51 protein-coding genes are annotated in these 57,671 nt (G+C 64.8%); 17 read left to right on the top strand and 34 right to left on the bottom strand.

From position 1 onward, the window contains the following. Window positions 1–4: 4 nt before the first annotated feature. From cimA to gor, 9 genes are all read right to left on the bottom strand, one after another. Window positions 5–1,627: a citramalate synthase gene (cimA, locus tag N826_RS18570; protein WP_147039959.1), complete on the bottom strand. Its 1,623-nt coding sequence runs from the start codon at window positions 1,625–1,627 to the stop codon at window positions 5–7. Then, entirely contained in the window at window positions 1,624–3,000 is a 1,377-nt protein-coding gene (cysS, locus tag N826_RS18565; protein WP_044431284.1) for a cysteine--tRNA ligase, read from the bottom strand. Before cysS ends, cimA begins: the two co-directional genes overlap by 4 nt. A gap of 11 nt (window positions 3,001–3,011) precedes the next feature. Further along, complete coding sequence (gene gltX / locus N826_RS18560) at window positions 3,012–4,355, bottom strand: glutamate--tRNA ligase (protein ID WP_044431282.1); 1,344 nt, start codon at window positions 4,353–4,355, stop codon at window positions 3,012–3,014. A gap of 101 nt (window positions 4,356–4,456) precedes the next feature. Beyond that, on the bottom strand, window positions 4,457–5,749 hold the full coding sequence (locus N826_RS18555) for a cytochrome c peroxidase (RefSeq protein WP_044431433.1): 1,293 nt from the start codon (window positions 5,747–5,749) through the stop codon (window positions 4,457–4,459). 131 nt (window positions 5,750–5,880) lie between these two features. Then, a complete protein-coding gene (locus N826_RS18550) occupies window positions 5,881–7,521 on the bottom strand; it encodes an NAD+ synthase (protein ID WP_044431281.1) in 1,641 nt (546 codons plus the stop codon). A 113-nt stretch (window positions 7,522–7,634) separates the two neighbouring features. Beyond that, window positions 7,635–9,263, bottom strand: a complete 1,629-nt coding sequence (locus N826_RS18545) for a protoglobin domain-containing protein (protein ID WP_052831566.1) — start codon at window positions 9,261–9,263, stop codon at window positions 7,635–7,637. A 179-nt stretch (window positions 9,264–9,442) separates the two neighbouring features. After that, window positions 9,443–10,594, bottom strand: a complete 1,152-nt coding sequence (locus tag N826_RS18540) for a nicotinate phosphoribosyltransferase (RefSeq protein ID WP_044431280.1) — start codon at window positions 10,592–10,594, stop codon at window positions 9,443–9,445. 48 nt (window positions 10,595–10,642) lie between these two features. Continuing rightward, on the bottom strand, window positions 10,643–12,031 hold the full coding sequence (locus N826_RS18535) for a class II 3-deoxy-7-phosphoheptulonate synthase (protein ID WP_044431278.1): 1,389 nt from the start codon (window positions 12,029–12,031) through the stop codon (window positions 10,643–10,645). Between the two features lie 187 nt (window positions 12,032–12,218). Then, entirely contained in the window at window positions 12,219–13,598 is a 1,380-nt protein-coding gene (gene gor / locus N826_RS18530) for a glutathione-disulfide reductase (RefSeq protein WP_044431277.1), read from the bottom strand. Between the two features lie 228 nt (window positions 13,599–13,826). Here gor and N826_RS18525 point away from each other — a divergent pair, with 228 nt between their 5' ends. Together N826_RS18525 and N826_RS18520 are read left to right on the top strand one after the other, a co-directional pair. Further along, window positions 13,827–14,150, top strand: a complete 324-nt coding sequence (locus N826_RS18525; protein WP_044431275.1) for a hypothetical protein — start codon at window positions 13,827–13,829, stop codon at window positions 14,148–14,150. 666 nt (window positions 14,151–14,816) lie between these two features. Then, window positions 14,817–15,005, top strand: coding sequence for a hypothetical protein (locus N826_RS18520; RefSeq protein WP_044431274.1), 189 nt, complete (start codon window positions 14,817–14,819; stop codon window positions 15,003–15,005). 41 nt (window positions 15,006–15,046) lie between these two features. Here N826_RS18520 and pstB read toward each other — a convergent pair whose 3' ends face one another. Genes pstB through pstS form a run of 4 tightly spaced genes read right to left on the bottom strand, consistent with a single transcriptional unit; the run spans window position 15,047 to window position 18,834 of the window. Beyond that, window positions 15,047–15,883 (bottom strand): phosphate ABC transporter ATP-binding protein PstB, encoded by an 837-nt coding sequence (gene pstB / locus N826_RS18515; RefSeq protein WP_084720877.1) that lies wholly within the window; start codon window positions 15,881–15,883, stop codon window positions 15,047–15,049. A 5-nt stretch (window positions 15,884–15,888) separates the two neighbouring features. Then, the gene (gene pstA / locus N826_RS18510) at window positions 15,889–16,731 is read right to left on the bottom strand and encodes a phosphate ABC transporter permease PstA (RefSeq protein WP_044431272.1); all 843 of its coding nucleotides are present in this window, start codon (window positions 16,729–16,731) and stop codon (window positions 15,889–15,891) included. 5 nt (window positions 16,732–16,736) lie between these two features. Continuing rightward, on the bottom strand, window positions 16,737–17,717 hold the full coding sequence (gene pstC, locus N826_RS18505; RefSeq protein ID WP_044431270.1) for a phosphate ABC transporter permease subunit PstC: 981 nt from the start codon (window positions 17,715–17,717) through the stop codon (window positions 16,737–16,739). Window positions 17,718–17,769: 52 nt separating this feature from the next. Further along, a complete protein-coding gene (pstS, locus tag N826_RS18500; protein WP_147039961.1) occupies window positions 17,770–18,834 on the bottom strand; it encodes a phosphate ABC transporter substrate-binding protein PstS in 1,065 nt (354 codons plus the stop codon). Between the two features lie 607 nt (window positions 18,835–19,441). On the opposite strand from pstS, the gene N826_RS18495 reads away from it, so the two are divergent. Then, a complete protein-coding gene (locus N826_RS18495) occupies window positions 19,442–20,920 on the top strand; it encodes a sensor histidine kinase (RefSeq protein WP_044431269.1) in 1,479 nt (492 codons plus the stop codon). On the opposite strand, the gene N826_RS41765 is transcribed toward N826_RS18495, so the two are convergent. Beyond that, window positions 20,808–21,788: a LysR family transcriptional regulator gene (locus N826_RS41765; protein ID WP_084720876.1), complete on the bottom strand. Its 981-nt coding sequence runs from the start codon at window positions 21,786–21,788 to the stop codon at window positions 20,808–20,810. The two genes, N826_RS18495 and N826_RS41765, sit on opposite strands and share 113 nt — an antisense overlap. Before the next feature lie 168 nt (window positions 21,789–21,956). Between N826_RS41765 and N826_RS18485 the strand changes: the two genes are divergently transcribed. From N826_RS18485 to N826_RS18470, 4 genes are all read left to right on the top strand, one after another. Next, window positions 21,957–23,780: an IlvD/Edd family dehydratase gene (locus tag N826_RS18485; protein WP_373866615.1), complete on the top strand. Its 1,824-nt coding sequence runs from the start codon at window positions 21,957–21,959 to the stop codon at window positions 23,778–23,780. Between the two features lie 95 nt (window positions 23,781–23,875). Next, on the top strand, window positions 23,876–24,913 hold the full coding sequence (locus N826_RS18480; RefSeq protein WP_084720875.1) for a TRAP transporter substrate-binding protein: 1,038 nt from the start codon (window positions 23,876–23,878) through the stop codon (window positions 24,911–24,913). Window positions 24,914–24,959: 46 nt separating this feature from the next. Beyond that, window positions 24,960–25,817 carry a fumarylacetoacetate hydrolase family protein gene (locus tag N826_RS18475; RefSeq protein ID WP_044431260.1) on the top strand — a complete coding sequence of 286 codons (858 nt, stop codon included), beginning with the start codon at window positions 24,960–24,962 and terminating at the stop codon, window positions 25,815–25,817. Continuing rightward, window positions 25,814–26,563 (top strand): SDR family NAD(P)-dependent oxidoreductase, encoded by a 750-nt coding sequence (locus N826_RS18470; RefSeq protein WP_044431257.1) that lies wholly within the window; start codon window positions 25,814–25,816, stop codon window positions 26,561–26,563. Before N826_RS18475 ends, N826_RS18470 begins: the two co-directional genes overlap by 4 nt. Before the next feature lie 114 nt (window positions 26,564–26,677). On the opposite strand, the gene N826_RS18465 is transcribed toward N826_RS18470, so the two are convergent. Continuing rightward, window positions 26,678–27,187, bottom strand: coding sequence for a single-stranded DNA-binding protein (locus tag N826_RS18465; RefSeq protein ID WP_044431255.1), 510 nt, complete (start codon window positions 27,185–27,187; stop codon window positions 26,678–26,680). Window positions 27,188–27,383: 196 nt separating this feature from the next. Between N826_RS18465 and uvrA the strand changes: the two genes are divergently transcribed. Further along, the gene (gene uvrA, locus N826_RS18460; RefSeq protein ID WP_044431253.1) at window positions 27,384–30,251 is read left to right on the top strand and encodes an excinuclease ABC subunit UvrA; all 2,868 of its coding nucleotides are present in this window, start codon (window positions 27,384–27,386) and stop codon (window positions 30,249–30,251) included. Here the strand turns inward: uvrA and N826_RS41760 are convergent. Continuing rightward, entirely contained in the window at window positions 30,243–30,764 is a 522-nt protein-coding gene (locus N826_RS41760) for a DUF1499 domain-containing protein (RefSeq protein ID WP_052831564.1), read from the bottom strand. The two genes, uvrA and N826_RS41760, sit on opposite strands and share 9 nt — an antisense overlap. Before the next feature lie 175 nt (window positions 30,765–30,939). Between N826_RS41760 and trmFO the strand changes: the two genes are divergently transcribed. Continuing rightward, window positions 30,940–32,295 (top strand): methylenetetrahydrofolate--tRNA-(uracil(54)-C(5))-methyltransferase (FADH(2)-oxidizing) TrmFO, encoded by a 1,356-nt coding sequence (gene trmFO / locus N826_RS18450; RefSeq protein ID WP_044431252.1) that lies wholly within the window; start codon window positions 30,940–30,942, stop codon window positions 32,293–32,295. An 11-nt stretch (window positions 32,296–32,306) separates the two neighbouring features. Here the strand turns inward: trmFO and N826_RS18445 are convergent, their stop codons facing one another. Continuing rightward, window positions 32,307–33,161, bottom strand: coding sequence for a phytoene/squalene synthase family protein (locus N826_RS18445; protein WP_044431250.1), 855 nt, complete (start codon window positions 33,159–33,161; stop codon window positions 32,307–32,309). 142 nt (window positions 33,162–33,303) lie between these two features. Here N826_RS18445 and hpnC point away from each other — a divergent pair, with 142 nt between their 5' ends. From hpnC to N826_RS18425, 4 genes are all read left to right on the top strand, one after another. After that, window positions 33,304–34,176 (top strand): squalene synthase HpnC, encoded by an 873-nt coding sequence (hpnC, locus tag N826_RS18440; RefSeq protein ID WP_044431248.1) that lies wholly within the window; start codon window positions 33,304–33,306, stop codon window positions 34,174–34,176. Beyond that, entirely contained in the window at window positions 34,173–35,039 is an 867-nt protein-coding gene (gene hpnD, locus N826_RS18435) for a presqualene diphosphate synthase HpnD (protein WP_044431246.1), read from the top strand. The genes hpnC and hpnD overlap by 4 nt, the downstream gene beginning before the upstream one ends. 8 nt (window positions 35,040–35,047) lie before the next feature. Further along, entirely contained in the window at window positions 35,048–36,373 is a 1,326-nt protein-coding gene (gene hpnE, locus N826_RS18430; protein WP_044431245.1) for a hydroxysqualene dehydroxylase HpnE, read from the top strand. Between the two features lie 66 nt (window positions 36,374–36,439). Then, window positions 36,440–37,042 (top strand): superoxide dismutase, encoded by a 603-nt coding sequence (locus tag N826_RS18425; protein WP_044431244.1) that lies wholly within the window; start codon window positions 36,440–36,442, stop codon window positions 37,040–37,042. Window positions 37,043–37,116: 74 nt separating this feature from the next. On the opposite strand, the gene N826_RS18420 is transcribed toward N826_RS18425, so the two are convergent. Further along, window positions 37,117–37,491: an Mth938-like domain-containing protein gene (locus tag N826_RS18420; RefSeq protein ID WP_044431243.1), complete on the bottom strand. Its 375-nt coding sequence runs from the start codon at window positions 37,489–37,491 to the stop codon at window positions 37,117–37,119. 69 nt (window positions 37,492–37,560) lie between these two features. Beyond that, entirely contained in the window at window positions 37,561–38,010 is a 450-nt protein-coding gene (gene yajC / locus N826_RS18415) for a preprotein translocase subunit YajC (protein ID WP_044431242.1), read from the bottom strand. A 226-nt stretch (window positions 38,011–38,236) separates the two neighbouring features. Here yajC and N826_RS18410 point away from each other — a divergent pair, with 226 nt between their 5' ends. Then, window positions 38,237–39,112: an ATP-binding protein gene (locus N826_RS18410; RefSeq protein WP_044431241.1), complete on the top strand. Its 876-nt coding sequence runs from the start codon at window positions 38,237–38,239 to the stop codon at window positions 39,110–39,112. Here the strand turns inward: N826_RS18410 and N826_RS18405 are convergent. The 10 genes from N826_RS18405 to N826_RS18360 all read right to left on the bottom strand — a co-directional run bounded on the left by N826_RS18405 (window position 39,069) and on the right by N826_RS18360 (window position 48,597). After that, window positions 39,069–40,487 (bottom strand): peptidoglycan DD-metalloendopeptidase family protein, encoded by a 1,419-nt coding sequence (locus N826_RS18405; RefSeq protein ID WP_044431240.1) that lies wholly within the window; start codon window positions 40,485–40,487, stop codon window positions 39,069–39,071. The two genes, N826_RS18410 and N826_RS18405, sit on opposite strands and share 44 nt — an antisense overlap. Further along, window positions 40,484–41,116 carry a protein-L-isoaspartate(D-aspartate) O-methyltransferase gene (locus N826_RS18400; RefSeq protein WP_373866616.1) on the bottom strand — a complete coding sequence of 211 codons (633 nt, stop codon included), beginning with the start codon at window positions 41,114–41,116 and terminating at the stop codon, window positions 40,484–40,486. Before N826_RS18400 ends, N826_RS18405 begins: the two co-directional genes overlap by 4 nt. Before the next feature lie 29 nt (window positions 41,117–41,145). Continuing rightward, complete coding sequence (gene surE, locus N826_RS18395) at window positions 41,146–41,928, bottom strand: 5'/3'-nucleotidase SurE (protein ID WP_044431238.1); 783 nt, start codon at window positions 41,926–41,928, stop codon at window positions 41,146–41,148. Then, window positions 41,921–43,195 (bottom strand): serine--tRNA ligase, encoded by a 1,275-nt coding sequence (serS, locus tag N826_RS18390; protein ID WP_044431237.1) that lies wholly within the window; start codon window positions 43,193–43,195, stop codon window positions 41,921–41,923. Before serS ends, surE begins: the two co-directional genes overlap by 8 nt. 95 nt (window positions 43,196–43,290) lie before the next feature. Then, a complete protein-coding gene (gene tatC / locus N826_RS18385) occupies window positions 43,291–44,118 on the bottom strand; it encodes a twin-arginine translocase subunit TatC (protein WP_308518055.1) in 828 nt (275 codons plus the stop codon). Then, the gene (gene tatB, locus N826_RS18380) at window positions 44,115–44,654 is read right to left on the bottom strand and encodes a Sec-independent protein translocase protein TatB (protein WP_044431235.1); all 540 of its coding nucleotides are present in this window, start codon (window positions 44,652–44,654) and stop codon (window positions 44,115–44,117) included. Before tatB ends, tatC begins: the two co-directional genes overlap by 4 nt. A 75-nt stretch (window positions 44,655–44,729) precedes the next feature. Continuing rightward, on the bottom strand, window positions 44,730–45,014 hold the full coding sequence (gene tatA, locus N826_RS18375; RefSeq protein ID WP_044431234.1) for a twin-arginine translocase TatA/TatE family subunit: 285 nt from the start codon (window positions 45,012–45,014) through the stop codon (window positions 44,730–44,732). A 128-nt stretch (window positions 45,015–45,142) separates the two neighbouring features. Next, a complete protein-coding gene (locus N826_RS45970; protein WP_084720874.1) occupies window positions 45,143–46,420 on the bottom strand; it encodes an ABC transporter ATP-binding protein in 1,278 nt (425 codons plus the stop codon). Window positions 46,421–46,496: 76 nt separating this feature from the next. Then, window positions 46,497–47,810: a hypothetical protein gene (locus N826_RS18365; protein WP_044431232.1), complete on the bottom strand. Its 1,314-nt coding sequence runs from the start codon at window positions 47,808–47,810 to the stop codon at window positions 46,497–46,499. Between the two features lie 85 nt (window positions 47,811–47,895). Then, on the bottom strand, window positions 47,896–48,597 hold the full coding sequence (locus tag N826_RS18360; protein ID WP_044431421.1) for a DUF1194 domain-containing protein: 702 nt from the start codon (window positions 48,595–48,597) through the stop codon (window positions 47,896–47,898). A 160-nt stretch (window positions 48,598–48,757) separates the two neighbouring features. Here N826_RS18360 and ptsP point away from each other — a divergent pair, with 160 nt between their 5' ends. The 3 genes from ptsP to N826_RS18345 all read left to right on the top strand — a co-directional run bounded on the left by ptsP (window position 48,758) and on the right by N826_RS18345 (window position 54,170). Next, window positions 48,758–51,268: a phosphoenolpyruvate--protein phosphotransferase gene (ptsP, locus tag N826_RS18355; RefSeq protein ID WP_247870468.1), complete on the top strand. Its 2,511-nt coding sequence runs from the start codon at window positions 48,758–48,760 to the stop codon at window positions 51,266–51,268. Next, entirely contained in the window at window positions 51,268–52,212 is a 945-nt protein-coding gene (gene pfkB / locus N826_RS18350; protein ID WP_044431228.1) for a 1-phosphofructokinase, read from the top strand. The genes ptsP and pfkB overlap by 1 nt, the downstream gene beginning before the upstream one ends. Window positions 52,213–52,277: 65 nt before the next feature. Beyond that, window positions 52,278–54,170 (top strand): PTS fructose-like transporter subunit IIB, encoded by a 1,893-nt coding sequence (locus N826_RS18345; RefSeq protein ID WP_044431226.1) that lies wholly within the window; start codon window positions 52,278–52,280, stop codon window positions 54,168–54,170. A 1-nt stretch (window position 54,171) separates the two neighbouring features. Here N826_RS18345 and scpB read toward each other — a convergent pair whose 3' ends face one another. From scpB to N826_RS41755, 5 genes are all read right to left on the bottom strand, one after another. Continuing rightward, entirely contained in the window at window positions 54,172–54,753 is a 582-nt protein-coding gene (gene scpB / locus N826_RS18340) for an SMC-Scp complex subunit ScpB (protein WP_044431225.1), read from the bottom strand. Continuing rightward, on the bottom strand, window positions 54,750–55,517 hold the full coding sequence (locus N826_RS18335) for a segregation and condensation protein A (protein WP_044431222.1): 768 nt from the start codon (window positions 55,515–55,517) through the stop codon (window positions 54,750–54,752). The genes scpB and N826_RS18335 overlap by 4 nt, the downstream gene beginning before the upstream one ends. A gap of 6 nt (window positions 55,518–55,523) precedes the next feature. Continuing rightward, a complete protein-coding gene (locus N826_RS18330; protein WP_044431220.1) occupies window positions 55,524–56,213 on the bottom strand; it encodes a site-2 protease family protein in 690 nt (229 codons plus the stop codon). Continuing rightward, window positions 56,210–57,265, bottom strand: coding sequence for a beta-N-acetylhexosaminidase (gene nagZ, locus N826_RS18325; protein WP_044431219.1), 1,056 nt, complete (start codon window positions 57,263–57,265; stop codon window positions 56,210–56,212). Before nagZ ends, N826_RS18330 begins: the two co-directional genes overlap by 4 nt. Next, window positions 57,252–57,671, bottom strand: a 420-nt coding sequence (locus N826_RS41755) for an SPOR domain-containing protein (protein ID WP_044431419.1), incomplete at its 5' end; no start/stop codon positions are given. The genes N826_RS41755 and nagZ, both read right to left, overlap by 14 nt.

The raw sequence follows: 57,671 nt of genomic DNA, 5'->3' as shown, positions 1-57,671 counted from the left end.
GTCTCTATCTGTCATCGGATGATGCGTCCGGCGTCCCGGTGCCCAAGGCACGGAACAGCCGGTATGTAATGCTGTCATGCAGCGCGTTGTAGGAGGCGTCGATCACGTTGGCCGAAACCCCGACCGTGGTCCAGCGGTTGCCGTAGCCGTCGGTGCTCTCGATCATGACCCGCGTCACGGCCTTGGTCCCGTCGTTGGGGGTCAGGATGCGGACCTTGTAGTCGACCAGCCGCAGGCCTTCCAGGGCAGGATAGACCGGCAGCAGCGCTTTGCGCAGAGCTGTGTCCAGGGCGTTGACCGGGCCGTTCCCTTCCGCCACCGTCATGACGGACTGGGTGCCGACGTCGAGCTTGATGGTCGCTTCCGACAGGGTGATCAGCTCGTTCCGCGCGTTCCAGCGCCGCTCGTCGATCACGCGGAAGGACTGGAGGCGGAAGAAGTCGGGTACTTCGCCAAGGCCGCGCCGGGCCAGAAGCTCGAAGCTGGCCTCCGCCCCGTCATAGGCGTAGCCGTCGTATTCGCGGCGCTTGACCAGATCGACCAGGGTGTTGATCCGCTCGTCTTTCGCGTCGATCTCGATCCCGATCTCGCGGAAGCGGGCGAGCAGGTTGGAGCGGCCAGCCTGATCGGACACGACGATGGTCCGGCGGTTGCCGACGGTCGATGGCTCGACATGCTCGTAGCTGGCGGGGTCCTTCTCGACCGCCGAGACATGCAGGCCGCCCTTGTGGGCGAAGGCGCTTTCCCCGACATAGGGAGCGTGCCGGTTGGGCGCACGGTTCAGCCGCTCGTCCAAGGTGCGGGAGACGTGCGAGAGACGGCGCAGCCCGTCGGCGGTGATGCCCGTCTCGTAGCCCATCTTCAGCATGAGCGTCGGTATCAGGGAAACGAGGTTGGCGTTGCCGCAGCGCTCGCCCAACCCGTTCAGCGTCCCCTGCACCATCCGGGCGCCCGCACGGATCGCCGCCAGCGAGTTGGCGACGGCATTGTCGGTGTCGTTGTGCGTGTGGATCCCAAGGCTGGTGCCGGGAATCCGCTCTGCCACCGCGCGGACGATGCTTTCGACTTCGTCAGGCAGCGTGCCGCCGTTGGTGTCGCATAGCACGATCCAGCGTGCGCCCGCCTCGTAGGCGGCCAGTAGGCACCGCATCGCGTAATCGGGATTGGCCTTGAAGCCGTCGAAGAAGTGCTCGGCGTCGAACAGCGCTTCGCCCTTGCGCTCGACGATCAGGGCGATGCTGTCGCGGATCAGCTCCAGGTTCTCTTCACGGGGAATGTTCAGCGCGACATCGACATGGAAGTCCCAGGTCTTGCCGACCATGCAGACGGCGTCGCATTTCGCACTGGTCAAGCCGACGAGGCCCGGATCGTTGGCGGCGCTGCGTCCGGGGCGGCGGGTCATGCCGAATGCCGTGAAGGTGGCGTTGCGGAGTTCCGGCGGGTCGGCGAAGAAGGCGTCGTCGGTCGGATTGGCGCCGGGCCAGCCGCCTTCGACATAGTCGATGCCGAGCAGGTCCAGTTCCCGCGCTATCGCCACCTTGTCGGCAACCGAAAAATCGACGCCCTGTGTCTGGGCGCCGTCGCGGAGGGTCGTGTCGAACAGGTATATCCGGTCGCCCATGGTCATGCCCGCTTCCAGGTGGTGCCGCCGGGGCCGTCCTCGAGCACGATGCCCATGTCGGTCAGTTCCTTGCGGATGCGGTCGGCTTCGGCGAAGTTCTTCGACTTGCGGGCTTCCTTGCGCCGCTCGATCAGGTCTTCGATCATGGCGGCGTCGTCAGTGGCGGCGTCGCCGGCTTCGCCCTGGAACCACGCGACCGGGTCCTGCTGGAGGATACCGAGCAGGCATCCCGCCGCCAGCAAGCCGCCCTTCAACCGCGCCTTCTCGGCCGGATCGGTTGCCTTGTTGAGTGCCGTCGCCAGCGCGTGGACGTGGCCGATCGCCATCGGCGTGTTCAGGTCGTCCTCCAAGGCGGCCAGGACTTCGAACGGGACATCGGCCTTGGACGGAGCCTCATCGGCGCAGCGGAGCGCGTTGTACCAGCGGTCCAGGTTGCCCTTGGACTGGCGAAGCAGGTCGCGGGTGAAATCGAGCGGCTGGCGGTAATGGGCACCGAGCAGGGTCAGGCGGATCGCTTCGCCCGGGAACTCGCCCAGCAGGTCGCGGACGGTGAAGAAGTTGCCCAGGCTCTTGGACATCTTCTCGCCTTCCACGGTCAGGAAGCCGTTATGCACCCAATAGCGCGCCAGCGGCGCACCGCCGTGGGAGCAGACCGACTGCGCGATCTCGTTCTCATGGTGCGGGAAGATCAGGTCCAGCCCGCCGCCATGGATGTCGAACGTCTCCCCGAGATGCTCGGCGGCCATGGCCGAGCACTCGATATGCCAACCGGGCCGCCCGCGCCCCCAGGGGCTCGGCCAGCCGGGGCAATCGTCCACGGACGGTTTCCACAGTACGAAGTCGGCGGGATCGCGCTTGTAGGGCGCTACTTCCACACGCGCCCCGGCGATCAGTTCGTCGCGCGAGCGACGGGAGAGCATGCCATAGTCGGCCATGGAGGGGACGCTGAACAGGACATGGCCATCGGCCTCGTAGGCGTTGCCTTGATCGATCAGCTTCCCGATCATTCGGACCATCTGGGCGATGTGGCGGGTCGCGCGCGGCTCGATATCGGGCGGCAGCGCGTTCAGCGCCGCCATGTCCTGATGGTAGGCGTCGGTCGTGCGGGTCGTCACGCTGTCGATCGGTTCGCCGCTCAGCCTTGCCCGGTCGATGATCTTATCATCGACGTCGGTAATGTTGCGGACGTAGCGGACCTCCGGGTAGAGGTGCTTGAGCAGCCGGTACAGCACGTCGAACACGACCACCGGCCGCGCATTTCCAATATGGGCATAATCATAGACGGTCGGGCCGCAGACATAGAGGCCCACCTTCCCCGCCACCAGCGGTTCAAAATGTTCTTTCCGGCGGGTGAGCGTATTGAAAAGATCGAGCGGCACCGGTTTTATCCTTAAGAGACCTGTCCGGCGAGCCGGGCGCCTGCCCGTTCGCGGCCTATCAGAGGTAACAAATTCTTGAGTTCCGGTCCATGATCCAGGCCTGTGAGAGCCTGACGCAGGGGCATGAACAAAGCCTTGCCCTTGCGGCCGGTAGCCGTCTTGACGGCACCGGTCCAGGCGCTCCATGTCGTATCGTCCCACGGCTCCGCCGGCAGCAGCGAAGCGGCGGCGGCGGCGAATTCGGCGTCTTCGATAACGGGCTGGATCGGCTCGCGCGCGACATGCCACCACTCGGCGATGTCGTCCAGGCGGGACAGGTTTGCCCGGACGGCGTTCCAGAAGACCTCGTCCACGCCGGCATAGCCCTTGGCTTCGAGCCGGGTCGCGATCGACTGGAATGGGGTCGCGTGGAGCACGCGGGCATTGAGGCGCTTCAGTTCTTCCGGGTCGAACTTGGGAGCGCCGCGCGAAACCTTCGCCATGTCGAACTCGGCCACCAGTTCGGCCAGCGTCAGCCGGGCTTCAATCGCGTCCGACGTGCCGAGCTTGGCGAGAAGGCTGTTGATCGCCATCGGCTCGACGCCCTCCTCGTCGCGCAGATGGGAGATCCCGATGCTGCCGAGCCGCTTGGACAGGGCGGCGCCGGTGGCGTCGCTCAGCAGCGGCAGATGGGCAAAGGTCGGCACCGGTCCGTCCAGCGCCTGCCAGAGCTGGATCTGAACGGCTGTGTTGGCGACGTGGTCTTCACCCCGGATGACGTGGGTGATGCCAAGCTCGATATCGTCTACGATGGACGACAGGGTATAGAGAATGCGGCCGTCTTCCCGGATCAGGACGGGATCGCTGAGGTCGCGGCCATGGAAGTGCTGCGGGCCGCGCACCAGATCGTCCCATTCGACCGGATCGTGCCGGAGAAGGAAGCGCCAATGCGGCCTGCGGCCTTCCCCTTCCAGCCGCGCGCGATCCTCGTCGGTCAGCTTGAGGGCGGACCGGTCGTAGATCGGCGGCAGGCTGCGTCCAAGCAGACTCTTGCGCTTCAGGGACAGTTCCTCGGCCGTCTCGTAGCAGGGATAAAGCCGGCCGGAGCGTTTCAGCGCTTCCATGGCCAGATGGTAGCGGTCGAGGCGGTCGGACTGGCGGGCGAAGCGGTCCCAATCCAGGCCGAGCCAGCCAAGGTCGCGCTCTATCCCGGCGGCGAATTCAGCCGTCGAACGTTCCAGGTCAGTATCGTCCAGGCGCAGCAGGAAACTGCCGCCGTGCGAACGGGCGAACAGCCAGTTGATCAGCGCCAGACGGATGTTGCCGACGTGGAGCATACCGGTCGGACTGGGAGCGAAACGGACGGCGACGCTCATGGGGCTCGGCTCATTGAGAATGCTGTTTAAATCCGGAAACCAGGGCCGGACCGATAGCACACCATGAGCCTGTGTGAAATGACGGAAACTTCCGGGCTGAACTACTTCACGTCCACCTGGAGCTTCATCTTGGGGTGGATGCCGCAGAAGACGTGATAGGTGCCGGCCTGGGTGAAGGGCAGGCTGACATGTTCGCCGGGTTCCTGATAGCCGCTGTTGAACTCCAGGTTCTCGCTGAACACCTGGATGTTGTGCGCCCGGGTGTCGTGGTTCTCGATCGTGAGCGCCTGACCGGCGCTAATGTGGACATGCCGCTCGCTGAACTGCTTGTTCTTCTGCACGATGGTCAGGGTATCCGACGCGTCGGTAGCGCTTGGCGCCGATGCCGTCAGGCTGTCGGCCGCCGTTGCGGGATCGGGGCTGAGGGAGTGCAGGAAAGCGACGAGGTCCTTGATATCGCGGTCGCTCAGCGCGTCGATCCTGGGAAGGTCGGGCGACAGCGTCGGGCGCTGGACGATGCCGCTGCGATAATGCTCCACCACCCCCTCCAGCGTATCGATGGAGCCGTCATGCATGTAGGGCGCCCGGTCGGCGACGTTGCGCAGCGTCGGCGTCTTGAACGCGTGGTTCAGTTCCGGAACCTTGATGATGGCGCCCCGGCCGAGGTCGTCGCTCGGCAGGCCGATATCGTGGAAGGCATGGTCGGTGAACTGCCAGCCGGAGTGGCAGGATACGCACCCGGCCTGTCCCGTGAAGACGTCGAAGCCCCGCTTCGCCTCCCGGCTGATTGCCTTGTCGTCGCCGGCAACCCAGCGGTCGAACGGGGTGATGCCCGATACCAGACTGCGCTCGAACGTGGCGATGGCCTTGGCGACCGTGTCCGGCGTGATCTTCGGATTCTCGGGGAAGGCGCCCGCGAAGAGACCGGAATATTCCGGCTTGGCTTCCAGGGTCCTGACCATGCCGTCCAGAGTCTGGTTCATTTCCAGGACGCTCTGGACGGGACCGAGCGCCTGCTCTTCCAGGCTGGCCGCCCTGCCGTCCCAGAAGAACAGCTCACCCCAAGCACCGTCCTGAGCCGACGGGGTGCGGCGGCCTAGCATGGTGCCGTCGAGGGCCTGGTGCCGGGCGACGCCGTCCTGCCAGCCGGAAACGGGCGCATGGCATGTCGCACAGGAACGGGTGCCGTCGCCGGACAGGGCGGTGTCGAAGAACAGCTTCCGACCGAGTTCGACCTTCGCCTTGCTGTAGGGGTTGCTGTCGGGGTACGGGACCGTGGTCGGGCGGACGAAGTCGGCGAGCACGGAGGCTGTTGCGCGATCGAGCGGCTTTCCGGCAGATGCCGGCAAGGGAGCCAGGGCGGTCAACAGGATGAGGACGGCAAGGGGACGCATCGGCTTCTCGGTCACGCGGCAGGGCAGTTGGGCGTGATCCGAAACATAGTGCAAGTCAGTCGCATTTGCGATGCGGCGGAATAGCCTCGCCGTAATTTTCAGGTCCGCAGCTTTTCAAACCCAGTGCATCTTCAGGAAAGCGCCGCGAAGCCGTTGGTGATCGGGAAGCGTTTTGCCTTGCCGAGGCCTAGACTGACGCCGGGAGGCGCTTGGCGGCGCTTGTATTCGGCACGGACGACCATGCGCCAGACCCGTTCCAGCGTGATGAGATCATGGCCGCGCTCCAGTATGGCGGCGGTTCCCAGGTCCTGATCGATCAGGCAGCGAAGAATATCGTCGAGAATGTCATAGGGCGGCAGGTTGTCCACGTCGGTCCGGTCGGGCTTCAACTCGGCGCAGGGCGGGCGGTTGATGACGTATTCCGGGACGACCCTGCCGGCGGGGCCGTGGACGCCCTCGGGCAGAGCGCCGTTACGCCATTGAGCCAGTGCCACGATATCGGTCTTGTAGAGATCGCGCAGGATCGCGAAGCCGTTGGAAACGTCGCCGCTCAGGGTGAAGAATCCGGCGTATAGGTCCGACCTGTTGAGCGATGACAGCACCAGCGCGCCGAACTTGTTGGACAACTGCAACAGGGTCACGGCGCGGACCCGCGGCTGGACGTTTTCTTCGGTGACGTCGGGGTCCCGGCCCGCGACAAGCGGCGCCAGCATCGTCTCGAAAGCCTTGAGAGCCGGATCGATGACGATTTTCTCAAGCGTACAGCCGAGCAGTTCCGCAACCTCATGGGCGTCCTGGAGGCTCTGCCGCGTCGTGACGGGGGACGGAAGAAATACCGGGCGCACCCGATCGGGGCCGAGGGCATCCACCGCCACCGCCGCGGCCACTGCGCTGTCGAGTCCGCCGGACAGGCCGAGAACGACCGTCGCGAAGCCGTTCTTGTTGACGTAGTCCCGCAGCCCTGATGTGAGCGCCTGCCAGACGGCTTCATTACCGGACGGAGGCGGCGCCAATTCGCCCTCCCTGGCCGTCCAGCTCTCGCCGCCACGCTCCCAGCGGGTCACCAGGAGAGCTTCCCGGAAGGCGGGGGCATGCGCTTTCAGCGCACGGTCCGCACCCAGCGCGAAGGACGAGCCGTCAAATACCAGATCGTCCTGACCGCCGATCAGGTTCACCGTGAGGAGAGGTAGGCCCGTCTCGGTCACGCGCGCGACCGCAACGCCGACCCGCCGGTCCAGGGTGTCCGGAGCGAAGGGCACGGCGGACAGGTGGACCAGCAGCTCGGCGCCGCATTCGCTCAGCGCCTCCGCGACGTCGGGGGTCGAGATGTCGTCGCCGACGAGCACGCCGAAACGCACACCCCGGAAGTTCAGCGGTCCCGGCACCGGTCCGACCGAATATGACGCGGTCCGCTCCGCCGGCGCGACATGGCGGAATCGCACCGTCGCGATGGCGCCGGCTTCGAGCAGCAGCGCTGCGTCATGAACCTTGCCGTCCGACCGCCAGGGCGCCCCCAGCAACACGGCGGGACCGCCATCCGAGGTTTCAGCCGCGAACTCGCGGACGGCGGCCTCGACCGCATCCAGGAAGAAGGAGCTTGTCGCGAGATCGCCCAAAGGGCAACCGGTTACCGATAGCTGCGGGCATACCACCAGATCGGATGATCGAGCCGCCGCTTCGGCCCGCGCGGCTCGGATCCGGCCGATATTCGCCGCTATCGCACCGACTGTCGGGTTGATCTGGGCCAAGGCGATGGCGATGCGGTCTGTCATGGCGCGCGGGCTCCCGGGGTATCGTCGCCGGCGAAGGTATCAGTCATCCCCGCCCTGTCAATCCTCGCTACCGGCCTTCCCGACATGCCGACGGCAGGTGGCGAGGGAAGCCGTCAGGCAGCGGCCGATCCTGTCGCCCGCAGGACGCCGGCCACCTCGGCGGGAGTGAGCACGCGCTCGAATTTCAGGTGCGTAGCACTCTGGTCGGCCGAGAGGATCTGTCCCCGCAATCCTCCGGCAAGGCCCGGCAGGTTCAGGTCGAGCCGTCCACCGCTCGTTCCTTCGACGAAGCCGACCAGGGCGGCGCCACCGGCCGACAGGTTGATCATCTGGACATTGCGGTTGGCGCCGCCACTGGAGACGGAAACCTGGAAGCTGACCGGCCTGCGCTGATGGATGCGCCGGTCGAACACCTTGTGGGTCCGCATCGTGCTCATCAGACGATCGATCTCGTTCTGAAGGCTGCCGACCTGGGTCGTCATCGTTCCGGTAACGCTGTGCACCTCGTGCATCAGGTCCGACGCCTGACCCGTGTCATGCGCGACTTCCGTGATGTTGCTGGCGACCTGCCGCGTACCGGCTGCCGCTTCCAGCACGCTCCGGCTGATCTCTCCGGTCGAGGCCGTCTGTTCCTCGATCGCGGCGGCGATCCCGGCGGAAATCCCCTCGACCTCGTGGATGACGCCGACGATGGTCTGGATACCGGTGACCGCCTTCTCGGTTTCCGCCTGGATGCGGGAAATCTGGGCGGAAATCTGTTCGGTCGCACGGGCCGTCTGGTTCGCCAGCGCCTTGACTTCGTTGGCGACGACGGCGAAGCCCTTGCCGGCTTCGCCGGCACGAGCGGCCTCGATCGTCGCATTGAGCGCCAGCAGGTTGGTCTGGCTGGCGATCTCGTTGATGACGCGGACGATCTGGCCGATTTCACCGGCTGCCTGGGCAAGGCCGTTGACGCTGTCGTTGGCGGCGGCTGCCTGATCGACCGCCTGCCGCGTGACGGTGCGCGACTCGTTGACCTGGCGGCTGATCTCGGACACTGAGGCGGACAGTTCCTCACCGGCGGCGGCGACCGTCTCGAAGCTGGCGGTCGCTTGCTCGGCGGCGGATGCGACGGCGACGGCGTTGCCGGCGACACGGTCGATCGCGGCCGAGGTCCGGCGCGTTACGTCGGCGACATGGCCGCCGCTTTCGGCGACATGGCTGACGACGGAGTGTACCTCCGTCTCGAGGGTATCCGCGAGTTGCCAGAGTTCCTTCTGGCGGTTCTCGTCACCGGACTCGATGTAGCAGGAGATCGCTAGGTCCATGTCCAGACAAACGGTCTGGACGATGGCGCGCAGGACGTTTTTCAGCTTGGCCGGCTGCCAACGGTACTTGTCCACCGCTGCCGCCATCAGATCAGTCATCGCAAGGGCGTAGCCGCCGATATACCAGCGCGGTTCCAGCCCGATCCGCTGGTGCGTCGTACCGATCGCGACGGTATCTTCGAGCTGCGCTTCATCGAAGGTACCCGCGAACAGGGCGGTCCAATGCTTGCTCTGCGCACTCTTCAGATGATCGACAGATACGCCGGACAGCATGGCGCGGGTATCGGGATTGGCTGCCATGTGGGCGTAAAATCGCTCCAGGAGCTTTGGCAGCGTCGCTTCCAGAATGGGAGTGAAGTTCCTGAGAGCCTCGCGGGTGTCGTCGTCGATGCCCAGAAAGTTCAGCCGTACTTCACGATCCAGTTTATTCGCCATCCTGTTCCCGCTCCCCAAAGTCGACCGCGCTAGATCATGCAATCCTGAGCGGGTTCTATAACCAAAGGATTACAGCGGAAAGAGAAAATACGACCTTCGGATGGAAAATTTCTGTTCCGCCGCCTGCATGCGATCGGTCGGCGGAACAGAAATGACGTCGAAGCTTCCTGGGTATACGGCTACTTCCTGAACAGGAACTCGCGGCCTACCTTGACGCGCTTCTCACCGTCATATTCGATGATGTCGGCGGTGGCGTAGGTTTCGGTCCAGCGCTCCGGCAGATAGCTGCCGGTGCCGATCACATCGATCGGCGCCTGCGCTTCCGCCATGATACGGCACTTGGCCGGGCTGAAACCGCTGCTGGCAACAATCTTGACCTTGTCGAAGCCGGCCGCGTCCAACGCATCGCGCAGATGGAAGATCGCGGCGGCGGAAACGCCGGTTCCGATCAAGTAGCGAAGCTGGGTCTCGTCCCGGTAGCCACGGATCGCCGAGGGAACGTGCTTTTCCAGCACGGCATAGGAGCCTGGCGGGTCAAGCCCTTCGATGAAGCGTCCGCCCGGCGTATCGATCCGCATGCTGAGGCGGCCGGAGGCCGCAAGCTCCGGCAGGCGGCGGCAGACCTCCAGGCTATCGGTCACTTCCCGGCCGAAGTAGTCGACCAGAACGGTCAGATCCTGATCGGGGAAGGTTTCGTGGAACATCTCGGCGGCGCGCGCGGTCGACCCGGCATAGCCGATCAGCGCGTGGGGCATTGTGCCCATGCCGGCGGTGCGGCCGAAGTAATGAGCGGTGGCATCCGTGGCGTTGCCGATGAAGCCGACCGCACCGACTTTTCGTGCCGCCCGCGCCGAACCGACACTGGCCGCATAGGCCATGATCTCCGCCATGTCGGTGCCGGCGCAGTGCCGGGCGTCCATGGCGAGGAAGGCGACCTTGGGTAGGTCCGCGCACATCGTGAAGGCGTTGTAGGCCGACACGCAGGCGGGACCCAACTTCATCAGAAGCAATGTCTCCAGGTCGACGAGATGGTAGAGCGGACCGGAGATATACAGGATCGGCTCGCCGGCACCGACCCACCGGCCCTCCCGATGGATCAGGTCGATTTCGACTTCGAACCCACGTTCACGGGCAACACCCTCGAGCCACTCCACCGCAAGCCGAGGGGCCGATACCACCGGCCGGCGCATGAAGATCGCGTATGTGACCCGCTTGTCGCCAAACCGGCCCACTGTGGCCTTGGTCCGCAGAAAGTAGGTGTCCGTCCAGCGGGCGATCTCGGCGACCGATGGATTGAGGCGTTGCGGCTTGCTGTCTTCCTGACTGTCCAAGGTCTTGGTGCTCTTGTTGGTCCCGTTGCCGGGCTGGTTTTGATCAGGTCACTCCGCCGCGGCGGTCCGGCGATCCCGGTCCTGCTGCATGCGGCTTCCCTTCAGACCTTCGGCGATAAGGAAAGCCAGTTCAAGAGCCTGACTGGCATTGAGCCGTGGATCACAGTGGGTATGGTAGCGCTTGGCCAGCGCATGGTCGGTGATCGCCTGGGCACCGCCGGTGCATTCGGTCACGTCCTGGCCGGTCAGTTCGAAATGGACACCGCCGGGGTGCGTGCCTTCGGCCTGATGGACCGCGAAGAAGTCCTTCACTTCCGACAGGATGCGGTCGAACGGACGGGTCTTGTAGCCGGTCGAGGACTTGATCGTGTTGCCGTGCATAGGGTCGCAGGCCCACACGACCACCCTGCCCTCTTTCTGGACCTTTCGGATCAGGGCCGGAAGCTTGTCCTGGACCTTCTCGAAACCCATGCGGGCGATCAGGGTCAGCCGGCCCGGCTCGTTCGCCGGGTTCAGCATGTCGATCAGGCGGATCAGCTCGTCCGGGTCGCTTGTCGGGCCGCATTTCAGGCCGATCGGGTTCTTCACACCGCGCAGGAACTCAACATGGGCATGGTCTGGCTGGCGGGTGCGGTCGCCGATCCACAGCATATGCGCCGACACGTCGTACCAGTCGCCAGTGGTGCTGTCGATCCGGGTCAGCGCTTCCTCGTACGGCAGCAGCAGCGCTTCGTGGCTGGTGAAGAAGTCGGTCTCGCGCAGTTGCGGCGTGGTTTCGCCGGTGATGCCGCAGGCCGCCATGAAGTTCAGCGTCTCGTCAAGCCGGTCGGCGAGGTCGCGGTAGCGCTCGCCCGCCGGGCTGCGCTCGACGAAGCCGAGATTCCACTGGTGGACCTTGTGCAGGTCGGCATAGCCGCCCTGGGCGAAGGCGCGCAGCAGGTTGAGCGTGGCGGCGGACTGGTTGTACGCCTGGACCATGCGGTCGGGGTCCGGCTCCCGCGAGACGGACTCGAAGTCGAAGCCATTGATGATGTCGCCGCGATATGCCGGCAGTTCGACGCCGTCGATCGTCTCGGTATCGGCCGAGCGCGGCTTGGCGAACTGGCCGGCCATGCGGCCGACCTTGACCACCGGCGTCGCTCCACCGAACGTCAGCACGACGGCCATCTGGAGCAGGACGCGGAAGGTATCGCGGATGTTGTTGGGATGGAACTCGGCAAAGCTCTCGGCGCAGTCGCCGCCCTGGAGCAGGAACGCCTTGCCGCCCGCGACGTCGGCCAGGGCCGACTTCAGTCGGCGCGCCTCGCCGGCGAACACCAGCGGCGGATAGTTGGACAGACGCTGCTCGGCCGCGGCCAGTTTGGCCTGATCGGCATAGAACGGCATCTGCTTGACAGGCTTCGAGCGCCAGGTGTTGGGAGTCCAGCGTTCGGCCATTGTACCATACCTCCACAGGGACCGGACGGCTTTGCCAAAGGCCCGGTCAATTATCGTTTATCCAAGACGTCTGGCTATACTTGGTTCAGCCAGCGTTTTCCACACTAAACAACCTCCGGCGACTCGAGGGCGGGCATGTCCTCCGCACACGGGTTGGACATGGGGGTTGGACATGCCGGAAGACCCGTTATTCGGCCGCCTGCTGCTGTGTGGGATCGGGAGCCTTGTCGCGCATCGTGACGAATTCTTCCGCCGCAGACGGATGAAGCCCGATAGTGCGGTCGAACTGCCGCTTGGTGGCACCGCAGTTCATGGCGATGGCAAGGCCCTGGACGATTTCCGGAGAGTCCGGACCCAGCATGTGGGCACCCATGACCCGGTCGCTCTTGCGATCCACCACAAGCTTCATCAGCGTCCGTTCGTCCCGGCCGCTGATGGTATTCTTCATTGGCCTGAACGCACTCTTGTAGACATCGATCTCGCCGCAGATCTGACGGGCCTGGGCCTCGGTCAGACCGACCGTCCCGATCGGCGGGCTGCTGAACACGGCGGTCGGGATGTTGGAGTAGTCGACTTCCATCGGGTTGTCGTTGTACATCGTCTCGACGAACGACCTACCCTCGGCGATGGCGACAGGCGTCAGGGCCACCCGGTTGGTGACGTCGCCGACCGCATAGATGTTGTCGATATTGGTCCGCGACCAGGAATCGACCTTCACGCCGCCCTTGGCATCCATGACGATGCCGACTTCCTCCAAGCCCAGGTTGCGGGTATTGGGCACCCGCCCGGTCGCGGCGAATACCAGTTCCGTCGGGTACCGCTCGCCGGACCTGGTGACGACGCAATAGCCATCGTCCAGTTTCTCCAGGCGGTCGAGTTTGACGCCGGTCAGGATCGTGATGCCGCGCTTCGTCATTTCCTGTGCCAGGGCCTGACGGATGTCGTCGTCGAAGCCGTTGAGCAGGTCGCCGCTCCGGATCATCATCGTTACGTTGACACCGAGCGCGTTGAAGATGCCGGCGAACTCGACGGCGATATAGCCGCCGCCGACGATCACCATGCGCTTCGGCAGTTCCTTGAGGTCGAGCGCCTCGTTGGAGCTGATCGCGTGTTCGAAGCCTGGCAGGTCGGGACCTACCGGATGGCCGCCCACCGCTATCAGGATCGTCCTGGCGGTGTAGCGGCGCCCGGCGACTTCTACGGTATGGCGATCGATCAGGCGGCCGAACCCTTCGAACAGGGTGACGCCGGCCTTCTCCAGCATACCGATATAGATCCGGTTCAGCCGGTCGATCTCGCGGTCCTTGGCGTCGAGCAGCTTGCCCCAGTGGAATTCGGGGATCGTGGCATCCCAGCCGTAGCCGACCGCGTCTTCGAAGGCGTCGCGGAACTGGCCGCCGTAGACCAGCAGCTTCTTCGGTACGCAGCCCCGGATGACGCAGGTGCCGCCGACCTTGCTCCCTTCACAGATCGCCACGCGGGCGCCATAGGCCGCCGCGCGCCGGCTGGCGGCAACGCCGCCCGACCCTGCGCCGATGGTGAACAGATCAAAATCATAGGAAGCCATCGTCTATTCCCTTCCCCCAACAACCATATCAGAAGATGCCTTAGCCTAACGCAGATGGCGATGGAAGGCACAAGACGGAAGCGGCCGCATCCGCATAGCTCCCGCGCCCGGCATGGATGGAGACTTCCGGCCACGCCCGGCCATGACGTATGATGCGCCGCGGTAGCCTTATGCACAGGGCGGCGCCGGCCATTATTTTCCCGGCCGCCGTTCCGGGGGGATCGGACGATGGACCACCGTGACGCCTTGGCGCCCCTGATCGAGCTCGTCGGCGTGTTCGCCGGATCGGCCGCCAGTCCGCTTACGGCTGCCGCCATCCTGATCCTGGCGCTGTGTCTGAGCCGGTACAGCTTGTACCTGATGCTCGCGGCGGCGGTCGGCATGTCCGATGGCGCCTTCGGCGAGGTAACCGGGGTCACGACCGTAGGGCTGATATTCGGAACGCTGATCGGAGCGGCGGCCACCCTGCTTCAGGCATGGTGCGTCTGGCCGGTCGTATCCGCGATGAAGAGCATCGGGGGAGCCATCGTCCGGAGGTTCGGCCCGGACTGAAAGGCAGTGGCTGAAGTTTCGCGGCCGTAGAAATGAAACGGGCCGCCCCACTGGGGCGGCCCGCCTCAAACATGGTGCAGCCGGTGTCAGCCGCGTGATTCGGTCGGTGCCTTCTGTCCCTGTTCAGCGGACGTGCCGCCGGCAGGGGCTTGGGCGGAGTGGGTCGTGTGCGAAGGGCAGGCACTGGCGACCCCAGCCGTCAGAAGAGCCGCGATACCGAACAGAGCGGCAGTCACAGGCTTTGCTCCATGAGACATTGGATCACCTCCTTTCCGTTGTTTGCATATGGGGAGATGGTCGCACATCCGGAGGCGCCGTCAAGACCCATAATGCTCTGCCGATCTGCAAAAAATCCGCAACAGTCGTCGGACTATCATTGTGGGAACAATCAAGTGACATTACCTGTTCGCATCGACACAATCATAAGCAGGGACGAAGGTTTGTCACAGCAGCCTTCGATCTCATCAATAAATGGCTCAAATATTGCCCAGCTCGAAGCTGGAAATGTGCCAAATTGTCGGATATGCACAATCGTAACCTTAATGATCAATACTGGATTCTATCAGCATTGTTAAAAAATTTTAAACGCAAGCTTTGGGAACATGTGAAACTTTTTTGCAATGCAGTCAACAACATCAGCAAGAACCGCGAGACGGAGCCGGTACGGTGATTCTAACTTTCAGCCTTTGGCGGGCATCCAAGCCACTGAGGGATATCTTTCTGAAGGCGCTCGTCTGCTGTGCAGTCCTGCTGCTGATCTCGATGGCGGGAGCTGTCCTGTTGGTCAATCACCTTCTCGTCGCCGCCGGCGTCATCGCCGAGAAGAGGCCGGCCACCCGTGACAGGTTCGGCTGACGCGGAGGCCGGCCCAGGGGCGTCGCCAAGGGCAGCGACGCTCAGCCGAAGCGGCCAGTGATGTATTCTTCGGTGCGCTTCTGCTTGGGCGTCGTGAAGAGGTCCTCGGTGACGCCGTGTTCGATCAGTTCGCCCATATACATGAAGGCGGTGAAATCTGAAGCGCGGGCCGCCTGCTGCATGTTGTGGGTGACGATGCAGATGCAGTACTCGCTCTTCAACTCGTCGATCAGTTCCTCGATCTTCGAGGTCGAGATGGGGTCGAGCGCCGAGGCAGGCTCGTCCATCAACAGTACAGACGGATTGACCGCGATGGCGCGCGCGATGCACAGGCGCTGCTGCTGGCCGCCCGACAGGCTCAACCCGCTCTGGTTCAACTTGTCCTTGACCTCGTTCCACAAGGCGGCCCGACGCAGGGCTTGCTCGACCCGGCCATCCATCTCGTCGCGCGGCAACCGCTCGTAGAGGCGGATGCCGAACGCGATGTTGTCGTAGATGGTCAGCGGGAACGGCGTGGGCTTCTGGAAAACCATGCCGACCTTGGCCCGCAGCAGATTGAGGTCGATGCCGGGTTCCAGGATATTCTGGCCGTCGAGCAGGACTTCACCACTCGCGCGCTGCTTCGGGTAAAGGTCGTAGATCCTGTTCAGGATGCGCAGCAGGGTGGACTTGCCGCACCCGCTCGGCCCGATGAAAGCCGTGACCTTGCGGTCGTACAGCGGGACCGAAATGCTCTTGAGCGCTTCGAACTGACCGTAGAAGAAGCTGACGTTCCGGATCGACATCTTCTCCGTCAGTTCGCCGGCCTGGACGGCGCTGCCGGGCAGCGCGCCGGCCGTAGCACCCGTGGTCACGTAGGAGCGGACATTCTTCTGCATTTTCGTCAGCGTCCTTTGGAGCCGAGCCCCGCCAGCATGCGGGCGGTGATGTTGATGATGAGGATCGTGACGGTGATCAGCAGGGCACCGGCCCAGGCCAGATCCTGCCAGTCCTGGTAGGGGCTGAGCGCGAAGCGGAAGATGACGACCGGAAGGTTCGCCATCGGCGCGTTCATGTCGGTGCTCCAGAACTGGTTGCTGAGCGAGGTGAACAGCAGCGGCGCCGTCTCGCCGCTGATGCGGGCCACGGCCAGCAGGACGCCGGTGATCATGCCGCTGCGCGCGGCGCGGTAGGCGATCAGCACGATTACCTTCCACCGGGGCGCTCCCAGGGCGGCGGCCGCTTCGCGAAGGCTGGCCGGCACGAGGTTGAGCATGTCCTCCGTCGTCCGAACCACCACCGGGATGACGATGACCGACAAGGCGACGGCGCCGGCCCAGGCCGAGAAATGGCCCATCGGAACGACCATCACGCCGTAGATGAACAGGCCGATGATGATCGACGGGGCGCTCAGCAGGATGTCGTTGATGAATCGGATCGTCTGGCCCAGCACGTTGCCGCGCGAGTATTCCGCCAGATACGTGCCCGCCATGATGCCGATAGGCGTGCCGATCAGCGTCGCCAGCAGGGTCATGATGAAGCTGCCGTAGATCGCGTTGAGCAGACCGCCGGCAATGCCGGGCGGCGGCGTGCTGAGCGTGAAGATGTCGGCGCCCAGCGCCGTCAGGCCGTTGTAGAACAGCGTCCACAGGATGGCGACGAGCCAGAACAGGCCGAAGGCCGCCGCTGCCATGGAAAATCCCAGGGCGATGCGGCTGGTGAGGCGGCGGCGTGCGTAGAGGTTCATGATGGTCAGCCCCCTGCCCGCTTCTGCATCCGCATCAGCATGATCTTGGCGATCGCCAAGACGGCGAAGGTGATGAAGAACAGGATCAGACCCAGCGCTATCAGCGACGATATGTACAGCTCGCCCACGGCCTCGTTGAACTCGTTGGCGATCGCCGCCGAGATCGTCGTCCCCGGAGCCATCAGCGTCTTGCCTATCCTGTGGGCGTTGCCGATGACGAACGTGACGGCCATGGTCTCGCCCAGCGCGCGGCCGAGGCCGAGCATGATGCCGCCGATGACGCCGACGCGGGTATAGGGCAGCACCACCTTCCAGACGACTTCCCAGGTCGTGGCGCCCAGCCCATAGGCGGATTCCTTGACCATCGGCGGCACCGTCTCGAACACGTCGCGCATGATCGCGGTGATGAAGGGCAGCACCATGATCCCGAGGATCAGGCCGGCGGTGAAGATGCCGATGCCGTAGGGTGGTCCGGCGAAGATGTGGCCGATCAGGGGAAGCTGGCCGACGGTGTCGATCAGGAAGGGCTGGAGCGTCTGCTGGAAGATCGGTGCGAAGACGAACAGGCCCCAGATGCCGTAGATGATGCTGGGGATGCCGGCAAGCAGTTCGATGCCGGTGCTGACCGGCCCCTTGAGCCAGGGCGGAGCGAGTTCCGTCAGGAACACGGCGATGCCGAAACTGATCGGGATGCCGACCGCCATCGCGATCAGTGCCGTCATGACGGTTCCATAGATCGGAGCCAGCGCGCCGAACTTCTCGGTGACCGGGTTCCAGACCTGCATATAGGCGAAGCTGAACCCGAACGTGCTGAGCGCCGGGAGCGCTCCCATGACCAGCGAGACGAAGACGCCGCCAAGGATCACCAGCACCAGGAACGCGAAGAAGGCGGTCGCCGACTGGAAGGCCCGGTCCATGACGATCTGGCGTTTAGCCTGGGAGCCGCCTGATGCACGGCTTCCGGCTTGAAGGGCGGTATCGGTCATTGTTACTCGGTTCCCGGCGATCTGTTCCCGACCATAGGTTCCCAGCGCGGGACTATTGGCTGCTTCCGCTCCACAGAGCCTCGCCGTCGACCTTGGCGAAATCCTTGGACCATGTCTGCTCAACCAGTTCCACGACGTTCGGCGGCATAGGCACGTAATCGAGCTGTTCCGCCATGGGAGCACCGTTCTTATAGGCCCAGTCGAAGAATTTCAAAGCCGAAGCGGCGGCGGCGGGATCGCGGGGCTCACGATGCATCAGGATGAAGCTGGCGCCGGTGATCGGCCAGCTCCGTGCACCCGCCTGATTTGTCAGGATGATGTAGTAGCCGGGAGCATTCCCCCAGTCGGCCGAAGCAGCCGCTGCCTGGAACGCCTCGGTTTCCGGCTCGACCCACTGCCCGTCGGCGTTCTTCAGGATCACGTGGGGCATCTTGTTCTGCTTGGCGTAGGCGGATTCGACGTAGCCGATGGCGCCGCGCGTGCGCGTGGTCATGGCGGCGACGCCTTCGTTGCCGCGAGCCCCCAGACCGGCCGGCCACTGGACCGACGTGTTGCTGCCGACCTGGTCGAGGAAGCTCTGGCTGACCTTGCTCAGATAATTCGTGAACAGGAAGTTCGTGCCCGAACCGTCAGACCGGTAGATCGGTGCGATCGCCAGCTTGGGGAGCGGCAGATCCGGGTTCAGCGCCTTGATCGCCGGATCGTCCCAGTTCTCGATCTCGCCTAAGTAGATGCGGGCCATGGTCGGACCGTCCAGGTGCAACTGGCCGGGCTTGATGCCGACAATGTTCACGACCGGGACCACGCCGCCCATGATCAGAGGGAACTGGACAAGGCCGGCCTTGGCGAGGTCGTCCGGCTTGAGCGGGCTGTCGGAGGCGCCGAAGGTGACCGTGCGCTCCTTGATCTGGCGGATACCGCCACCCGAGCCGATCGCCTGGTAATTTATTTTGGTGCCGGTTTCCTGCTGATATGCCAGCGCCCAGCGGGCATAAACCGGATAGGGGAAGGTGGCGCCGGCTCCCGAGATGTCCTGCGCCTGCGCGGAGGTCGCGAGCACGATGCCGGCGATACCGGCAAGGGCCGCGCGCATGATGCCCTTGGCAACAAAGCTCATAAAGTCCCCTCATTCATACGGAAGTCACCGGCAGCCGCTTTCTTCAACAAATCCAGCCGGAGGAGCGGCAGTTTTCAATTAACATTCAACAAAACATTCATAAGGCATTTTAGTTTACCGGCTTCGCCCGCAGATATGATTGAGATGCGGCTTCCTTGAAGATCGTCTCAAGCTGTCACGACTGGAAGTTTTCCTGCGCCGGATCATGAAACAGCGGGAAGCTATCAGATATAATCCAGCCCGCCACCCTCCGCTGGTATTAAGTCACTCGCGATGGGTAATTCATATGTGGCACAACGCCCGCTGGCTAAGGCCTCTGCGGGACGGGTTTCCTTGATGAGGATGCCGGCTCCCCTGAGCCGAGCGCACAAATAGACCATTCCGTCTGAAACCAATATCGAAAAAGGATCGAACCTCCGTCGAGTCGAAACGACCGATCGCATGATGGCTGGAAAGATAATCCTGGAATAGCGCACCTTAAGCCAAAATTTGCAGGTGCGGGAGGATTCCACTTTGTTCTGGAAACTCTCTCCGCACGTAAAAGGTAAATTCACGGCATCAATTCGATACTGTATCATTCCTGCGGATGAAGACGTCAGGATAGAAAATGAGGGTCCGGGTCGGGGCGGATAATCCGGCATCGACATGTGCCGATATCCAGAGTGAACAGGTGTCGCTGGTAGTCCGCCAGCTTCCGCTTGTATTTACCGCGAATGTGGTGAACTCGATCCTGATCGCCGCCGTTCTCACGGCGGTCGTTCCAGTTGTGCAAGTGGCGGTCTGGTCGGGTTTACTGGTCGTACTGACCGCGATCCGTTTTTTCCATCAGGGTCTGGCGGGACGATTATTGACCGGAAGCATCGGGGATCCCGCGCAATCCGTCCGGCGTCTGACCCTGGCTTCAGGAATTTCCGGCTGCATCTGGGGTATCGGGCTCGCGCTTCTGTTGCCCGAGCCGCCGATCTACCGGCTGTTCGTCGCATTCGTCCTGGGCGGGATGGCGGCGGGATCGGTCGTCACCCTGTCGCCGCTGCTTCCCGTGGTGACGGCTTTCCTGATCCCCTGCATGCTGCCCCTGGCGATCCGGTTCGCTCTTGAGGGAAGCCCGGTCTGGCTCGGCATGGCGGCCCTGAGTTTCATGTTCACCGTCTTCCTGTGGATCGCGGCCCGGAAGCTGAACCGCTGGAGTTCCACGATGCTCCGGCTGAAGATGGAGAAGAGCCGGCTCGCCGACGAGCTGTCCTCTGTCCTGGCCGACCTCGAGCGCAAGGTGGAACGGCGGACTACCGACTTGAGGATGGCACGCGACGAGGCCAACCGGGCGAACCAGATGAAGTCGAGGTTCCTGGCCGCCGCCAGTCACGACCTGGGCCAGCCATTCCAGGCGATGCGGCTGTTCATCGATCTTCTGGACAGCCGGCTGAAGGACACGCCCCATCATGAACTGCTGCAAGCGCTGGAGCGAGCGCATGAGAGCGGGCAGCGGATGCTGTCGAGCCTGCTCGACCTGTCGCGGCTGGAAAGCGGAACGGTGGAGTTGCGCATCGAGAGGTTTCCGGCCGGGAACCTCATCGACAGGCTGGAAATGGAGTTCAGGCCGCTTGCCGAGAGCCGGGGGCTTCGCCTGCGCATCCGGTGTCATGACTGTGAAATCCTCAGCGATCCGGATTTGCTGCACCGGATCGTCGCGAACCTGCTCGGCAACGCGCTCCGCTACACGGCCAGCGGCGGAATCCTCCTTGCCTGCCGCCGGCGGAACACGATGCTGCGGCTGGAGGTGTGGGACACCGGCGTCGGCATCGCCGCCGATCGGCTGGAAGAGATCTTCGAGGAGTTCCACCGGATCGATCCGGTGGATCCGGGAGCATCCCAGGGCGTCGGCTTAGGCCTGTCCATCGTCCGCCGGACCGCGGAGCTGCTTAACCATAAGGTCTCGGTGTGTTCCATCGTGGGGCATGGGTCGAGGTTTTCGATCACGGTGCCGTGCCGCTCCGCTCAAGATCCGGCACCGCCGGACGAGGAAGAGCGGCCCGGATTGCTGCCAGCAGGGTCCGCGCGCCCGGCGACAGAGGGTGATTCTGCATAAGGACGAGGCCGTAGGGCTCGACGCTGAACCGCTTCTCGAACTTCAGGATCGAGAAGCGGTTGGTCGAACAGTACAGCTCGGCTAGCGCGCGGGCCGTAACCGACAGCGCGTCCGTCTTGTCGATCATCGCCATCGACATGACGACGGAAGCGCTTTCGATCACTTGTGCCGGAATCGGCAGCCTCCTGCTCCGGAACATCTGGTGGACCAGCCGGCGCAGCAAGGATCCGTGCGGCTGCAAAACCCAGGTCTGCCCGACGAGGTCCTCCAGAGTGACGAGGTCCATCCCCGCCAGCGGATGTCCGCTGCGGCAGACGAAGCAGAGTTCCTCGTCGCCGATCTCCTCATAGATGAAGGGAGTGGGATCGGCATCCGCCGGAATCCGGGCGATCGCGAAGTCGAGCTGGCCCTGCCGCAAGCGGTCTACCAGGACAGGGCTAGTATCGACGTCGACGAAGATCTGAAGGCCGGGATGTCCCTGCCTGACCGCATCGACCGCCGGAACGACCAGTTCCACCGCCGGCGCCATCACCGTCCCGACCGTGACCTTGCCGCTGTGCCCGGCCTGGAGCGCCGTCAGTTCCGATCCGGCGACCGCCAGCTCGGACAGGATGACCCTGGCATGGCGAATCATCAACTCGCCGTACCAATTGGGTTCGATGCCGCGCGCATGCCGCTCGAACAAGGGGAACCCCAAAGCATCCTCTAAATCGCCGAGCAGCTTGGACGCGGCCGGCTGTGAAAGGTTGAGGCTGGCGGCGGCGCGGTGGAGGTTCCTGTGCTCGTCGAGCGCAAGGAAAAGCTGAAGATGCCGGAACTTCAGTCGCGCGCGGAGGAACCAGTTCGGCGGCAGGGATTGAGGCAGCATAGAATTTTCCGGCTTTGATCCGCACGTAGAGACATACAGATTGTTATATCATAGTCGTCCGATTTTCGATTGGACGGTTATCCCAGGCGCCCCGTACCTTGGCGCATTCAACCAATAAGAAGGGCCGGCGGCTCAAGACGCGCCGACCCGTTTCCGGGATGGGAGAGAATCGTGTCTTTCGATGCAAAGCATGGCACCCAGGTAAAACTCAGGTCGCAGATCTGGTTCGACAATCCTGACGATCCCGACATGACGGCGCTCTACATCGAGCGCTACATGAACTGGGGCATCACCCGCGAGGAACTGCAATCCGGCAAGCCGATCATCGGCATCGCGCAGACCGGTTCGGACCTGTCGCCTTGCAATCGCCAGCACATCGTCCTGGCGGAACGTATCCGGGAAGGCATCCGCGAAGCCGGCGGCATCGCCTTCGAGTTTCCGGTCCATCCGATCCAGGAAACCGGCAAGCGGCCGACCGCCGGCCTCGACCGCAACCTTGCCTATCTGGGACTGGTCGAGACCCTGTTCGGCTATCCGCTGGACGCCGTGGTGCTGACGACCGGCTGCGACAAGACCACCCCTGCCCTGCTGATGGCGGCGGCGACCGTGAACATTCCGGCGATAGCGCTGTCGGTCGGCCCGATGCTGAACGGCTGGTACAAGGGCCAGCGGACCGGGTCGGGCACGATCAAGTGGCACGCCAAGAAGCTCAAGACGGCAGGCGAGATCGGCTGGAAGGAATACGTCGATCTGGTAGCGTCCTCCGCTCCGTCGCCGGGGTTCTGCAACACGATGGGCACGGCCACGACGATGAACTCGCTGGCCGAGGCGTTGGGCATGATGCTGCCGGGTTCGGCCGCGATCCCCGCCGTCCACAAGGAACGCGCGGCGGCGGCCTACCTGACCGGCAAGCGCATCGTGGAGATGGTGTGGGAGGACCTGAAGCCGTCCGACATCATGACGCGCGAGTCCTTTGAGAACGCCATCGCGGTCTGCTCGGCGATCGGCGGCTCGACCAACGCTCCGATCCACCTCAACGGCATCGCGCGGCATCTCGGGCTGGAACTGAATAACGATGACTGGGAAAAGGTCGGCCACAGCATCCCGCTGCTGGTCGACATGCAGCCGGCGGGCCGGTTCCTGGGCGAGGATTTCTTCCGCGCCGGCAGCGTCCCGGCCGTCGTGGCCGAACTGATCGCCGCCGGACGCCTGCCGCACCCGGATGCCAAGACCGTCAACGGCAAGACGATGGGCGAGAACTGTACGGGCAAGTTCACGGAAGACCGTGAGGTCATCCGCGCCTTTGATCAGCCGATGCTGGCCGACGCCGGCTTCCTGAACCTGAAGGGCAACCTGTTCGACAGCGCGATCATGAAGACCAGCGTGATCTCCAAGGAGTTCCGCGAGCGTTACCTGTCGAACCCGAGCGACCCCGAGGCCTTCGAAGGCAAGGCAGTCGTGTTCGACGGGCGCGAGGACTACCATGCCCGGATCAACGATCCGTCGCTGGAGATCGACGAGCACTCGATCCTGTTCATCCGGGGCGCCGGCCCGATCGGGCACCCCGGCGCCGCAGAGGTCGTCAACATGGACCCGCCGGCAGCCTTGCTCAAGCGCGGCATCACCGAACTGCCCTGCATCGGTGACGGACGCCAGTCGGGAACGTCGGGATCTCCCTCGATCCTGAACGCATCGCCGGAAGCGGCGGCGGGTGGCGGTCTGGCGCTGGTGCAGACCGGCGACCGCGTGCGGATCGACCTGAACAAGCGCGAAGCCAATATCCTGATCTCCGACGAGGAACTAACGAGGCGCCGGCAGGACGTAACGGCGAAGCTGGCCAACGGCGGGCTGTCCTATGTGCCCGCAAGCCAGACGCCCTGGCAGGAGATCCAGCGTAATCTGGTCGACCAGTACGACCAGGGAATGGTGCTGAAGCCTGCGGTCAAGTACCAGGACGTCGCGCACAAGTTCCGTCCGCGCGACAATCACTGAAGACCGAATACGGCACTGATAACAAAATGCGCTTGCCGGAGTGCCGTCCGGCAAGCGCCTCTTCCAAAACAACAAATATGAGTTCAGGGGAAACAATGAGTAGAGTGCTGAGTCGCGTCCAGACTGGATCGATGCTTGCCGGAATGCTGCTGACCGGGTTCACGATGTCCGCAGGGACTGCCCAAGCCGCCGACATCAAGGAACGCACGATCAAGTTCGCCTTTGTCCAGAACATGGACAACCATTGGGGCGCCGGCGCTCAGAAGTTCGCCGAGATCGTCAACCAGAAAAGCGACGGCAAGATCAAGGTCAAGCTGTTTGCCGGCGGCACGCTGGGCGGCGACATCCAGACCGTCTCGTCGCTCCAGGGCGGCACGATCGAGATGGTCATGATGGGCTCCGGCGTCCTGGTCGGCCAGATCAAGGAATACGTGCTGTTCGACCTGCCGTTCCTGTTCAAGACCCCGCAGGAAGTGGACGCGGCGCTGGACGGTCCGCTCGGCCAAAAGCTGATGGACCGCCTGCCCGAGAAAGGCTTGATCGGCCTGTCGTATTGGGAACACGGTTTCCGCAGCCTGACCAACAGCCGTCGCCCGGTGGAGAAGTGGGAAGACATCCAAGGCCTCAAGATCCGCGTGATCCAGGCGCCGCTGTATCTAGACGCCTTCAACGCCCTGGGGGCCAACGCCGTCCCGCTGCCCCTGCCCGAGCTGTACACGGCGCTGGAGACCAAGACCGTGGACGGCCAGGAAAATCCGCTGGTGTCGATCGAGTCCTCGAAGTTCTACGAGGAGCAGAAATACCTCTCCACCACCCGGCACGTCTATAACCCGCTGCTCGTGATGTTCAGCAAGAAGATCTGGGATAAGCTGACCCCGGACGAGCAGAAATTGCTGAAGGACGCCGCCGAGGAAGTGAAGCCCTATCAGCGCCAGGTATCCCGCGAAATGGACGCCAAAGTGCTTGAGCAATTGAAGGGCCATGGTATGACCGTCACCGAAGTCTCGGAGGAAGAGCGGGCACGCATGGCCGAAAAGCTGAAGCCGGTGACGCAGAAATACACCGATGTCGCAGGCCCCGAACTTGTCGGCGAACTGAACGCCCAGCTCGCCAAACTCCGCGGTTCGAACTGATCCGGCACGAATTGCCGGTTCACAACTAGAAATACAGGGAAGAGACATGAAGCTGCTACGCCACGGCCCGTCGGGCCAGGAACGTCCCGGAATTCTCGATGCCGAGGGCAAGATCCGCGACCTTTCCGGCAAGATCGACGACATCGACGGCGACAAGCTGTCGCCCGCCAAGCTGAAGGAACTGGCGGCGATCGACACCTCCTCGCTTCCCGTCGTCGAGGGCAATCCCCGTCTCGGCGTTCCGGTCGCGCGGATCGGCAAATTCATCGCTGTCGGCCTCAACTTCTCCGACCACGCCGCCGAATCAGGCCTGCCGGTACCGGCCGAGCCCGTCGTCTTCACCAAGGCGATCAGCAGCATCACCGGCCCCAACGACAACGTCATCATTCCGCGCGGCTCGAAGAAGACCGACTGGGAAGTCGAGCTTGGCGTCGTGATCGGCACCCGCGCCAGCTACGTCACCAAGGACGAAGCGCTGGCCCATGTCGCCGGTTACGTCGTCATCAACGACGTGTCGGAGCGCGAGTACCAGATCGAGCGCGGCGGCACCTGGGACAAGGGCAAGGGCTGCGACACCTTTGGGCCGATCGGCCCGTGGCTGGTGACCTCCGACGAGGTCGGCGACGTGCAGAACCTGTCGATGTGGCTGGACGTCAACGGCGAGCGCAAGCAGACCGGCACGACCGCGACGATGATCTTCGACGTGGCGACGCTGGTCAGCTACATCAGCGAGTTCATGACCCTGATGCCCGGCGACGTCATCACGACCGGCACCCCTCCCGGCGTCGGCATGGGCATCAAGCCGGAACCGCAATACCTGAAGGCCGGCGACGTCGTCCGCCTGGGCATTGAGAAGCTGGGCGAGCAGCAGCAGACCTTCGTCGCGTGGGGTGAAAACCGATGAGCTTCGCCGACCGCTTCGCCGGCAAGCGCGCCGTCGTCACCGGCGGAGCGTCCGGCATCGGGTTCGGAGTCGCCAGCCGGCTCATCGCCGAGGGCGCTTCGGTGGCCCTTTGGGACCGCGATCAGGCGGCGCTCGACCGCGCCGTCGCCGAACTGGGGTCCCGCCGTTCCGCGTTCCAAGTCGATATCACGTCCTGGGATGCGGTCGCGGCCGCGGCGAAGTCCACGGTGGAGAACCTGGGCGGCATCGACGTGCTGGTCGCCAGCGCCGGCATCACCGGACCGAACACGACGCTGTGGGAATACCCGGTCGAGGCTTGGCATCAGGTGATCGACGTCAACCTGAACGGGCTGTTCCACTGCAACCGCGCGGTGGTTCCCCATATGCTCGAGGGCGGCTACGGCCGGATCGTCAATCTGGCCTCCGTCGCCGGCAAGGAAGGCAACCCGAACGCTTCGGCCTACAGCACGTCGAAGGCGGCGGTGATCGGGCTGACCAAGTCGCTGGGCAAGGAGTTGGCGAAGAAGAACATTACCGTCAACGCCGTCACCCCAGCGGCGGTCAAGACGGCGATTTTCGACCAGATGACCCAGGAACACATCGACTTCATGCTGTCGAAGATCCCGATGGGCCGCTTCGGCAAGGTCGAGGAAATCACGTCGCTGATCTGCTGGCTGGCGAGCGAGGAATGCTCGTTCACCACGGGCAGCGTGTTCGACGCCTCGGGCGGACGGGCGACGTACTGAGCTTGCAGTAAGCTGCGGCTTGGCAGGTGAGCAGTTTCCGACCAACGTAAAAAGGCGCTGGAGATACGTTCCAGCGCCTTTTCCGCGTCGAATGTCTGGACGACAGGCGTCGACTCAGAACGGGATTTCGTCGTCCAGGTCCTGGTCGAAGGTCGGCTTGCCGCCGCCCCGGCCGGCGCCACCGCCGCCCGAGCCGCCCCGGCTGCCGCTGTCACGGTCGTTGCCGTAACCACCGCCACCACCGCCGCCACCGTAGCCGCCGCCACCGCCGGCCTCGTAGTCGCGGCCACTGCCGCCGCCACCGCCGCCGGCGCCTTCGCTACGGGCGGCGAGGTCGAGATCGTTGACGCGGACGGCCAGCTTGGAGCCCGGCGTGCCGTCGCGGCGCTGGAACTCTTCCAGCTTCACTTCGCCGCTGACGGTGATCTTGTCGCCCTTGCGGACGTAGCTGGAGACGGCCTCGGCGCGCTTGCCCCAGTAGGAGCAATCGACCCACTGCGTGGTCTTGCGGTCACCGAACCCGATATCGTTCGCCACCCGGAAGCTCAGCACCTTCTCGCCGCTCTGGGTGGTCCTCAGTTCCGCATCGGCACCGACACGGCCGCTGAAAGTCCATACGTTCATCTAATCCTACTCCTGATCCGCCGGTGGCGCGTATTCGTCCCTACCGTAAGCGGGCGTCGCGACAAACGCAACGGCGCCCCGATAGCGCAGCCCGACATGAATTACGAGCGAAGATGTAGCAATTTCATCCCGCGTCGCACATATGTCTGGGGTTTGCGGCTTCACACGGCCACACCTTCCTGATATAGAACATCTCATGAACAAATCTATCATCGTCCGCGGCGCGCGGGAACATAATTTGAAGAATGTCGATGTCGATTTGCCGCGCGATAAGCTGGTGGTCATCACCGGCTTGAGCGGATCGGGCAAGTCCTCGCTGGCGTTCGACACGATCTACGCCGAAGGGCAGCGCCGCTACGTCGAGAGCCTGTCGGCCTATGCGCGCCAGTTCCTTGAACTGATGCAGAAGCCCGACGTCGATTCGATCGAGGGGCTGTCGCCCGCGATCTCGATCGAGCAGAAGACCACGTCGCGCAATCCGCGCTCGACCGTCGGGACGGTGACGGAGATCTACGACTACATGCGCCTGCTCTACGCGCGCGTAGGTGTTCCCTATTCCCCCGCCACCGGCCTGCCGATCGAAAGCCAGACGGTCAGCCAGATGGTGGACCGGATCATGGAGTTGCCGGAAGGCACCCGCCTGCTGCTGCTGGCACCCATCGTGCGCGGACGTAAGGGCGAGTACCGGAAGGAGCTTCAGGACCTCTCCAAGCGCGGCTACCAGCGCGTCAAGATCGATGGAGAGATGTACGAGATCGACGAGGCCCCTGCCCTCAACAAGAAGCTCAAGCACGATATCGAGGTCGTCGTCGACCGGATCGTCGTGCGCGAGGGCTTGGGCAACCGGATCGCCGATTCGCTGGAGCAGGCGCTTGGGCTGGCCGACGGTCTGGCCTTCGCCGAGAACGCCGATAATGGCGAGCGCACCACCTTCTCGGCCAAGTTCGCCTGCCCGGTCAGCGGCTTCACGATCCCGGAGATCGAGCCGCGCCTGTTCTCGTTCAACAATCCGTTCGGCGCTTGCCCGTCCTGCGACGGGCTGGGCGAGAAGCTATATTTCGACCCGATGATGGTGGTGCCGAACGAGGCGCTGTCGCTTGAGAAGGGCGCCGTCGCCCCCTGGGCCAATTCCACGTCGCAATATTACGCGCAGACGCTGGAAAGCCTGGCGCGGCACTACAAGGTCAGCATGAAGACGCCGTGGGAGGGGCTTCCGGAGGAGGCGAAGCAGGGCATCCTGTACGGCTCCGGCGGCAAGCCCGTGACCATGCGCTACGACGACGGCCTGCGCAGCTACGAGACGCACAAGGCATTCGAAGGCATCGTCAACAACCTTGAGCGGCGCTGGAAGGAAACCGAAAGCTCCTGGGTCAAGGAAGAATTGAGCAAGTACCAGTCCAGCCAGCCCTGCGAGGCCTGCAAGGGCGCTCGCCTGAAGCCGGAGGCGCTGGCGGTCAAGATCCGTGGCCTGCACATCAGCCAAGTCACGGAGATGTCGATCCTGGAAGCCGGCAGCTGGTTCGGCGAGTTGAACGGGCATCTGCGCCCGAAGGATCAGGAGATCGCCTACCGCATCCTGAAGGAGATAAACGAGCGGCTGGGCTTCCTCAACAATGTCGGGCTGGAATACCTGACGCTTAGCCGCAATTCCGGCTCGCTGTCGGGCGGCGAGAGCCAGCGCATCAGGCTCGCGTCACAGATCGGATCGGGCCTGACCGGCGTGCTCTATGTGCTGGACGAGCCGTCGATCGGGCTGCACCAGCGCGACAACGACCGCCTGCTGATAACGCTGCGCCGGTTGCGCGACATCGGCAACACCGTGATCGTGGTCGAGCACGACGAGGACGCCATCCGCGCCGCCGATTATCTGGTCGATATGGGACCGGCCGCCGGCGTCCATGGCGGGCAAGTCATCGCCGCCGGAACCCCGGAAGAGGTGATGGCCAACCCGAACAGCATCACCGCCGATTACCTGACCGGACGGAGGTCAGTGCCGGTGCCGGCCGAGCGGCGCAAGGGTCACAAGGGCCAGTTCGTCGAGATCGTCGGCGCCCGGTCCAACAACCTCCAGGACGTCTCCACCAAGATTCCACTGGGCACCTTCACCTGCATCACCGGCGTTTCCGGCGGCGGCAAATCGACCCTCGTGATCGAGACGCTCTACAAGGCGCTGGCGCGGCGGCTGAACGGCGCGCGGGAGCACCCGGCGGAGCATGACGCGATCAATGGTATCGAGCACCTCGACAAGGTGATCGACATCGACCAGTCGCCGATCGGCCGAACGCCACGTTCCAACCCGGCGACCTACACCGGCGCCTTCACCCCGATCCGCGACTGGTTCTCCGGCCTGCCGGAGGCGAAGGCGCGCGGCTACGGTCCGGGCCGCTTCTCGTTCAACGTCAAGGGCGGGCGGTGCGAGGCGTGCCAGGGTGACGGCGTCCTGAAGATCGAGATGCATTTCCTGCCCGACGTCTACGTCACCTGCGACGTCTGCCACGGCAAGCGGTACAACCGCGAGACGCTGGAGATCCTGTACCGAGACAAGAGCATCGCCGACGTGCTCGACATGACCGTGGAAGAGGGTGCCGAGTTCTTCAAGGCCGTGCCGTCGATCCGCGACAAGATGCAGACGCTGGAGCGGGTCGGCCTCGGCTACATCCATGTCGGTCAGGCCGCCACGACGCTGTCCGGCGGCGAGGCCCAGCGCGTCAAGCTCGCGAAGGAGTTGAGCCGGCGGGCGACCGGACGGACGCTCTATATCCTGGACGAGCCGACCACCGGCCTGCATTTCGAGGATGTCCGCAAGCTGCTGGAAGTGCTCCACGCGCTGGTCGATCAGGGCAATACCGTCGTCGTGATCGAGCATAACCTGGAAGTCATCAAGACAGCCGACTGGATCATCGACCTCGGGCCGGAAGGCGGCACCGGCGGCGGCGAGATCGTCGCGGAGGGACCGCCAGAGCGCGTGGTCGAGGAGCCGCGAAGCTACACCGGCCGCTATCTGGCGCCGTACCTGCCGGCAGTGGTGGCGGCGCCCAAGCGGAAGACGCGCAAGTCAGCGTGAGGCAGCCTTGGATTCCAGGGCCGCCATCCAGTCCTCCACCCGCTTGCGATTGACGCCCAGATCGGAATAGCCAAAGCGGGAACGGCTGTAGATGGCGATCGTCGAACCGTCGCCATTTCCGCCGGGCGTGGGCTGGATCCACACGTCGATATAGTCGGGGAACCGCAGGAGCGCGGTGCGCTGGACCAGTGTCAGGTGCAGGCCGTCCGCCGACCGGTTCAGCAGCGTCGTGCGCGGCGCTTCGGCGACGACGGCGAGGAAGGCGTCGCGCAGACGGTCGGGCGGCATGGAGAAGACGGGGCTTTCCGCATCGGGCTTGGCGCGCGTAGTCACCCCGTCCGGGGCGACGAGGTACTGGTTGGGTGACGCTTTCCGTTCAAGGCTAGCGAAATCGACCGGTACGCCGTACTCGCCCGTCGCCGCGTCGGCCCAGGGGCCGAGCTGCCAGCCGTACCAGCCTGCGGCAGCCAGCAGGACCAATGCCAGGACGGCGGTTGCGAGGCGTTTTACCATAGGGGAACTCCGGTCTTGAAAGCCGCGCATCCGTACGCGGATCGGGCAGGCACCTTGATCGGGAAGTACTGCGATCCGCAAGCGCTCTTTGATGGGTGCCGCCTCTATCGCGCCTTGCCTTTCCGCGCCGAATGGCCCATCTGCACGGTCTGATTTTCCGAAGGCAAGCGTTCCCATGAGCACATCACTCCTGCCCATCCATGTCATCGGCGGCGGCCTCGCCGGCAGCGAAGCCGCTTGGCAGATCGCTTCGGCCGGCGTGCCGGTCGTCCTGCACGAGATGCGCCCCGTCCGCAAGACGGAGGCGCATCAGACCGAAGGTCTGGCGGAGATGGTGTGCTCGAACTCGTTCCGCTCCGACGATGCCGAGTACAATGCGGTAGGATTGCTGCACGAGGAGATGCGCCGCTGCGACAGCCTGATCCTGCGCTGTGCCGATGCCCATAAGGTGCCGGCGGGCGGAGCGCTGGCGGTCGATCGAGACGCCTTCTCCGCCGCCGTTTCCGATACCATAGCCCGGCACCCGCTGGTGACCCTGGTGCGGGAGGAAGTCGCGGGGCTGCCGCCGGAGGACTGGGACAGCGTCATCGTCGCGACCGGCCCGCTGACATCGCCGGCCCTGGCGGAAGCGGTGCGCGAGCTGACCGGTGAGGAAAGCCTTGCCTTTTTCGACGCCATCGCGCCGATCGTCTACACGGAAAGCATCGACCTGTCCAAGGCGTGGTTCCAATCTCGCTACGACAAACCGGGTCCGGGCGGTACGGGCAAGGACTACATCAACTGCGCGATGGATCGGGACCAGTACACCGCCTTCATCCAGGCGCTGATCGACGCGCCCAAGACCGACTTCAAGGAGTGGGAGAAGAACACCCCCTACTTCGAAGGCTGCCTGCCGATCGAGGTCATGGCGTCGCGCGGCATCGATACCTTGCGGTACGGCCCGATGAAGCCGGTCGGCCTGACCAACCCGCACACCGGCGGCCGCTCTCATGCCATCGTCCAGTTGCGCCAGGATAATGCGCTGGGCACGCTCTACAATTTGGTCGGGTTCCAGACCAAGATGAAATACGCGGACCAGACGCGGGTGTTCCGCATGATTCCCGGCCTGGAGAACGCCGAGTTCGCGAGGCTCGGCGGCATGCACCGCAATACCTTCCTGAACAGCCCGAAGCTGCTGGACCGGGAAATGCGGCTCAAGGCGATGCCGCGCCTGCGCTTCGCCGGTCAGGTGACCGGCGTGGAGGGTTATGTCGAGTCCGCCGCCATCGGCCTGCTGACGGGCCGGTTCGCGGCGGCCGAGCGGATGGGGCAGCCCTCATTCAGCCCTCCCCCCACGACGGCGCTGGGTGCCCTGCTGAACCACATCACTGGCGGGGCGGAGGCGGAGACGTTCCAGCCGATGAACGTCAACTTCGGCCTGTTCCCCGATCTGGAGGGAAAGATCAAGGGACGCGACCGCAAGCTGGCCTATACCCGGAGGGCGCTGGCCGACCTCGACGGCTGGCTGGGCAGGCAGTCGCAAGCCGCCTGACAGCCCGCCGTTTAGTAGCGCCCGGTCATTGCCCGCAGTCCCAGCCGGACCTGCCTGAACGGGTTGGGCATCAGCACCTTCGGCGCGAACACATCATTTCCCTGCTTCGCGATCACGCCCAGGTATGTATCGGCGATGGAGGCGATCAGCAGCGCCGGGTTGGCGGCGCGCGGCACGTCGCGGCGCAAGGCCCGCGCTTCGCGCAGGTGGCCCCTCGCCAGATCGGCGACTTCGCCGACGACGGCCTTCAGGCCCTCCGGCGGCTTCAGGTCGAACAGACGGCCCTCGGCGACGTCGTGCCGCGCCAGGGCGTCCTTCGGCATGTAGAGCCGGTGGCTGCGCGCGTGGAACGGGATCGCCCGCAACAGCCCGGCCAGAGCCCAAGCGATGCCGACGTGCCGCGCCGCCTTATCGGCGGCGGCATTGCCGGAAACACCCAGGATTTCCAGCGCCAGAAGCACCAGCGGGACACCGGTGACCTCCGCGTAGCTGATCAGGCAGGTCGCATCGGCCGGTGGCTCGTCGGTCAGGTCGGCCTCGCGCGCGTCGATCAGCTTTTCGAAGTGACCGCGCGTCAGGCCGAATTGCCGGATCGCCTCCGCCAGCGGCAGCAGGACCTCATGGCGGCGTGGCGTTCCGTCATAAGCTTCGCCTATCGCGTCGTGCCACCATTGCAGCCGGATCTGGCCAAGGACCGGTTCGGTCACCACTTCCCTGGTCTTGGCGATTTCCAGGTTGAAGGCGTAAAGCGCAAACAGCGCCTCGCGCCGCTCGGCTGGAGCGAACAGCGCCGTAAGAAACCGGTCTTTGTCATATTTTCGGACTTCCTGCCCGCAGTAGGACAGGGCCGCTTCGGAGTTAGTCATGAAATTTCGGGGGACGCCGCATAGTGACGAGAGAAACCAGTGCCAACATGCTCTATAGTGGACCTCTGGCGCCATGACATATTGGCCTCGCGTGGCTGATCGGCCAGACCTTTAAGCCTGACCTCGCTTTTCGCGGAAACCAATGGCCGAGTTCAACATCGCACCGCCCGACACAGGCAACGCCGAACCCGCCGCACGGAAGGACTCCAGTGGCGAGAACTTCCCGGTAGCGTCCCGGCTGCTTCCGAAACGGCTGCGTCCGCACGTGATGGCGTACTACAAGTTCGTTCGCCTCGCCGACGACATCGCGGATGACCCCGATCTGGAACCGGAGCTGAAGCTGAGCCATCTGGACGCGCTGGAGCGCGCCCTGATGAAAGGCGAGGCTCATAGCGCCTATCTTCAGCCGGCGCTCGACCTCCATGCCAGCCTTCGGCTGACCGGCCTGCCCGACACCCATGCTCGGCAAGTCCTCCAGGCCTTCCGGCGCGATGCCAAGAACACGCCGTGCCGGACCTGGAGCGACCTGATGCTCTACTGCCGCTATTCGGCGGCGCCGGTGGGACGCTACCTGCTGGCGCTCCACGGCGAGGGGCACAAGGCGGTCGGACCGTCCGATGCGCTGTGCGCGGCGCTCCAGATCCTCAACCACCTCCAGGATTGCCGCGAAGATTGGGTGGATCTGGGCCGCTGCTACATCCCGCGGATCTGGTTCGAACAGTCCAAGGTCAGCGTCGAACGGCTGGTCGAGCGAAGCTCGAACGAGCAGTTGCGCGCCATCCTGGACCGCACGCTGGATCAGGTCGATGCACTGCTGGAGCGTGCGGCTCCCCTGCCCAGCATGGTCAAGCACAGGGGACTGAGGCTGGAGTCGGCGGTGATCCTCAGCCTCGCTCGCGCACTGTCGCGGCGGCTGCGACGGCAGGACCCCCTGGCACGCCGGGTCCGCCTGTCGGCGACGGCGCGCGTCATGGCTACCGTTCAGGGCATCGCAGCGGGACTCAGCATAAGATGACTTCCGCGCCTGCCGCCTCCGCCGCCGGTCCCGGTGAAATCACCGGCCGGTCCGGAAGCACCTTCTTCTGGCCCATGCTGCTGTTGCCAAAGCCGAAGCGTACCGCCATGTTCGCCATCTACGCGTTCTGCCGACAGGTGGACGACATCGTGGACGAACCCGGCACGATCGAGGACAAGCGCGCCGCCCTCGTGGGCTGGCGGGAGCAGATCCGGTCGCTCTACATGGGCGGCGCTCCGTCCACTCCGGTCGCCGCCGGGCTGGCCGACGCGATTGCCCGCTACCACCTGCCGCGGGCCGAGCTGGAAGCCGTGATCGACGGCATGGCGATGGACCTGGGCACGCCCTTGCGGGCGCCGCCGCTGGACACCTTCAAGGTCTATTGCAGACGTGTGGCCGGAGCGGTCGGGCTGCTGGCCATCCGGGTGTTCGACCGCGCCGACGACGAGACGGAGGCGCTGGCGCTGGCGCTGGGCGATGCCTTGCAGATGACCAACATCCTGCGCGACCTGGAGGAAGACGCTGAGCTTGGCCGGCTTTATCTGCCTCGGGAGCTGCTGGTGCGGGCCGGTATCGTCGCCAGCGACCCTGCCGAGGTGCTTCGCCACCCTGCCCTGCCCAAGGTCTGCGACGCGCTGGCCGATATGGCGGAAGCCCGCTTCGCCGATGCGGAACGCCTGCTGGCGCGCTGGCCGCGCCGTCGGCTTTGGACAGCCCGCGCCATGATGCTGCTATACCGCCGCACCTTGAAGCATCTGCGCGCACGCGGCTGGGCGGACCTTGGCAGGCGTCCGCGCCTGCCTAAATCCGAAAAGGCGTGGGTGACTCTGCGCTGCCTTGTCGGACGTCCTCCGCAGAGTTGAGTGCCGCCATGAGAACGGTTCATATCGTCGGCGCCGGCATGGCCGGTCTGGCCGCCGCCGTCCGGCTGGCGGATGCCGGCCGCCGGGTCGTCGTTTACGAATCGGCCGGGCAGGCCGGCGGCCGCTGCCGGTCGCTCCACGACGCCGTTCTGGACCGCCCGATCGACAACGGCAATCACCTGCTGCTGGGCGGCAACACCGACGTATTCGGTCTGCTCGACCGGATCGGTGCCAGGGACAGGCTGATCGGAGCAGACCCGGTCGCCTTCCCCTTCATGGATCTGTCGACCGGCGAAAGCTGGACCCTGCGGCCCAACCTCGGCCCTGTCCCTTGGTGGATGCTGGTGCCGTCGCGGCGGGTACCCGGTACGGGATGGCGCGATTATCTCGGGCTGCTGAAGCTGCTGCGGACACGTCCCGGCGCCACGGTGGCGGAGTGCCTGGATACACGCTCCGTGCTCTACAAGCGCCTGTGGGAACCGCTGGCGGTGGCGGCACTCAACATCGATCCCGCTCTGGGTTCCGCGCGGCTGATGGGAGCGGTCGTCGCGGAGACCTTCATGAAGGGCGGCGCCGCCTGCCGGCCCTTCATCGCGGCGCGCGGCCTGTCCGACACCTTCGTCGATCCATCGGTCCGCTTCGTGGAGGAGCACGGAGGAACGATCCGCCTGAAGGCGCGCCTGCGGGAATTGCGGGTTCAGAACGCCCGCGTCACCGCACTGGAGTTCGCCGGAGAGACGGTGGATGTAGGACATGATGACGACGTGGTGCTGGCCCTCCCCCCGGTGGCCGCTTCCGAACTGCTTCCCGGCCTTCCCGTCCCCGGCGACAGCACGGCGATTCTCAATGCCCATTACCGCCTGGACCGCCCGGCGGTGCTGCCCGGCGGGCAGATGTTCCTGGGGCTCGTCGGCGGAACGGCCGAATGGCTGTTCGCCCGCGACGACGTAATTTCGGTGACCGTCAGCGCTGCCGACCGGCTGATCGACTGGAGTGCCGACGATCTGGCCAACCTGATCTGGCGCGACGTGGCACGGACCTGCGGCCTGCCCGGCCCGATGCCGCCCGCCCGGATCATCAAGGAGAAACGCGCCACCTTCCGCCAGACTCCAGCCGAATCGGAGAAGCGTCCGGAGGCGCGGACGGCGTTCAGGAACCTCCATCTGGCAGGCGACTGGACGGCCACCGGCCTTCCCGCCACGATAGAAGGTGCGATTAGATCAGGAAACAAGGCGGCGGATTTGCTGTTATTATCAGGATCGGCCGAAACGCCGAGCCGGGATGAGATGCGGGCTTCACAACGAAGCTCGCTCGACATATCTCAACAGGCGTAGCCTCACGCCGGAGTGTCGCGCATTTTCTGTCGCGGCGCCTGTACCGATAACAAAAGCGAGGAACCGATGGCCTTCGAACTTCCCCCCCTGCCGTATGCGTACGATGCTCTCAATCCGTACATGTCCGAGCAGACGTTGCAGTTCCACCATGACAAGCACCATCAGGCCTATGTGACGGCCCTGAACAACCTGACCAAGGACACTCCGCTGGCGGACAAGTCGCTTGAGGAGATCGTCAAGGCCACCTACGGCGACGCTTCCAAGCAGACCATCTTCAACAACGCGGGCCAGCACTGGAACCACATCCTGTTCTGGCAGGTCATGCGCAAGAATGGCGGCGGGGCAATCCCGGGCGAACTGGAAGCCAAGATCAAGGAAGATCTGGGCGGCGTCGATCAGTTCAAGGAGGCCTTTACCCAGGCCGGCATCACGCAGTTCGGCAGTGGCTGGGCCTGGCTGGTGGTCGACGGCGGCAAGCTGAAGGTCACTAAGACCCCCAACGGCGAAAACCCCCTCGTCCACAACCAGACCCCGATCCTGGGCGTCGACGTGTGGGAGCACTCCTATTACCTGGACTACCAGAACCGCCGTCCGGACTACCTGAAGGCGTTCCTGGAGAACATGGTGAACTGGGAATACGTAGCCGAGCTGTACAGCAAGGCTTCCTGACCGGTCCTCCGGCCATGGAAAAAGGGGTCCTTCGGGACCCCTTTTTTATCGAGCAATCAGCGGCGCGCCTGCGCTCAGACGGGAAGCAGCGCCGCGGCGACGCGGCGTTCTTCCGACAGCAGGACGTTGTAGGTCCGGCATGCGGCGCCTGTTGCCATCACGTCGACCACGATGCCGGCCTCCCGCAATTCACGGCGGAGTTTCGAGGGCAGCAGTCCCATCTTGGGGCCGGAACCGAGCAGTAGGATCTCCACCGCCGGTTCGGCGGCGCGGACGAAGTCGAAGCTCTGGAGGGTCAGTTCAGTGAAGGTATTGGCCTTCCACGACTGCGTCCGGTCGGGGAATACCAGGAGCGGGCCTTCGTATAAAGTCCCGCTGACCCGGAAGATACCTGGGCCGTAGGAGTCGATCACCTGCCTGTCGGCGGGGATCAGCGGCGTTACGTCCATGATAGCCTTCGAATTAGATCAGAGCTGGCAGGAACGTCCGGAAGACCGGCCGCCCCTGCCCGACTGTCACTACTTGCGGCCGAACATCTTGCCGATGCCGCGCGAGGGCGCTGCGGCATTGTCCTGCGCCGGATCGACCACGGCGTCGGTTGCCGGAGCGTCCTTGTCGTCCGCCGTCGTCACCGTCCGGCCGCCCTTGGCGGGCTCGGTCTTCGCCAGCACCAGATTGATGGTGGAGCGGAGCACGCGGACCCGGACGCCTTCGGCGATCTCGACCACAAGTTCGTCATCGGCGTTGATCTTCACGATCGTGCCGATGATGCCGCCGCCGGTGACGACGCGGTCACCACGGCGCAATGCCTCGAGCATGCCCTTGTGTTCTTTGAGCTTCTTTTGCTGCGGACGGATCAGCAGGAAATAGAAGACGACGAAGATCAGGACAAGCGGCAGAAACGACATCAGACCTGCCGCTCCCCCCGCACCGTCCGCGGCCTGCGCGTAGGCCGTTGATACGAACATCCGGTGCTCCTCTCACTTTGTTCTTAGCGGACCGCGGGACTATAACGGCCCGCGCCGGTGTTGCAATCGAAACCGGCACAATCGAACGGCTGGCCGGTGGTCCGCCGGAGCCCTACGCCCGTCTTGTGCTGCGCCCGAGCTATGCTAGGGTCTACGGCCCGTGCGGCCCGATCTCGCTGATGACCGGGTTCCGCTTCTACCGCATATGTAGTCAGGTTCCCGGTCCGTGCAAACAGCTTCCGACAATACCGATCAATCTCTCCCCATCCTGCTCGCCAGAATCGCCGATGCGCTGGACCGTCTGGCGCCGCCGCCGGCTCCGGTTCCGGACTTCGCAGCGGCCGACGCCTTCACTTGGCATGCCGAGGGGAGCCGGCTGATCCCGGTGCCGAACGTCAACAGGGTCGACTTGCCGCTGCTTCAGGGCGTTGTTCAGCAGCGCGACACCCTGCTGGAGAATACCCGGCGCTTTGCCGAAGGCCTGCCGGCGAACAATGCCCTGCTGTGGGGCGCCCGCGGCATGGGCAAGAGTTCGCTAGTCAAGGCGATCCATGCGGAGGTGGCGGCGAAGCTGCCCGGCGTGCTGGTGCTGGTGGAAATCCACCGCGAAGACATCCCGTCGTTGCCGGAGTTGCTGAACCTGCTGCGGACGACCACCCGTCGCTTCGTTCTGTTCTGCGACGACCTGTCGTTCGACAACGACGATGCCGCCTATAAATCGCTGAAGGCGGTGCTGGACGGCGGGATCGAGGGACGTCCGGACAACGTCGTCTTTTACGCCACATCGAACCGGCGGCACCTGATGTCCCGCGACATGATCGAGAACGAACGCTCGACCGCGATCAATCCCCACGAATCGGTCGAGGAGAAGGTGTCGCTGTCCGACCGCTTCGGCCTATGGCTTGGGTTCCATAATTGCGACCAGCAGATTTTCTTCGCGATGATCGAGGGCTATGCCGCCCGCTTCGGACTCGATATCCCGCAGGCGCAGTTGAGGGCCGAAGCGATCGAGTGGTCAATGACGCGCGGCAGCCGGTCGGGCCGCGTCGCATGGCAATTCATCCAGGACTTGGCCGGCCGTCTTGGGAAGCGTCTCGACTGACGCGCTTCCCCGAACCGAGGTGATCGCGCGGATCGATCGCGCGATTGCCCCGGCGGACCTCGAAATGGAGCTGCGGGGAGGAGACGTTGCCGGTGCTGCCTACGGTGCCGATCTTCTGCCCGCGCGAGACCTTGGCGCCGCGCTCCACCAGCATGTCGTCCAGATGGGCATAGGCCGTCATCCAGCCGTCGGCGTGCCGGATCAGGAGCAGGTTGCCGAAGCCGCGCAACTCATTGCCCGCATAGGCGACGACACCGTTATCGGCCGCCACGACGGATGCACCGCGCGAGGCGCTGATGTTGATGCCGTCGTTGTGCAAGCCGCCGGGCTTCGGACCGTAATCGGACAGGATCGCCCCGCGAACCGGCCATTGAAAACGGCTGCCGCTGCGTGGCTCAGGAGCTTCGATCACGGGAGGCTTCGCGGCAGCCACTTCCGCCGAAGCAGGCGGAGGAGGAGTGGGTACGGGAACCGGCGCTGCAGCAGGGACCGGTGCAGGTGCAGCTTGTGTTGCTTGGGTGGCCGGGGCCGGACGCGGCGGAACTTTTGGAATGGGATGCGGAACCGGCGGGGTGCTGACCGGAGGTTGCGGCAGTGCGGCCACTTGGCTGCTGGCCGAAGGACTGACGGGCGGCGGAGCGGATGGCTGCGGCGCACGCGCGGCTTCGACAGGTGCGGCGGATGGAACCGGCGCCGGCTCATAGACCGGGGCCGGCGTGGGCGGAGGTCCGGACTGTACCATCCCAAAGCCGGGACGGGGCTGGTAAGCCGGGATCGACGGGTTCGGCTGGGTCGGAGCTGAAGCGGCTGTCTGCGGAGCAGCGGACGGTGATGACTGCGACTGCGGTTGCGCCAATCCAGGCAAGGCTTCGGCAATCACCGCCGGCCTCCCGGCGGCCGGATGGGCTGGCAAAGCCGCCTTGGAGTTCTCGGCCAGCTGCGTGTCGGGCAAGTTCGCGCCGGGAAGCTGAAGCTGCTGACCGACCCGAATTGCATAAGGCTCCTGAAGCCCGTTGGTGCGCGCCAGCTCGCTCATGCCGACCTGATACATCCGCGAGATGCCGTACATCGTGTCGCCACGCTGCACCGTGTAGAATCGCGCGGTCGGAAGTTTCAGGCGCTGTCCGACCGTCAGCCCGTAAGGCGGCGCCAGCCGGTTCAGTTCGATCACTTCCCGCATTGGGACGTTGTAGCGCTTCGCCAGCTCATAGACGGTATCGCCGCGCCCGACGGTGATCATGCCCGGAGCCGACGGAGTCGGCTGCTCGGTGTAGACGGAAACCGGAGCCGGCGCGTTGGTGCGGGTGCACGACGTCGCCGCCGCCACTGCCAGTACCAGCAGCGCGCACCGGCCGACCGTGGCCTTGGGTTTCATAATGAGCGCGCCCGAGCTACCGGAACCACGACCGGCTCGGGTAGCAGAGGAACGAATCGGACGGGCCACAGTTCTTCCCTTTCCAGACCGGTTTCGGTACGGCGTATTCGATAAACACGCTGATCGCGCCGGTCATTCCCCAGGGGAGCGACCATGACTCCTCCCAGGGCGAGCTGGTCGGTCAAGGTCTTCGGGATGTCGCCGTCAGCCGCCGCCGTGACCAGGATGCGGTCGAAGGGCGCTTGTTCCGGCCACCCCTTGGTGCCGTCCCCCGCCCGAGTCGTGATGTTGTGGAAGCCGAGCTGGGCGAAGCGGCCTTCGGCCTCGTGCAGCAGCGCACGATGGCGCTCGATTGTATAGACGCGACGGACCAGCCTGGACAGCACGGCCGCCTGATATCCAGAGCCCGTGCCGATCTCCAGCACCTTCTGACGGTCGTGAAGTCCGAGCGCCTGGGTCATCATCGCGACAACCAGCGGCTGGCTGATCGTCTGGCCGGAGCCGATCGGCAGGGCCATGTCCTCGTAGGCTTGGTCGAGGAAAGAGCGCGGGACGAACAGTTCGCGCGGAAGCCGCTCGATCACGGCCAGCACGGCCGTATCGGTCACTCCGGACCGCCGGAGCTGCATGATGAGGCGGATCTTGCGCGCGTCGATGGTCAAGCGAACACCGTCCGCAGGGTCTCCAGCGTTGGGGTATGGGTCAGGTCGAGGAACAGCGGGGTCACGGCTATCCCCTTTTCCAGCACCACGCCGATATCGGTATCCGGCAGGGTGTCGGCCTCGCCCCGCAGGGTGCCGATCCAGAAATAGGACCGGCCGCGCGGGTCGGTCCGCTCGATCAGGTCGTCGCCGACCTTGCGCTGGCCGTGACGGACGACGTGGATGCCCTGTGCCTGATCCGGCTCCACGCTGGGAAAGTTGACGTTCATCAGGACATTGCGCGGCCAGCCGACGGAAACCGCCTTGCGGACGACTTCCGGCCCCCAGTGCAGCGCCGTCTGCCACAGCGCCGGCTGGGCAGGGTCGAGATGCTGGCTCATCGCGATGGCCGGAACGCCGAGCAGGGTGGCTTCCATCGCGGCGGCGATGGTGCCGGAATAAGTCACGTCCTCGCCCAGGTTGCTGCCATGGTTGACGCCGGAAAGCACGAGGTCGGGCTTGCGGTCTTTCAAGATATGGTTGATCGCGAGAAGCACGCAGTCGGTCGGGGTGCCATCCACCGCGAACCGGCGTTCACCCATCTGCCGCATCCGCAGCGGCCGATGGAGCGTCAGCGAATGGCTAGCCCCGGACTGTTCCGTCTCCGGCGCCACCACCCAGACGTCGTCCGACAGAGTCCGGGCGATCTTCTCCAGCACTTCCAACCCCGGAGCGTGGATTCCATCGTCGTTCGACAGCAGGATTCGCGCCTTCGATACGTCCAGGGGAGCTTTAAGCATCCAGAGAAATCCTGTCGAGACCACCCATGTAAGGCCGTAGAGCCTCCGGCACGATTATGGACCCATCAGGTTGCTGAAAGTTTTCCATGATCGCGATCAGGCAGCGTCCGACGGCGACACCCGAGCCGTTTAGCGTATGGACGAACTGTGTGTTCTTTTCGCCACGGGGCCGGCAGCGCGCCTTCATCCGGCGGGCCTGGAAGTCGCCGCAGTTGGAGACGCTGGAAATCTCCCGGTAGGTGTTCTGCCCCGGCAACCAGACCTCGATGTCGTAGGTCTTGCGGGCCGAGAAACCCATGTCTCCGGTACACAGAACGATGGTCCGGAACGGAAGGCCTAGCCGCTTCAGAACAGTCTCGGCGCATTCCGTCATACGCTCGTGCTCCGCCTGCGACTGGTCCGGGCCGGTCACGCTGACCATCTCGACTTTCCAGAACTGGTGCTGGCGGATCATGCCGCGGGTATCCTTGCCCGCCGCACCCGCTTCCGAACGGAAGCAAGGCGTCAGCGCGGTCATGCGAAGCGGCAGGTCCTCCAGGTCGAGGATGCGGTCGGCGACGAGGTTGGTCAGCGGTACTTCCGCGGTCGGGATCAGCCAGTGACCGGTATTGGTCTTGAACAGATCCTCGGAGAATTTCGGCAACTGGCCGGTGCCGAATGCCGCTTCGTCGCGGACCAGGAACGGCGGCATGACTTCGGTGAAGCCGTGCTCGTTGACGTGCAGGTCCAGCATGAATTGGCCTAGCGCCCGCTCCAGCCGGGCCAGCTTGCCGCGCAGCACGGTGAACCGGGCACCGGACAGCTTGGTGCCGGCGGTGAAGTCCATCATCCCGAGCTTCTCGCCGAGATCGAAATGCTCCAGCGCCTTGTCGATCCTGGGCGGTTCGCCGACGCGGCGGAGTTCCACGTTGGCGGTTTCGTCCGGACCATCGGGAACGTCGTCGGCAGGGAGATTGGGCAAGCTGACGAGATAGCCTTCGAGCGTCGCACCTACCGCGCGCTCTTCGTCCTCCGTCTCCTGCATGCGGTCCTTCAGCCCGGCGACTTCCGCCATCAGGGCGTCGGCGTCGCGGCCTTCCCGCTTGGCCTTGCCGATCTCCTTGGATGCCTCGTTACGGCGGGCCTGGAGTTCCTGCAAGGTCGTCTGGGCAGCACGGCGGCGCGTGTCGAGTTCGAGGATTTCGCCCGCCATGGGCGATACCCCGCGCCTCGCCAGACCACGGTCGAAAGCCTCGGGGTTATCGCGAATCAGGCGTAAGTCGTGCATAGGACCACTGGATCGGAGACGTTACGGGAAGTCCGTTTATAAAGCTCCTCGCGTCTCCGGTCCAGGGGAGCAGGACCGGCAGTTACAGGCTGTGGTTATTCCGCCGCACCCTGTGACCGATCGGACTCAGCCCGGTCGGCCGCTTCCTGTTCCGCCTCACGCTTGGCACGTTGCTTCTCCATCACGCGGCCGATCTGGATCGAGACTTCGTAGAGCATGTAAAGCGGTATGGCGAGGCCGATCTGACTGATGACGTCGGGCGGAGTCATGATGGCCGCCGCGACCAGGATCCCGACGATCGCGTATTTGCGCTTGGCCGCCAGATCGGCGGACGAGATGATCCCCGCGCGGATCAGCAGCGTCAGCAGCACCGGCAACTGGAAGGCGATGCCGAAGGCGAAGATCAGCGTCATGACCAGCGACAGATACTCGCCGACGCGGGCTTCGAACTGGATCGGCAGCCCTTCGGGGCCGGGGGTCAACTGCTCGAAGCTGAGGAAGAACTGCCAGGCGAGCGGGAAGATCGCGTAGTAGACCAGGGCGCCGCCCAAGAAGAACAGGATCGGCGTCGCGATCAGGAACGGCAGGAAGGCATTGCGTTCGTGCTTGTACAGGCCCGGCGCCACGAACATCCAGAGCTGGGTCGCGATGATCGGGAACGACAGGAACGTACCGGCCCAGAACGCCACCTTGACATAGGTGAAGAACGCTTCCGTCAAGCCCGTGTAGATCATCCTGCGGCCTTCGTTGCCGAGCAGGTTGGCAAGCGGGCGGACCAGGAAGGCGTAGATCTGCGGGCTGAAATAGTAACAGACCAGGAAAGCGGCGAAGATCGCCAGGATTGAGTACATCAGCCGGGTGCGCAACTCGATCAGGTGATCGAGCAGCGGCATCTTGCTGTCGTCGAGGCCGTCGTCGCTCACGATGGTAACGCCCGTTTGTCAGGTGATTCGGCCGGTGCAGGTGTATGTGCCGGTGCGGGTTCGGGAATCTTCAAGTCGGTGGCGGTCGCGGGCAACTGCGGTTCGGCTGCCGGAACGGGCAACTGGGCGCCGTTCGATCCGGTCGCGGCATGCTGGGCGGGAGTTTTGGTGCCCTCATGGGCCAGCCGGTCCGCCTCTTCCTCCGCGTCGACGTCCTTGGGCGGTCCGTCGTCGCGCGGACGCGACGTGATGTTCGGGTCGAAGGCGTCACGCAGAGATCCGGACGGGTCGATGGTCTTTTCGACCTCGCGGCCAATGTTGATATTCCGCAATTCGGTAGCCTGCCGCCGGACATCGTCCATGTCGGCTTCGCGGATCATCTCGTCCACGCTGTTCTGGAAGTCGCGAGTCAGCATACGCGCTTTGCGAACCCAGATACCGATGGTCTTCAAAACCTTCGGCAGGTCCTTCGGCCCTATGACGATCAACGCCACGACGACGATGACGGCAATTTCGGACCAGCCAATATCAAGCATTATGGGTCATCCAAGGACTGCGGTGGATGCCGCCTGGAATGTCCAGGCCGGTGATCTGCACGGCGCTGACGGGGATCAGGTCTTCGCCGTCTCGTCCTTCTTCACGGTGGTCGTGTGGTCCACGGTCGGCGAACCTGTCGGAACGGGCTGCGTGGCAACCGGCGATGCCGGCGGCGCCGTATGGGTCTGAACGACACGCGGCGGCTCGGCCGTCGTTTCGTCCTCGTCGTCCTTCAGCCCAGATTTAAAGCTTTTCACACCCTTGGCGACGTCGCCCATCACCTTGGGCAGCTTACCGGCTCCGAAGATGATCAGGACGATCAGAAGGATAAGGACGACCTGCCAAATACCGATACTCATTGAGGAATCTCCAAAGTCCGCTCACGGGCGCGCGTTGCGGCGGGATATTGGCAGAAAGCCAATCCAACCGCAACGCTACGGGGGCAGACACAGACCTGCCCCCCGGGGCCGAACAGTTTCAGGAGCCTTTATGTCGGATCTTTGGCGGGGAATACAAAGGCTTGACGGGCATCCAGCGTAATTGCCACGTGCGTCTCCTCCTGGGGGAGGAACTGCCCCGGCATCCGGGAGTGCAGATGGCATCCGCTCCGCCCGTCCGGAATCGAAAGGTGGACCAGGCTTGTCCGTCCCAGCAGCCGGGATGCCATGACACGGGCGATATTGGGAACGGCGGCGCCCCCTGCACTATCCAGCGGCGCGAGGCTGAGCGCCTCCGGCCTGATCATGACCTGTGCGGCACTTCCTTCCGGAAGATCTGTTGCGACCCGTCCGACCGGCGTATCGACGGCGCCCCCGCGGACGGTGCCGTCGATCCGGTTGACCTCCCCGAAGAAGCTGGCGGCGAAGCCGTCGGCGGGACGGTTGTAGAGATCGACCGGGCTGCCGAGCTGGACCAGCTTGCCATTGCGCATCAGGGCGATGCGGTCGGCCAGGAACATGGCCTCTTCCGGGTCGTGCGTGACCAGCATGGTGGCGGCGCCGGTCCGCTTCAGCACATGCAGCGTTTCGTCCCGCACCTGCTCGCGCAGTCGGGCGTCCAGTCCGGAGAACGGCTCGTCGAGCAGCAGCACCGCCGGATCTGGGGCCAGGGCACGCGCCAGGGCGACGCGCTGCTGCTGGCCGCCCGACAGGGCATGGGGAAAATGATCGGCGTAGCCGCCCATGCCGACCTGCTCCAGCGTTTCCATCGCCCGGCGGCGCTGATGGGCGGCAGGCCTGCCGGACAAGCCGAATCGGACATTGTCGATCACGGACAGATGGGGGAAAAGGGCATAGTCCTGGAAGACCAGACCGACGCCGCGCCGTTCCGGCGGGATGCATCCGCTATCGTCGGCCACGACCTGCCCGTTGATCCTGACCGTGCCGCGCTGAAGCGCCTCCAGGCCGGCGGCGATTCGCAGCAGCGTGGACTTGCCGCAGCCGCTGGGGCCGACCAGACACAGGATCTCGCCATGGGCGATGTTCAGGCTTACGTCGTCGACGGCGGTCATGCCGGCATAGCGGTGGCGGATATGGTCGAGCGTCAGGGCCTCGGACGGGGCCGATGCGCTACGGTGCCCTGGGCCGGCAGCGTCGAGCGAAGCTTTCGGGTCGATATGCGCTTGGCGTCTGGCCGACCGCTGAGTGGATGGCGCCGAACGGACCGGTGCTCTCCCCAGCAGGGCCGCCGCGCGCTCCCGAAGGGCGGTACGAAGGCTCCAGGGGCGTTGGGCGAGGCTGGGTTCGTCGAAGTAGGAATGATCCATCGGTCCCGGTCGCTGCTCGTGGTGGGCGCTCACAAGCGGCTATTAAGTCACGTCGGGGATAATTTGCAATTGGTTCTTAATACCAGTCGCAAGCCGGAGCACCTTTGTCGCAGTCCGGGCGGTCTGTGTCGGCGCGAACCGCTCTGATCACATCGCTGACTGCGAAGCTGGCGACGGCCAGGAGCATCGGCATGATGGTGAAGAGGAACCGCGCCTCTTCTCCCTGCTCGCCCAAAGTCACCACCAGGGCGATCGACAAGGTGGATGCGGCCAGCCACCAGTGCGGATCGAGCCACGGCCACCGGCGGCGGCGAAGAAGCGAGACCGCCGATACCGCGACATATATCGGCAGCAGAAGGACCAGGGCGGAGACCAGTTTCCGGTATATCTCGATATCGATGCCCTTGGGATCGTGACCGTACATCCCAACCGGCGAACTGACGAAGGTTGCCAGCCGGTTCGTCACATGGACTGCGGCGCCGGACGGGTCGTCGAGGATCTTGCCGACGATCATCCGCTTCAAGTCTTCGCTCTTCCGGTAGATTTCGGTCGTATTCAGGTTCGCCCAAAGCTCGCCGTTGCGCGGCAACTGATCGAGGTGCTGCACCGCCCCGATCTCCGGATCGAAGTCCTCCCAGGCACGCTGGAGATTGTAGCCCGATATGTTGGTCCAGGCGATCTGGCGATCGTGCGCCGCGTACAGGTGCAAATGCCAGCCTCCGGACAGGACGACTACCGGCAGCAGGAAAGCCGCCAGGGCGGTCCGAATTCCGCCGACCCGAAGCGGCGCGGTTTGGCGGCGCGATGCAGTCAGGTAGATCCGGTGTCCGTCCACCAGCAGGAAAAGCGGCAGGAGGAAGATCATGAAAGGCCGTGTCAGTTCCAGCAGCGACAGGCAAAGGCCGGCCGCGGCCAGCCAGACCGGATGGCGTTTCCGCTGCCAGGTGTCGATCAGCACGAAATAACCGAGCAGCAGGAGCGCGAACAGCGGGTCGTAGTTGGCTGGGTTGCCGGCATGAACCTCGGCGCCCCGGTTCGCCAAGAAGACGCCCATCGCGACAAGGACGATGCGGTGCATCGGCCGCGCGGACTGCAACGCCACCGCCAGCGTGAAGGCCAGCGCTATGGTGATGGGATAGAGGATCTCGGTGAACAGCGTCAGGTCACGGAACCGAACCCACCAGAGCAGTTCGAGCGCGGAGAGCACGGGTGGAATTCCGGTGCGGAGTTCCAGCAGATAGGATCCGACGTCGGCAGCCGACCGGAAACCGTCGAGGTCGAGCATCCGCATCCACGTGACCGAGGCGGTCGCTGTATAGCCCCACACCGGAATGAAAAAGGCCGCGAAGATAAGGACGAACGCGATCCGTCCTTTGGCTGGGATATCCATCGCGGAAGGCTTGCTGTGGTTTCACCCGATGCAGTGCAACACGGCATGCCCTCCCCTGTTCCGACGATGCCGGACCGGATGTGCCTCAGGGCGATGGAAGCTCCGCTATCTCCTTGAGCAGCTTGGAGATGATCGCGTCGGCGAAATTGTTGTAGTCCTTGACCACTACCACGAAGGCTCCGGGACCGCCGATCACGCTGTCACGGTAATAGGCGTCCAGGTTGCGTCGGTGATCGCGGTCCTCGGCCCAGGGCAGCAGCCCCTCCCTCACGATCGGGAGACCGTTGATGGTGACGCCGGCCTTTACGGCGTCGTCGCGCGCCAGCGTTATCGACCGGCCCACGTTGTTCTCTCCATCGCCGGACACGTCGATCACGTGGCGGGCACCGTCGAACCCATTCTCGTTGAAGAGTGGTACGCAATAGTCGATCAGGGCGCTGATCGAAGTCCGTGCCTCGGTGACGGTCGGAGCGCCGCCGAGCTCCTTGGCGAAGTCCTTGGCGCTGGACGGACCGTCGATCACCCGCCAGCCGACCACGGTGCGCTGAAGGCTGTCGTCCGCCCATTCCACATAGGTCAGCGCGATACGGCCGAAGGAGCCGGACTGGATCGCGTCGATCACACGCCGGTCGGTCAGTGCGCGGGCATACCCGCTGCGCTGGAGGTGGGCATGCTCGGTATCGATCGACCCCGAGACGTCGACCGCGAGAACAAGTTCCAGGTCTACCGGGAGGTCGGCCGCGACGACGCCCCCAGGAGAAGGCGCCAGCAGGAGCGTTGCGAACATCAGCAGGTTTCGAAACCCGATGCCATTCTTCCTGGCGATTGCGCCATTGCCCCAGATTTGCAACGCTTTCTCCGGCATCGGGTTTAAGTGCCATCGGATTAAATAGATTGAGTCAATTGGCGAAAAGGAAAGCCGTATGGTCAGTTTGGGACCGGAGAATGTGCGTATTGCCGCACACGCCATGGACAAGGCGGACGCGATCCATCAGGCGGGAGTCATTCTGGTCGAAGGCGGCTACATACACCCCGGTTACATACAGAGCATGATGAAGCGGGAACAGGTGACCGCGACATATCTCGGCAATGGCATCGCGATCCCCCACGGGCTTCCCCAGGACCGTCAATTGATCCAGCGAACAGGCCTTTCCGTGCTTCAGGTGCCGCACGGAGTCGAGTGGAACCCCGGCGAGGTCGTCTACTTGGTCGTGGGCATCGCCGCCCGGTCGGATGAGCATATCGGCGTACTGGCAAAGCTGACGGACGTCCTGGAAGACGAGGCGACCGTGATGCGGCTAGCCCGGACACGCCGCGTCGAGGACATCGTCGCGGCTCTCGACCCTTCCCGGCAGACCGTGCCCGTCCCGGCTGCGGTCCAGGCCCAACCTCCCGCCTCCATGCTGAGCGCCGGCTACCGGGCGGATGTGGAGGTTATCGGCGGCACTGGACTGCATGCGCGTCCGGCTTCGGTCTTCGTGGCGCTTGCCAAACAGTTCCGCAGCGACATCCGGGTGTACCACGACGGCAAGACGGCAAACGGCAAGAGCATGGTATCGATGCTCCGGCTTGGCGTGGAGCGCGGCGGGGTCATCACCATCACCGCCGACGGCCCCGATGCGGCCAAGGCGCTCGAGTCTCTCCAGATCGCCGTCGCAGAAGGACTAGGCGAGGAAGCGCCCGCATCCGACACCGTCGCCGAGGTTTCCGCCTTGCCCGGCCAGACCGCTCCGGCCGCACCGGAGACTCCCGAGGCACCGGATGAACCCGGACTGATCCGGGGCATCGCCGCGGCGCCGGGCATCGCCATAGCGCCAATTCACCAGTTGCGGAAAGAAGCCCAGGCCGCCATCGAACAGCATGCGGTCGATTCTAAAGCGGAGCGCTCCGACCTGGACCATGCCATCGACCGGGCCGGCGCCGAGTTGGAGGAGCTTCACCGGACGATCAACCAGCGCGCCGGCGAAGCGGAGGCCCGCATCTTCCTGGCCCACCGGGAGTTCCTGGAAGATCCCGACCTGATCGAAGCCGCCCGCTTCCGGATCGACCACAGCGAGGAAAGCGCCGCTTTCGCGTGGCGCGCGGCGGTGGAGGAAAGGGCCGGCGAGCTGGCGGCCCTGAACGACCCCCTCCTGGCAGCGCGGGCGGACGACCTGCGCGATGTCGGGGCGCGGGTCATGCGCCTGCTGGTCCGCACCAACGAGGGAATGGCCCCCTTGCCCGACCATCAGATCATCCTGGTGGCCGAAGACCTCAGCCCGTCGGATACGGCCTCCCTCAACCCGGATCTGGTCAAGGGCATCTGCACGGCGCTCGGCGGCCCGAACTCCCACACCGCGATCCTTGCCCGCTCGCTCGACATACCGGCGGTGGTCGGATGCGGCCGTGGGGTGCTGGAACTGGCCACGGGTATGACGGCGGTGCTCGACGGCTCGACGGGCACGGTCCTGCCCGATCCGAACCCCGAACGGCTGGACTCGGCACAGCAGGCCCAGGGCGTCGCCGGCTCCCGCCGGGCAGCCGTGGTGGAGGCAGCCTACCGTCCCGCCATCACCGTCGATGGCCACCGGGTCGAGGTGGCGGCCAATATCGGCGCGGTTCCGGAAGCTGGCCGTACAGTGGAGGCCGGCGGCGAAGCGGTCGGGCTGCTGCGCACCGAGTTCCTGTTCCAGGACCGGACCGACCCTCCCGGGGAGGACGAGCAGTTCGAAGCCTACAAGTCCATGGCGGAAGCCCTCGGCGGGCTGCCGCTGATCGTCCGCACGCTGGATGCCGGCGGCGACAAGCCGCTGCCCTATATCTCCATGGCGCACGAGGACAACCCGTTCCTCGGCCAGCGCGGAATACGGCTATCATTTGCGATGCCGGACCTGTTCCGCAGTCAGCTCAGGGCGATCCTGCGGGCGGCATCCCACGGCGAAATCAAGATCATGTTCCCGATGATCACGTCGGTCCACGAGTTCCGCCGGGCACGCCGGCTGGTCGAGGAGATCCGCGTTGAACTGGATGCGCCGGAGATCGATGTCGGCATCATGGTCGAGGTGCCGTCCTCCGCCGTGCTGGCCGACATGCTGGCGCGGGAGGTCGATTTCTTTTCGATCGGGACCAACGACCTGACGCAGTACACGCTGGCGATGGACCGGGGAAACCCCGCGCTTGCCAAGGATGCCGACGGCCTGCATCCTGCCGTGCTGCGGATGGTCGACCAGACCGTCCGAGCGGCCCATGGTGAGGGCAAATGGGTCGGGGTATGCGGCAACCTAGCCGCCGATCCCGCCGCCGCCGCCATCCTGATCGGCCTGGACGTCGACGAACTGAGCGTCGGCATACCCAACATTCCCGGATTGAAGGCGCAGATCCGCGACATGGCGTACGAGGACGCCAAGGATCTGGCGAGACGCGCACTGATGTGCGAAGCCGCGGACGAGGTCCGCGCCCTGACGGCGGAGGTTGCCTGATGCCGGTCCGCGTAGCCACGGTGACGCTGAACCCCGCCATCGACCAGACCATCTCGATACCAAACTTCGCGGTAGGACAAGTCAACCGGGTGGAATGGGAGCAGGCGGACCCCGGCGGCAAGGGCGTCAACGTCGCGGCTTTCCTGGCGGATTTCGGCAGCCCGGTCAGCGTCACCGGATTCCTGGGGGCCGGCAATACGGAGATCTTCCGGAGCTTCTTCGCGGCCAAGGGCATCGACGACCACTTCGTGACGGTGCCGGGCAGGACCCGGGCGAACGTCAAGATCCTGGACCAGCCGAACAAGCGGATCACCGATATCAACCTGCCGGGCCTTCCCTTCTCTCCGGAAAACCTCGCCAGTCTGCAAACCGTGATTGACCGGCTAGCGGCGAACCATGACTGGTTCGTCCTGTCGGGCAGCACGCCGGCCGGCACCCCCGACACCGTCTATGCCGATCTGGTCGCCGGCCTGCGCCGACGCGGCAAGCGGGTCGTACTCGACGCCAGCGGTCCGGCATTCGCCAACGGGGTGGAGGCGCTTCCCTATGCGGTCAAGCCCAACCTGGAGGAACTGGAGGAGCTGACGGGCCGCACGCTGCCCGATGAAGCCGCCATCCTCGCAGCCGTTCAGGACTTGATCGACCGGGGGATCGGCTGCATTGCCGTATCCCTGGGTCCTGACGGTGCCATCTTCGCGGAAGGGGCGGAGCGGATCGCGACACGCCCACCGGCCGTGGTCGTACGCAGCACCGTCGGAGCGGGAGACGCGATGGTCGCCGGCTTCGTCTTGGGGAAGCTGCGCGGCCTGGACCTCGAAGGCTGCGCCCGGCTGGCGAGCGCGTTTTCGCTCGGCACGCTGGCGACGGTCGGTCCGCATCTTCCGCCGCCGGAGAGCGTGGAACAATCGATGAGCGAGATCGATGTCCGGGTCATCGCCCGCTGAGACCGCCCCTGCCAAACTATCCCTGCCGAACCCATTCCTGCCGCCGTCCGGGAGTTGAGTGAACCATGAAGAAAGTCGTCGCAGTGACGGGGTCGATGACCTCCGCCGCACATACGGCCATGGCGGCCGAGGCGCTGGAAGCGACCGCCGACATGCTGGGCTATGATATCCGGGTCGAACGGCGAGGACCGTCCGGCACATCCGACCTGCTGTCGGAGGGCGAGATCCGCAACGCCGACGTGGTGATCCTGGCGACCGATCAGCCCGACGACCAGGGCCGCTTCCGGGGCAAGACGATCCACCGCGCCACTCCGGGCGAAGCGATCCGCCACACGGCAAAGCTTCTGCGCGACGCGGTCGGCGACAAGGGCATAGGACCGGTCGCGGAACTGGCGCCGCGCCGGTCCGTTCAGCCGGACAGCTTGCCGCCGCGTGAAGAACGGAGAGTGGCGGCAGTCCAGGCGCCGGCTCCCGCAGCGCCGGCCGCCTTGCCTTCGGAGCCGACGCTTCCGGCGGCGGCACCTGCGGCGAAACGGATCGTCGCTGTCACCTCCTGCCCGACCGGCATCGCCCATACCTTCATGGCGGCCGAAGCGCTGACCAAGGCAGCCCGAGCGCTGGGGCACGAGATTAGGGTGGAAACCCAGGGATCGGTCGGCTCTGGCAATACTCTGACCCCCGCGGAGATCGATGCCGCCGACATCGTCATCATCGCCGCGGATACCAACGTGGCGCTCGACCGGTTCCGCCACAAGCGGATCTACTCGACCTCCACCGGCAAAGCACTCAAGGGCGGAAAGCAGGTCGTCGCGGCCGCCTTCGACGAAGCGTCGGCTCTCGATGCCGGCGCTGCCGCCGAACCGGGAACGGGCAGGAACCTGGCTGGCGAGGTCGAACGGTTGAAGGCCGAGCGCTCGGCACAGAGAACGGGACCGTACAAGCATCTGATGACCGGCGTGTCGTACACGATCCCGGTCGTCGTGGCCGGCGGACTGGCCATAGCCCTGTCCTTCATGTTCGGCATCGACGCCGCGAAGGAACCGGGGTCGCTGGCCGCGGCGCTGATGCAGATCGGCGGTCAGTCCGCCTTCGCACTGATGGTCCCCGTGCTCTCCGGCTTCATCGCCTTCTCCATCGCCGACCGGCCGGGGCTGGCTCCCGGCCTGATCGGCGGCATGCTGGCCAACCAGATCGGCGCCGGTTTCCTGGGCGGTCTTGCTTCGGGCTTCCTGGCCGGATACATCGCCCTCTACCTCCGAAACTGGATCAGGCTGCCGCAGAACCTGGAAGGGCTGAAGCCCGTGCTCATCATCCCGCTGCTCGCCAGCGTGGCGGTCGGCTTGCTGATGATCTACGTGGTCGGGACGCCGATCGCAGCCGTCCTGTCGGCCCTGACCGGTTGGCTCAGCGGCATGACCTCGGCCAATGCGGTGCTGCTTGGGCTGCTGCTGGGTGGAATGATGGCGGTTGATATGGGCGGTCCGGTCAACAAGTCGGCCTATACCTTCGCAGTGGGACTGCTTGCGTCGGAGGCCTACCTGCCGATGGCGGCCGTGATGGCCGCGGGGATGACCCCGCCGCTCGGGCTGGCCCTTGCGACGGTGATCGCGAAGAACCGCTTCACCCGGGATGAGCGCGACGCCGGCAAGGCGGCCGCCGTCCTCGGCCTGTCGTTCATCACGGAGGGCGCCATCCCCTTCGCCGCCAAGGACCCTCTGCGGGTGATCCCGCCCGGCATCGCCGGATCGGCCGTGGCCGGTGGCCTGTCCATGCTGTTCGGCTGCATGCTTCGCGCGCCGCACGGCGGCGTCTTCGTCCTGGGCATCCCCAACGCCGTCACCAATGTCGGCCTCTATGCCCTGGCGATCGCGGCGGGAACGCTCGTGACGACGGTACTGGTGATCGTCATGAAGCGGCCGGTGGCGGCCGAGACTGCATTGGAAGCGGGAGCTTCCTGACTCAGCCCTCCTCCTCCGACGCCGCCGCTCCCCCCGCTCCGCCCTGGATAGAGGTCAGCACCGGCCGCGAATCGAGCAGGCCGGACGCCTTCAGGTCTTCGAGGTTGGGGAGGTCACGCAGGCTTTCCAGGCCGAAATGGTCGAGGAAGCCGTCCGTCGTGATCCAAGTCAGCGGCCGGCCCGGCGTCTCCCGGCGCTTGCCCGGCCGGACCCAGCCCGCTTCCATCAGGATATCCAGCGTGCCCTTGCTGGTGGCGACGCCGCGTATGCTTTCGATCTCGGCGCGGGTCACGGGCTGGTGATAGGCGATGATCGCCAGGGTCTCGACCGTGGCCCGCGACAGCTTCCGCTGCACCTCGGCATCGACGCGCAGCTTCTCCGCCAGGTCGGGGGCCGTGCGGAACGACCAGCGGCCCGCCGTGCTGACAAGGTCGATACCGCGTCCAGCGTAGTCCTGCTTCAGCTCGGCCAACAGCCGGACGATGTCGACACCGTTCCCCAGGCGATCCGCCAGGGTGCGTTCGTCCAGCGGTTCGGCCGAAGCGAAGATCAGCGCTTCGAGCAGGCGGAGTTCGGGGTTCATGACTGCTGCGACCTGACGCGGCGAAGATAGATGGGCGAAAAGACGCCTTCCTGCCTGAGTTCCAGCTTGCCTGCCTTGGTCAGTTCGAGGCTGGCCACGAAATGCGCCGCGAGGGCCGAGCGGCTGAGCAGCGAGTCACCGGCGGCGCCGGGGACGAAGCTTGCAAGGGAGGTCCAATCCGGCAACCGGCCCAGCATTTCGGAGAGGTGCTGGAGCGCGTCCTCCATCGAGTACAGTTCGGTTGGCTGAATGCGCCACGTGCCGTACTCTTCCTTGCGCTTGTGCTCGGTATAGGCCTTCAGGAGATCGTAGAGCGACAGGTCGAAGATCGACCGCGAAATGACCTGGATGCCCTCAGGCGCTCCGCGCGCGAAGACGTCGCGGCCAAGGCGCGGACGGTCGACGAGCTTGGCCCCGACTTCCTGCATGGCCTCGAGCCGCTGAAGCTGGAAAGCCAGGGCCTGCGCCAGATCCTCCCCGCTCGGCTCCTCCTCGTCCTGCTCGGGCAGTAGCAGGCGGGACTTCAGGTATGCCAGCCACGCGGCCATCACGAGATAATCGGCGGCCAATTCCAGCCTGATGCGCCGCGCTTCCGCGACGAAGGCTAAGTACTGGTTGGCAAGCTGAAGGATGGAGATCCGCGTCAGATCGACCTTCTGATCGCGCGCCAGCGTCAGCAGGACGTCGATCGGCCCCTCGTAGCCGTCGAGATCGAGGACAAGCTGGCCCTCGGCAGTTTCGCCGTTCGACTTTTCCGTAGTCATCGAAGGTCAGCCGTGACCGGTCGCGAAGCCGAGCAGGCGGATGACGTACTCGACCGGCGGGCCGAGCAGCCAAGGCAGCACGCTCAGGTTCATGCCGATCTGCTGGCCGATCAACGGCAGGATGAACAGCACGCCCATCAGGATGAACAGGCCGTAGTTCTCGAGCCGGGCCAGCGGCATCGCGAGCTGGCGCGGCAGCAGGCCGACCGCCACCCTGCCGCCGTCCAGCGGCGGCAGCGGGATCATGTTGAACACCGCCAGGATGACGTTGATCTGTACCGCGATCACCAAGCTCTGCTGGACCCAAAGCAACGCGGTTTCCGGCAAGAAATCGATCCAGCGCAGCGTCCAGGCGGCGAAGAACGCCAGAACGATATTGATCACGGGTCCGGCCAGCGCCACCAGCACCATCCCGTAGCGCGGGTTGCGCAGCCGGTTGAAGTTGACCGGCACCGGCTTTGCCCAGCCGAACATGAACGACGTGGTGAAATACATCACCGCCGGTAGGATCACCGTGCCGATGGGATCGACATGGCGCAACGGGTTGAAGGTCACCCGCCCAAGTCTTTTCGCCGTGTCGTCGCCCAGCTTCCAAGCGGCGAAGCCGTGTGCCGCCTCGTGGAACGTGATCGCCATGATGACGGGGACCACCCAGACGGAGGCGTCGAACAGGAACTGTTCGATCGAGGTCATCATGCGATGATGTCCGATCCCTCTAGCAAGGCGTCCAGCCGCTCCCGCATGCGTTCCGGATCTCCCTTGCCCGGCGGTTTCAGGAACGTCAGCGCATGCACCCAGCGGGCGGCGGCGGCGTCCGTCAGCGGCGGCACGATCGGCGCCAGCGCCTGCATCTCGTCAAGCTTGCCGTTGCAGTGAAGGACCACGTCGCAGCCGGCCTCCAGCACGGCGACCGCGCGTTCCGCCACGGTGCCGGCCAGCGCTTCCATCGACAGGTCGTCGCAGAACAGCAGCCCGTCGAATCCGAGCTGGTCGCGGATGACCGACTGGATGACGACCGCCGAGGTGCTGGCGGGATGGACCGGGTCGAGTTCCTGGTAGACGACATGGGCGACCATGCCGAGCGGCATGTCGGCGACGACTTCGAACGGCAGGAAGTCGGTCCGCGCCAGTTCGGCCCTGCCCGCCTCGACCCTCGGTTGCTCCAGATGGCTGTCGCACAGTGCCCGGCCATGCCCAGGCAGATGCTTGATGACCGGCAGGACGCCGCCGTCCAGGAACCCTGTGCAGGAAATCCGCGCGAGGCTCGCCACCAGTTCCGGATCGTCGGAATAGGCACGGTCGCCGATCACGTCATGGGAGCCGTCGACCGGAACGTCGCAGACCGGTGCGCAGTCGACGGTGATGCCGGCATCGTGAAGCATCGACGCGATCAGTCGCGCGGTCAGCCATGCCGCCTCGGCTCCGGCTTCGGGGTCGCCGGCGGCAAGATCGCCGATCCGGCGGGCCGGCGGGAAGGACGGCCATTCCGGCGGGCGCATCCGGGCGACGCGTCCGCCTTCCTGGTCGATCAGCACCGGAGCGTCGGAGCGCCCGACCGATGCCCGCAGGTCGGCGACGAGCGTCCTGACCTGATCGGGGGTCTGGCAGTTCCGGCGGAATAGGATGAAACCGAAGGGATTCGACGCCCGGAAGAACTCGCGCTCTTCCGGGGACAGGGTGGTACCGGCGCAGCCGTAAACGATCGCGGCGGGAAGCTTCGCGGTGGAAGCCTTACTACTGACGGACAAGAATGCACCCGACGCTCTGTGACTTGAGAGAGGAGCAGATGGAGGTCGCGCGTGCTTCGTCCACCGGCCCTGCCTGGACGCGATAATAGATGCCCTTGTCGCCGAGATCGACCCGGACGTAAGCGACACCCAACCCGCCCAGGGCCTCCGGGTAGCGTTTCTGCAACCGCTGGAACTCCGCTCGTGCGGCGTCCTCGGACTTCACGGACGCGATCTGAAGGCGGAAGTTTCCGCCACCGGACGATGCAGCCGGTGGAGCCGGCGGTGGCGGCAAGGCCGCCGTCTGTGCTGGTGCCGGAGGCGGCGTCAGCGAGCGTGGCGGGGCCGCAGGCGCGGCTTGCGGCGGCGGAGGCGTTGGGCGGGCCGCCACAGCGGGCGGTGGAGCGGCAGGGGGCGGGGCCGGAGC

Source organism: Skermanella aerolata KACC 11604 (assembly GCF_000936425.1).
Classification (GTDB): domain Bacteria; phylum Pseudomonadota; class Alphaproteobacteria; order Azospirillales; family Azospirillaceae; genus Skermanella; species Skermanella aerolata.
The sequence above is the reverse complement of the archived record's forward strand: the minus strand, read 5'-3'. Positions and strand labels throughout refer to the sequence as shown.

Excerpts from the sequence above, each read along its gene's own strand:
- cimA (WP_147039959.1), bottom strand. The coding sequence starts at position 1,627 with ATGACCATGGGCGACCGGATATACCTGTTCGACACGACCCTCCGCGAC.
- gltX (WP_044431282.1), bottom strand. The coding sequence starts at position 4,355 with ATGAGCGTCGCCGTCCGTTTCGCTCCCAGTCCGACCGGTATGCTCCAC.
- N826_RS18555 (WP_044431433.1), bottom strand. The coding sequence starts at position 5,749 with ATGCGTCCCCTTGCCGTCCTCATCCTGTTGACCGCCCTGGCTCCCTTG.
- N826_RS18550 (WP_044431281.1), bottom strand. The coding sequence starts at position 7,521 with ATGACAGACCGCATCGCCATCGCCTTGGCCCAGATCAACCCGACAGTC.
- N826_RS18545 (WP_052831566.1), bottom strand. The coding sequence starts at position 9,263 with ATGGCGAATAAACTGGATCGTGAAGTACGGCTGAACTTTCTGGGCATC.
- N826_RS18535 (WP_044431278.1), bottom strand. The coding sequence starts at position 12,031 with ATGGCCGAACGCTGGACTCCCAACACCTGGCGCTCGAAGCCTGTCAAG.
- gor (WP_044431277.1), bottom strand. The coding sequence starts at position 13,598 with ATGGCTTCCTATGATTTTGATCTGTTCACCATCGGCGCAGGGTCGGGC.
- N826_RS18525 (WP_044431275.1), top strand. The coding sequence starts at position 13,827 with ATGGACCACCGTGACGCCTTGGCGCCCCTGATCGAGCTCGTCGGCGTG.
- pstB (WP_084720877.1), bottom strand. The coding sequence starts at position 15,883 with ATGCAGAAGAATGTCCGCTCCTACGTGACCACGGGTGCTACGGCCGGC.
- pstA (WP_044431272.1), bottom strand. The coding sequence starts at position 16,731 with ATGAACCTCTACGCACGCCGCCGCCTCACCAGCCGCATCGCCCTGGGA.
- pstC (WP_044431270.1), bottom strand. The coding sequence starts at position 17,717 with ATGACCGATACCGCCCTTCAAGCCGGAAGCCGTGCATCAGGCGGCTCC.
- pstS (WP_147039961.1), bottom strand. The coding sequence starts at position 18,834 with ATGAGCTTTGTTGCCAAGGGCATCATGCGCGCGGCCCTTGCCGGTATC.
- N826_RS18495 (WP_044431269.1), top strand. The coding sequence starts at position 19,442 with ATGAGGGTCCGGGTCGGGGCGGATAATCCGGCATCGACATGTGCCGAT.
- N826_RS41765 (WP_084720876.1), bottom strand. The coding sequence starts at position 21,788 with ATGCTGCCTCAATCCCTGCCGCCGAACTGGTTCCTCCGCGCGCGACTG.
- N826_RS18480 (WP_084720875.1), top strand. The coding sequence starts at position 23,876 with ATGAGTAGAGTGCTGAGTCGCGTCCAGACTGGATCGATGCTTGCCGGA.
- N826_RS18475 (WP_044431260.1), top strand. The coding sequence starts at position 24,960 with ATGAAGCTGCTACGCCACGGCCCGTCGGGCCAGGAACGTCCCGGAATT.
- N826_RS18470 (WP_044431257.1), top strand. The coding sequence starts at position 25,814 with ATGAGCTTCGCCGACCGCTTCGCCGGCAAGCGCGCCGTCGTCACCGGC.
- N826_RS18465 (WP_044431255.1), bottom strand. The coding sequence starts at position 27,187 with ATGAACGTATGGACTTTCAGCGGCCGTGTCGGTGCCGATGCGGAACTG.
- uvrA (WP_044431253.1), top strand. The coding sequence starts at position 27,384 with ATGAACAAATCTATCATCGTCCGCGGCGCGCGGGAACATAATTTGAAG.
- N826_RS41760 (WP_052831564.1), bottom strand. The coding sequence starts at position 30,764 with ATGGTAAAACGCCTCGCAACCGCCGTCCTGGCATTGGTCCTGCTGGCT.
- trmFO (WP_044431252.1), top strand. The coding sequence starts at position 30,940 with ATGAGCACATCACTCCTGCCCATCCATGTCATCGGCGGCGGCCTCGCC.
- N826_RS18445 (WP_044431250.1), bottom strand. The coding sequence starts at position 33,161 with ATGACTAACTCCGAAGCGGCCCTGTCCTACTGCGGGCAGGAAGTCCGA.
- hpnC (WP_044431248.1), top strand. The coding sequence starts at position 33,304 with ATGGCCGAGTTCAACATCGCACCGCCCGACACAGGCAACGCCGAACCC.
- hpnD (WP_044431246.1), top strand. The coding sequence starts at position 34,173 with ATGACTTCCGCGCCTGCCGCCTCCGCCGCCGGTCCCGGTGAAATCACC.
- hpnE (WP_044431245.1), top strand. The coding sequence starts at position 35,048 with ATGAGAACGGTTCATATCGTCGGCGCCGGCATGGCCGGTCTGGCCGCC.
- N826_RS18425 (WP_044431244.1), top strand. The coding sequence starts at position 36,440 with ATGGCCTTCGAACTTCCCCCCCTGCCGTATGCGTACGATGCTCTCAAT.
- N826_RS18420 (WP_044431243.1), bottom strand. The coding sequence starts at position 37,491 with ATGGACGTAACGCCGCTGATCCCCGCCGACAGGCAGGTGATCGACTCC.
- yajC (WP_044431242.1), bottom strand. The coding sequence starts at position 38,010 with ATGTTCGTATCAACGGCCTACGCGCAGGCCGCGGACGGTGCGGGGGGA.
- N826_RS18405 (WP_044431240.1), bottom strand. The coding sequence starts at position 40,487 with ATGAAACCCAAGGCCACGGTCGGCCGGTGCGCGCTGCTGGTACTGGCA.
- N826_RS18400 (WP_373866616.1), bottom strand. The coding sequence starts at position 41,116 with ATGCAGCTCCGGCGGTCCGGAGTGACCGATACGGCCGTGCTGGCCGTG.
- surE (WP_044431238.1), bottom strand. The coding sequence starts at position 41,928 with ATGCTTAAAGCTCCCCTGGACGTATCGAAGGCGCGAATCCTGCTGTCG.
- serS (WP_044431237.1), bottom strand. The coding sequence starts at position 43,195 with ATGCACGACTTACGCCTGATTCGCGATAACCCCGAGGCTTTCGACCGT.
- tatB (WP_044431235.1), bottom strand. The coding sequence starts at position 44,654 with ATGCTTGATATTGGCTGGTCCGAAATTGCCGTCATCGTCGTCGTGGCG.
- tatA (WP_044431234.1), bottom strand. The coding sequence starts at position 45,014 with ATGAGTATCGGTATTTGGCAGGTCGTCCTTATCCTTCTGATCGTCCTG.
- N826_RS45970 (WP_084720874.1), bottom strand. The coding sequence starts at position 46,420 with ATGGATCATTCCTACTTCGACGAACCCAGCCTCGCCCAACGCCCCTGG.
- N826_RS18365 (WP_044431232.1), bottom strand. The coding sequence starts at position 47,810 with ATGGATATCCCAGCCAAAGGACGGATCGCGTTCGTCCTTATCTTCGCG.
- N826_RS18360 (WP_044431421.1), bottom strand. The coding sequence starts at position 48,597 with ATGTTCGCAACGCTCCTGCTGGCGCCTTCTCCTGGGGGCGTCGTCGCG.
- pfkB (WP_044431228.1), top strand. The coding sequence starts at position 51,268 with ATGCCGGTCCGCGTAGCCACGGTGACGCTGAACCCCGCCATCGACCAG.
- N826_RS18345 (WP_044431226.1), top strand. The coding sequence starts at position 52,278 with ATGAAGAAAGTCGTCGCAGTGACGGGGTCGATGACCTCCGCCGCACAT.
- scpB (WP_044431225.1), bottom strand. The coding sequence starts at position 54,753 with ATGAACCCCGAACTCCGCCTGCTCGAAGCGCTGATCTTCGCTTCGGCC.
- N826_RS18335 (WP_044431222.1), bottom strand. The coding sequence starts at position 55,517 with ATGACTACGGAAAAGTCGAACGGCGAAACTGCCGAGGGCCAGCTTGTC.
- N826_RS18330 (WP_044431220.1), bottom strand. The coding sequence starts at position 56,213 with ATGATGACCTCGATCGAACAGTTCCTGTTCGACGCCTCCGTCTGGGTG.